52 protein-coding genes (2 of these 52 only partly in view) are annotated in these 57,225 nt (G+C 59.7%); 21 read left to right on the top strand and 31 right to left on the bottom strand.

What is annotated here, in order from left to right; genetic code table 11:
* Nucleotides 1-2,219, bottom strand: the 5' portion of a protein-coding gene (gene acnB, locus IB245_RS09440) for a bifunctional aconitate hydratase 2/2-methylisocitrate dehydratase (RefSeq protein WP_032832425.1). It extends 391 nt beyond the left edge of the window; 2,219 of the gene's 2,610 nt are visible here — the first part of the coding sequence; its start codon is at nt 2,217-2,219; its stop codon lies beyond the left edge, outside the window.
* 408 nt (nt 2,220-2,627) lie between these two features.
* Between acnB and IB245_RS09435 the strand changes: the two genes are divergently transcribed.
* A complete protein-coding gene (locus tag IB245_RS09435; protein WP_008028699.1) occupies nt 2,628-3,098 on the top strand; it encodes a DUF1289 domain-containing protein in 471 nt (156 codons plus the stop codon).
* A 102-nt stretch (nt 3,099-3,200) separates the two neighbouring features.
* On the opposite strand, the gene IB245_RS09430 is transcribed toward IB245_RS09435, so the two are convergent.
* Complete coding sequence (locus tag IB245_RS09430; RefSeq protein WP_192227391.1) at nt 3,201-4,064, bottom strand: universal stress protein; 864 nt, start codon at nt 4,062-4,064, stop codon at nt 3,201-3,203.
* A gap of 160 nt (nt 4,065-4,224) precedes the next feature.
* Between IB245_RS09430 and IB245_RS09425 the strand changes: the two genes are divergently transcribed.
* The 3 genes from IB245_RS09425 to IB245_RS09415 all read left to right on the top strand — a co-directional run bounded on the left by IB245_RS09425 (nt 4,225) and on the right by IB245_RS09415 (nt 7,064).
* Nucleotides 4,225-4,833 carry a tRNA-(ms[2]io[6]A)-hydroxylase gene (locus tag IB245_RS09425; RefSeq protein ID WP_008028695.1) on the top strand — a complete coding sequence of 203 codons (609 nt, stop codon included), beginning with the start codon at nt 4,225-4,227 and terminating at the stop codon, nt 4,831-4,833.
* A gap of 236 nt (nt 4,834-5,069) precedes the next feature.
* The gene (locus IB245_RS09420; protein ID WP_032828732.1) at nt 5,070-5,777 is read left to right on the top strand and encodes a winged helix-turn-helix domain-containing protein; all 708 of its coding nucleotides are present in this window, start codon (nt 5,070-5,072) and stop codon (nt 5,775-5,777) included.
* On the top strand, nt 5,778-7,064 hold the full coding sequence (locus tag IB245_RS09415; protein ID WP_192227390.1) for an ATP-binding protein: 1,287 nt from the start codon (nt 5,778-5,780) through the stop codon (nt 7,062-7,064). It abuts the gene before it with no gap.
* 114 nt (nt 7,065-7,178) lie between these two features.
* Here the strand turns inward: IB245_RS09415 and IB245_RS09410 are convergent, their stop codons facing one another.
* The 4 genes from IB245_RS09410 to IB245_RS09395 all read right to left on the bottom strand — a co-directional run bounded on the left by IB245_RS09410 (nt 7,179) and on the right by IB245_RS09395 (nt 11,428).
* Nucleotides 7,179-7,967: a MipA/OmpV family protein gene (locus tag IB245_RS09410; protein WP_192227389.1), complete on the bottom strand. Its 789-nt coding sequence runs from the start codon at nt 7,965-7,967 to the stop codon at nt 7,179-7,181.
* Between the two features lie 158 nt (nt 7,968-8,125).
* Complete coding sequence (locus IB245_RS09405) at nt 8,126-10,375, bottom strand: TonB-dependent siderophore receptor (protein ID WP_192227388.1); 2,250 nt, start codon at nt 10,373-10,375, stop codon at nt 8,126-8,128.
* A 105-nt stretch (nt 10,376-10,480) separates the two neighbouring features.
* Nucleotides 10,481-10,969: a GFA family protein gene (locus IB245_RS09400; RefSeq protein ID WP_192227387.1), complete on the bottom strand. Its 489-nt coding sequence runs from the start codon at nt 10,967-10,969 to the stop codon at nt 10,481-10,483.
* A 57-nt stretch (nt 10,970-11,026) separates the two neighbouring features.
* On the bottom strand, nt 11,027-11,428 hold the full coding sequence (locus IB245_RS09395; RefSeq protein ID WP_008028682.1) for a PaaI family thioesterase: 402 nt from the start codon (nt 11,426-11,428) through the stop codon (nt 11,027-11,029).
* Between the two features lie 258 nt (nt 11,429-11,686).
* Here IB245_RS09395 and IB245_RS09390 point away from each other — a divergent pair, with 258 nt between their 5' ends.
* The 3 genes from IB245_RS09390 to IB245_RS09380 all read left to right on the top strand — a co-directional run bounded on the left by IB245_RS09390 (nt 11,687) and on the right by IB245_RS09380 (nt 14,881).
* Nucleotides 11,687-12,571: a LysR substrate-binding domain-containing protein gene (locus IB245_RS09390; protein WP_192227386.1), complete on the top strand. Its 885-nt coding sequence runs from the start codon at nt 11,687-11,689 to the stop codon at nt 12,569-12,571.
* Between the two features lie 100 nt (nt 12,572-12,671).
* Entirely contained in the window at nt 12,672-13,781 is a 1,110-nt protein-coding gene (gene aguA, locus IB245_RS09385; protein ID WP_008038209.1) for an agmatine deiminase, read from the top strand.
* Between the two features lie 2 nt (nt 13,782-13,783).
* Nucleotides 13,784-14,881 carry an extracellular solute-binding protein gene (locus IB245_RS09380; RefSeq protein ID WP_192227385.1) on the top strand — a complete coding sequence of 366 codons (1,098 nt, stop codon included), beginning with the start codon at nt 13,784-13,786 and terminating at the stop codon, nt 14,879-14,881.
* A gap of 103 nt (nt 14,882-14,984) precedes the next feature.
* Here IB245_RS09380 and IB245_RS09375 read toward each other — a convergent pair whose 3' ends face one another.
* The 7 genes from IB245_RS09375 to IB245_RS09345 form a co-directional block, all read right to left on the bottom strand.
* Entirely contained in the window at nt 14,985-15,602 is a 618-nt protein-coding gene (locus IB245_RS09375; protein ID WP_192227384.1) for a DNA-3-methyladenine glycosylase family protein, read from the bottom strand.
* 5 nt (nt 15,603-15,607) lie between these two features.
* Nucleotides 15,608-16,420, bottom strand: coding sequence for an isocitrate lyase/PEP mutase family protein (locus tag IB245_RS09370; protein ID WP_192227383.1), 813 nt, complete (start codon nt 16,418-16,420; stop codon nt 15,608-15,610).
* 31 nt (nt 16,421-16,451) lie between these two features.
* Nucleotides 16,452-17,534, bottom strand: coding sequence for a bifunctional transcriptional activator/DNA repair enzyme AdaA (locus IB245_RS09365; protein WP_192227382.1), 1,083 nt, complete (start codon nt 17,532-17,534; stop codon nt 16,452-16,454).
* Between the two features lie 74 nt (nt 17,535-17,608).
* Nucleotides 17,609-19,252, bottom strand: coding sequence for an O-antigen ligase family protein (locus tag IB245_RS09360; RefSeq protein WP_225609841.1), 1,644 nt, complete (start codon nt 19,250-19,252; stop codon nt 17,609-17,611).
* Nucleotides 19,253-19,802: 550 nt separating this feature from the next.
* Nucleotides 19,803-21,305 carry an O-antigen ligase family protein gene (locus IB245_RS09355; RefSeq protein WP_192227380.1) on the bottom strand — a complete coding sequence of 501 codons (1,503 nt, stop codon included), beginning with the start codon at nt 21,303-21,305 and terminating at the stop codon, nt 19,803-19,805.
* A 504-nt stretch (nt 21,306-21,809) separates the two neighbouring features.
* Nucleotides 21,810-22,430: a LysE family translocator gene (locus IB245_RS09350; protein WP_192227379.1), complete on the bottom strand. Its 621-nt coding sequence runs from the start codon at nt 22,428-22,430 to the stop codon at nt 21,810-21,812.
* Nucleotides 22,431-22,521: 91 nt separating this feature from the next.
* On the bottom strand, nt 22,522-23,418 hold the full coding sequence (locus IB245_RS09345; protein ID WP_192227378.1) for a DMT family transporter: 897 nt from the start codon (nt 23,416-23,418) through the stop codon (nt 22,522-22,524).
* Between the two features lie 101 nt (nt 23,419-23,519).
* On the opposite strand from IB245_RS09345, the gene IB245_RS09340 reads away from it, so the two are divergent.
* Complete coding sequence (locus IB245_RS09340; protein ID WP_192227377.1) at nt 23,520-24,851, top strand: PLP-dependent aminotransferase family protein; 1,332 nt, start codon at nt 23,520-23,522, stop codon at nt 24,849-24,851.
* An 85-nt stretch (nt 24,852-24,936) separates the two neighbouring features.
* Nucleotides 24,937-25,524 carry a LysE family translocator gene (locus IB245_RS09335; RefSeq protein WP_192227376.1) on the top strand — a complete coding sequence of 196 codons (588 nt, stop codon included), beginning with the start codon at nt 24,937-24,939 and terminating at the stop codon, nt 25,522-25,524.
* A gap of 8 nt (nt 25,525-25,532) precedes the next feature.
* Here IB245_RS09335 and IB245_RS09330 read toward each other — a convergent pair whose 3' ends face one another.
* The 5 genes from IB245_RS09330 to IB245_RS09310 form a co-directional block, all read right to left on the bottom strand.
* A complete protein-coding gene (locus tag IB245_RS09330; protein ID WP_192227375.1) occupies nt 25,533-26,366 on the bottom strand; it encodes an AraC family transcriptional regulator in 834 nt (277 codons plus the stop codon).
* 35 nt (nt 26,367-26,401) lie between these two features.
* Nucleotides 26,402-26,905, bottom strand: coding sequence for a VOC family protein (locus IB245_RS09325; RefSeq protein ID WP_192227374.1), 504 nt, complete (start codon nt 26,903-26,905; stop codon nt 26,402-26,404).
* Nucleotides 26,906-26,998: 93 nt separating this feature from the next.
* Complete coding sequence (locus IB245_RS09320) at nt 26,999-29,518, bottom strand: TonB-dependent siderophore receptor (protein WP_192227373.1); 2,520 nt, start codon at nt 29,516-29,518, stop codon at nt 26,999-27,001.
* A 70-nt stretch (nt 29,519-29,588) separates the two neighbouring features.
* A complete protein-coding gene (locus tag IB245_RS09315; protein ID WP_192227372.1) occupies nt 29,589-30,572 on the bottom strand; it encodes a FecR domain-containing protein in 984 nt (327 codons plus the stop codon).
* Between the two features lie 4 nt (nt 30,573-30,576).
* Nucleotides 30,577-31,101 carry a sigma-70 family RNA polymerase sigma factor gene (locus tag IB245_RS09310; RefSeq protein ID WP_192227371.1) on the bottom strand — a complete coding sequence of 175 codons (525 nt, stop codon included), beginning with the start codon at nt 31,099-31,101 and terminating at the stop codon, nt 30,577-30,579.
* Nucleotides 31,102-31,394: 293 nt separating this feature from the next.
* Here IB245_RS09310 and IB245_RS09305 point away from each other — a divergent pair, with 293 nt between their 5' ends.
* On the top strand, nt 31,395-31,643 hold the full coding sequence (locus tag IB245_RS09305) for a transmembrane sensor/regulator PpyR (protein WP_192227370.1): 249 nt from the start codon (nt 31,395-31,397) through the stop codon (nt 31,641-31,643).
* Between the two features lie 34 nt (nt 31,644-31,677).
* Here the strand turns inward: IB245_RS09305 and IB245_RS09300 are convergent, their stop codons facing one another.
* Complete coding sequence (locus IB245_RS09300; protein ID WP_192227369.1) at nt 31,678-32,598, bottom strand: LysR family transcriptional regulator; 921 nt, start codon at nt 32,596-32,598, stop codon at nt 31,678-31,680.
* Nucleotides 32,599-32,711: 113 nt separating this feature from the next.
* Between IB245_RS09300 and IB245_RS09295 the strand changes: the two genes are divergently transcribed.
* From IB245_RS09295 to IB245_RS09275, 5 genes are all read left to right on the top strand, one after another.
* The gene (locus IB245_RS09295; RefSeq protein ID WP_192227368.1) at nt 32,712-33,557 is read left to right on the top strand and encodes an oxidoreductase; all 846 of its coding nucleotides are present in this window, start codon (nt 32,712-32,714) and stop codon (nt 33,555-33,557) included.
* A gap of 297 nt (nt 33,558-33,854) precedes the next feature.
* Nucleotides 33,855-34,310, top strand: a complete 456-nt coding sequence (locus IB245_RS09290; RefSeq protein ID WP_192227367.1) for a (2Fe-2S)-binding protein — start codon at nt 33,855-33,857, stop codon at nt 34,308-34,310.
* 15 nt (nt 34,311-34,325) lie between these two features.
* Nucleotides 34,326-36,494 carry a xanthine dehydrogenase family protein molybdopterin-binding subunit gene (locus IB245_RS09285; protein ID WP_192227366.1) on the top strand — a complete coding sequence of 723 codons (2,169 nt, stop codon included), beginning with the start codon at nt 34,326-34,328 and terminating at the stop codon, nt 36,492-36,494.
* A 1-nt stretch (nt 36,495) separates the two neighbouring features.
* Nucleotides 36,496-37,074 (top strand): hypothetical protein, encoded by a 579-nt coding sequence (locus IB245_RS09280; protein WP_192227365.1) that lies wholly within the window; start codon nt 36,496-36,498, stop codon nt 37,072-37,074.
* A 74-nt stretch (nt 37,075-37,148) separates the two neighbouring features.
* Nucleotides 37,149-37,730: a GGDEF domain-containing protein gene (locus IB245_RS09275; RefSeq protein WP_008038246.1), complete on the top strand. Its 582-nt coding sequence runs from the start codon at nt 37,149-37,151 to the stop codon at nt 37,728-37,730.
* Between the two features lie 149 nt (nt 37,731-37,879).
* On the opposite strand, the gene IB245_RS09270 is transcribed toward IB245_RS09275, so the two are convergent.
* Nucleotides 37,880-38,305: a VOC family protein gene (locus tag IB245_RS09270; protein WP_192227364.1), complete on the bottom strand. Its 426-nt coding sequence runs from the start codon at nt 38,303-38,305 to the stop codon at nt 37,880-37,882.
* 114 nt (nt 38,306-38,419) lie between these two features.
* Between IB245_RS09270 and IB245_RS09265 the strand changes: the two genes are divergently transcribed.
* On the top strand, nt 38,420-39,301 hold the full coding sequence (locus IB245_RS09265; protein WP_192227363.1) for a LysR family transcriptional regulator: 882 nt from the start codon (nt 38,420-38,422) through the stop codon (nt 39,299-39,301).
* 163 nt (nt 39,302-39,464) lie between these two features.
* Here IB245_RS09265 and fabI read toward each other — a convergent pair whose 3' ends face one another.
* The 8 genes from fabI to gloB form a co-directional block, all read right to left on the bottom strand.
* Nucleotides 39,465-40,259, bottom strand: a complete 795-nt coding sequence (gene fabI, locus IB245_RS09260; protein WP_008028639.1) for an enoyl-ACP reductase FabI — start codon at nt 40,257-40,259, stop codon at nt 39,465-39,467.
* Nucleotides 40,260-40,280: 21 nt separating this feature from the next.
* Entirely contained in the window at nt 40,281-41,891 is a 1,611-nt protein-coding gene (locus tag IB245_RS09255; protein ID WP_008038249.1) for an ABC transporter ATP-binding protein, read from the bottom strand.
* Between the two features lies 1 nt (nt 41,892).
* The gene (locus IB245_RS09250) at nt 41,893-42,912 is read right to left on the bottom strand and encodes an ABC transporter permease (protein ID WP_008028637.1); all 1,020 of its coding nucleotides are present in this window, start codon (nt 42,910-42,912) and stop codon (nt 41,893-41,895) included.
* Between the two features lies 1 nt (nt 42,913).
* A complete protein-coding gene (locus IB245_RS09245) occupies nt 42,914-43,987 on the bottom strand; it encodes a microcin C ABC transporter permease YejB (RefSeq protein ID WP_008028636.1) in 1,074 nt (357 codons plus the stop codon).
* Nucleotides 43,988-43,990: 3 nt separating this feature from the next.
* The gene (locus tag IB245_RS09240; RefSeq protein ID WP_192227362.1) at nt 43,991-45,832 is read right to left on the bottom strand and encodes an extracellular solute-binding protein; all 1,842 of its coding nucleotides are present in this window, start codon (nt 45,830-45,832) and stop codon (nt 43,991-43,993) included.
* The gene (locus tag IB245_RS09235; RefSeq protein WP_411736645.1) at nt 45,829-47,643 is read right to left on the bottom strand and encodes an extracellular solute-binding protein; all 1,815 of its coding nucleotides are present in this window, start codon (nt 47,641-47,643) and stop codon (nt 45,829-45,831) included. The genes IB245_RS09240 and IB245_RS09235 overlap by 4 nt, the downstream gene beginning before the upstream one ends.
* Nucleotides 47,644-47,983: 340 nt before the next feature.
* Nucleotides 47,984-49,441 (bottom strand): transglycosylase SLT domain-containing protein, encoded by a 1,458-nt coding sequence (locus IB245_RS09230; protein WP_008038257.1) that lies wholly within the window; start codon nt 49,439-49,441, stop codon nt 47,984-47,986.
* 99 nt (nt 49,442-49,540) lie between these two features.
* A complete protein-coding gene (gene gloB / locus IB245_RS09225) occupies nt 49,541-50,308 on the bottom strand; it encodes a hydroxyacylglutathione hydrolase (protein WP_192227467.1) in 768 nt (255 codons plus the stop codon).
* A gap of 65 nt (nt 50,309-50,373) precedes the next feature.
* On the opposite strand from gloB, the gene IB245_RS09220 reads away from it, so the two are divergent.
* Entirely contained in the window at nt 50,374-51,132 is a 759-nt protein-coding gene (locus IB245_RS09220; RefSeq protein WP_008038260.1) for a methyltransferase domain-containing protein, read from the top strand.
* Nucleotides 51,133-51,222: 90 nt separating this feature from the next.
* Complete coding sequence (gene rnhA, locus IB245_RS09215) at nt 51,223-51,675, top strand: ribonuclease HI (RefSeq protein WP_008028618.1); 453 nt, start codon at nt 51,223-51,225, stop codon at nt 51,673-51,675.
* A gap of 95 nt (nt 51,676-51,770) precedes the next feature.
* Here rnhA and IB245_RS09210 read toward each other — a convergent pair whose 3' ends face one another.
* On the bottom strand, nt 51,771-52,082 hold the full coding sequence (locus IB245_RS09210) for a DUF2388 domain-containing protein (RefSeq protein ID WP_192227360.1): 312 nt from the start codon (nt 52,080-52,082) through the stop codon (nt 51,771-51,773).
* A 190-nt stretch (nt 52,083-52,272) separates the two neighbouring features.
* Between IB245_RS09210 and dnaQ the strand changes: the two genes are divergently transcribed.
* The 3 genes from dnaQ (at nt 52,273) to IB245_RS09195 (ending at nt 56,146) form a co-directional block, all read left to right on the top strand.
* Entirely contained in the window at nt 52,273-53,031 is a 759-nt protein-coding gene (gene dnaQ, locus IB245_RS09205) for a DNA polymerase III subunit epsilon (protein ID WP_008038265.1), read from the top strand.
* A gap of 230 nt (nt 53,032-53,261) precedes the next feature.
* Nucleotides 53,262-55,517, top strand: coding sequence for an Orn/Lys/Arg decarboxylase N-terminal domain-containing protein (locus IB245_RS09200; protein ID WP_008038267.1), 2,256 nt, complete (start codon nt 53,262-53,264; stop codon nt 55,515-55,517).
* A gap of 14 nt (nt 55,518-55,531) precedes the next feature.
* Nucleotides 55,532-56,146, top strand: coding sequence for a GNAT family N-acetyltransferase (locus tag IB245_RS09195; RefSeq protein WP_192227359.1), 615 nt, complete (start codon nt 55,532-55,534; stop codon nt 56,144-56,146).
* Here IB245_RS09195 and IB245_RS09190 read toward each other — a convergent pair.
* Nucleotides 56,112-57,005: a LysR family transcriptional regulator gene (locus IB245_RS09190; protein ID WP_008038270.1), complete on the bottom strand. Its 894-nt coding sequence runs from the start codon at nt 57,003-57,005 to the stop codon at nt 56,112-56,114. The genes IB245_RS09195 and IB245_RS09190 overlap by 35 nt on opposite strands.
* Nucleotides 57,006-57,093: 88 nt before the next feature.
* Nucleotides 57,094-57,225, bottom strand: the 3' portion of a protein-coding gene (locus IB245_RS09185; protein WP_008028606.1) for a hypothetical protein. It continues 96 nt past the right edge of the window; the window shows 132 of its 228 coding nt (coding positions 97-228); its start codon lies beyond the right edge, outside the window; it ends in the stop codon at nt 57,094-57,096.

The following is a 57,225-nucleotide window of genomic DNA, read 5'->3' as shown; positions in this document are numbered from 1 at the left end:
AGCCACAGACGGGTTGGCAGCTGACCCTTGACCTGATCCAGCAGTTTACCGGCAGCGCGGAAGTGACCGATGTTGGTCATGCACGAACCGATGAACACTTCGTCGATCTTCTCGCCAGCAACGCTGGACAGCAGACGGGCGTCGTCCGGATCGTTCGGCGCGCAGAGCACAGGCTCTTTGATGTCGGCCAGGTCGATTTCGATGACTTCAGCGTATTCGGCGTCAGCATCGGCAACCATCAACTCTGGGTTGGCAACCCAGGCTTCCATCGCTTGAGCGCGACGTTCCAGGGTACGTGCATCGCCGTAGCCTTCGCCGATCATCCAGCGCAGCAGGGTGATGTTGGAGTTCAGGTACTCGGTGATCGACTCTTTCGACAGCTTGATGGTGCAACCGGCAGCCGAACGTTCAGCCGAGGCGTCGGACAGCTCGAAAGCCTGTTCGATGCTCAGGTTGTCCAGGCCTTCGATTTCCAGGATGCGGCCGGAGAAGGCGTTCTTCTTGCCTTTCTTCTCGACGGTCAGCAGGCCAGCCTGAATCGCGAAGTAAGGAATGGCGTGAACCAGGTCACGCAGGGTGACGCCCGGTTGCATTTTGCCTTTGAAGCGCACCAGGATCGATTCCGGCATGTCCAGCGGCATAACGCCAGTGGCGGCGGCGAACGCTACCAGACCGGAACCGGCCGGGAACGAAATGCCCATCGGGAAACGGGTGTGCGAGTCACCACCGGTACCGACGGTGTCCGGCAGCAGCATGCGGTTCAGCCAGCTGTGGATGATGCCGTCGCCCGGACGCAGGGAAACGCCGCCGCGGGTCATGATGAAGTCTGGCAGGGTGTGGTGGGTGGTCACGTCGATCGGCTTAGGGTAAGCCGCGGTGTGGCAGAAGGACTGCATTACCAGATCGGTCGAGAAGCCCAGGCACGCCAGGTCTTTCAGTTCGTCACGGGTCATCGGACCGGTGGTGTCCTGAGAGCCGACGGTGGTCATTTTCGGTTCGCAGTAGGTGCCAGGACGAACGCCTTTGCCTTCTGGCAGACCGCACGCCTTGCCGACCATTTTCTGTGCCAGGGTGTAGCCCTTGCCGGTGTCGACAGGTGCTTCAGGCAGTTTGAACAGATCGGTAGGGCCCAGGCCCAGTTCAGCACGAGCCTTGTCGGTCAGGCCGCGACCGATGATCAGCGGAATACGGCCGCCGGCACGAACTTCGTCCAACAGGACCGGGGTCTTCATTTCGAAGGTGGTCAGGACTTCGTCGGTGCCGTGTTTGCAGACTTTGCCAGCATGCGGGTACAGGTCGATCACGTCGCCCATGTTCATGTTGGTAACGTCGAATTCGATCGGCAGTGCGCCGGCATCTTCCATGGTGTTGTAGAAGATCGGAGCGATTTTGCTGCCGAAGCAGAAACCGCCGGCACGCTTGTTCGGTACGTAAGGAACGTCGTCGCCGAAGAACCACAGCACCGAGTTGGTGGCGGATTTACGCGAAGAACCGGTACCGACCACGTCACCGACGTAGGCGATAGGGAAGCCTTGACCGCGCATTTCTTCGATCTGCTTCATCGGGCCGGTGACACCCTGGACGTCAGGCACGATGCCTTCGCGGGCCATTTTCAGCATGGCGAGGGCGTGCAGCGGGATGTCCGGGCGGGACCAGGCGTCCGGAGCAGGGGACAGGTCGTCAGTGTTGGTTTCGCCGGTGACCTTGAACACGCGCAGGCTGATCTTGTCGGCCAGGACTGGGCGGTTGCGGAACCACTCGCCGTCAGCCCAGGACTGGATCACGCCTTTGGCGTGTTCGTTGCCGTTGCGGGCTTTTTCCGCGACGTCGTGGAACGCATCGAACATCAGCAGGGTGTGCTTGAGCTGAGCGGCAGCGACAGCAGCCAGTTCGGCGTTGTCGAGCAGGTCAACCAGGGTCACGATGTTGTAGCCGCCCTGCATGGTGCCGAGCAGTTCTACAGCGCGTTTCTTGTCGATCAGAGGGGAAGTGGCTTCGCCTTTGGCCAGGGCAGACAGGAAACCTGCCTTTACATAGGCCGCTTCGTCCACGCCAGGCGGAATGCGATTGGTGATCAGGTCAACGAGGAAAGCTTCTTCGCCAGCCGGGGGATTCTTCAGCAGCTCAACCAGGCCTGCAGTTTGTTCGGCGTTAAGCGGCTGGGGAACGATACCCAGTGCTGCACGCTCTTCGATATGTTTGCGGTAGGCTTCAAGCACAGTTATTACCCTCATCAGTGGTCCCAAATGGGTGTCCGGGACGCTCATCCCGAAATTGCCGTACTCATGCGCTGCGTGGCGTTGTGGGCCACTTAGCCAGAATTACCGACAATTCCTTACAGAAGCTGCTTTCAAAGTTTTACGCCTGCAGAACGGGGAGCTGATGAGGGTTGGCGTTGGGCTTTTCCCCGCTGGAAAAACCCTTCGCCAACACCGCTCTGAAGGAACGACTGTGCTCGTGACGCTTTGAAAACAGCTTCTAACGGACATTGGCGCCTTAAAAGGCTGGCTGATTCTACGGCAAAAAAAATTTAAAGGTAAGTTGGGCTCTCAACTTTGAGGGGTGATGAATGTTAGACAAAGGGCTAACATGCCCGCCTGTTCTGCTTTCCCGTGCTTTGTTGACCTATGCCCAATCAGACCATCAAGACCCCCTGCGTCGGCCTTTGCTCCACTGTTTACGGTGACTTGGTCTGCCGTGGCTGCAAGCGTTTCCACCATGAAGTGATCAACTGGAACGGTTACAACGAGGAGGAAAAACGCGCGGTATGGCTGCGGCTGGAGCAACTGTTGTCCCAGGTGATGGCCAGCAAACTGGAGGTTTTCGATCCCCAGCGCCTGCGTCTGCAACTGGAACAGCGCAAGATTCGCTTCGTGCCGCATCAGTCGGAATATTGCTGGGCCTATCAGTTGATCGCCCGAGGCGCGCGGGTGATCAACAATCTGGAAGCCTACGGGATGGTGTTGATGCCGGAGTTTCGCGACTGGAACCTGCCGGAGCTGCGGGATGCGATTGATCGGGAATTCTTTTTGCTCTCCGAGGCGCATTACCAGCGTTACATCGCGCCCGGATTCCTCAAGGATGCGTTCGGCGGTTAACCCTTAAAAGCTTCGCGGGCAAGCCTCGCTCCTACAGGTGAACACGTAACCCTGTAGGAGCGAGGCTTGCCCGCGAAGGCGCCCTGATGGGCTCCGCAAATCTCAATGATGAGACACCATCTCTTCCAGATGATCCTCAATCTCCTGCGGCTTCAACACCAGCACATCGCTCTCCACCGCATCCAGCACCACCTCCGCCGTATTGCCGATCAACGCGCCGGATATCCCGGACCGCGCCACCGTGCCAATCACAGTCACCGATGCGCCCAGCGTGTGGGCCATGTATGGAATCAACACATCCGCCGGACCTTCCGCGATATGAAGGTGCTCATTGTCGATGTCGAACTCGGCTTGAAACGCAATGCACTGTTCGCGGTAACGCGCCTCGATGGTTTCGCTGAGCTGCAACGTAGGGTCCGCCGCCGAAAGCATCGGTGAAGGATGAGCGCTGACCACATGCAGATGTGCCTTGGCCAGGCTGGCGATGTCATAGCCGTGATCGATGATGATGTTGTGCAGGTGGCGATGTTCGTCATCGGTATTGCCCACGTCGATCGCCGCCAGAATCACACCGCCTGCCCAGGGTTTCGAGGTTTTCACCAGCAGCACCGGCGTCGGGCAGGAGCGCAGCAGTTTCCAGTCCGCTGGGGTCAGCAGGGCTTTTTTCAATGAGCTGTCGGGGTAATGCTGCTTGATCACCAGCCCGCAACCTTCGGCTTGCTGCACATCGACGATGGTTTCGTGCAGGCTTTCGTTCCACGCCTGCTCGGTGGTCACGCTGTAGCCATCCGCGAGCAGCGCTGCCTTGAGCACGCCAAGCATGCCGCTATGGTCATGCTTGCGGTCGCACACCAGCAGATGCAGGTGAGCCTGGGTTACCCCGGCAATCAGCTTGGCCCGTTTAAGTGCCAGGCTTTCCGAGTGTTCGGGTTCGATGACCACCAGAATGCTGCGAATGGCTTGCATGATCGGGATCTCCAGAGGGAAAAAAAGCATGGCGTTGCACAACTATAGTTGCTGGTCGCGCATCCGGGACTTGATACATATCAACGGTCGTGGCTGGTGGTCTGGCGGCGGGCCGGTATAATCGGCGCCCTTCGTTTTGAACCTTTTGTCCGTGAGCCCCATGATCCTTCCCGAAATTCACGAGTTCCTCGGTTGCCGCACCCCTGACGGCTGGGTCCAGGCCGCGCTGGCCGATCAGGAAACCTTGCTGATCGACCACAAGAACTGCGAATTCAAGGCGGCCAGCACGGCATTGAGCCTGATCGCCAAGTATCACTCCCATGTCGATCTGATCAACCTGATGTCGCGGCTCGCCCGGGAAGAGCTGGTGCACCACGAACAAGTCATGCGCCTGATGAAGAAGCGCAAAATCGAGCTGCGCCAGCTGTCCGCCGGGCGTTACGCCTCGGGTCTGCGCAAAGTAGTGCGCAGCCATGAACCGGTAAAGCTGGTCGATACCCTGGTAGTCGGTGCGTTTATCGAAGCCCGCAGCTGCGAGCGGTTCGAGGCGTTGGTGCCGCATCTGGACGAGGAACTGGGCAAGTTCTACTTCGGTCTGCTGAAAAGTGAGGCGCGGCACTTCCAGGGTTACCTGAAACTGGCCTACCAGTACGGTGACGCCAAGGACATCGCTCAGGTGATCGAGCGGGTCCGCGCTGCCGAGCAGGAACTGATCGAATCGCCGGACGTGGAATTCCGTTTCCACAGCGGTGTTCCAGCCGCCGCATGACCCGTAGGAGCACGGCTTGCCGGCGAAGGCGTCCTTGAGATCGCCTTCGCCGGCAAGCCGTGCTCCTACCGTTAGTTGCGATCTTTTGCAGCGCAATTGTTAAAAACTCTTAAGAGTATGAAAGATCACTGAAAACCGGCCCCAGAGGCCGGTTTTTGCTGCCTGCAATCGCCGCCCCGACGCTGATTGACGCCATAATGCCGCCCACTTCACACAAGAGTTGGCACGCGTTCGTTATGGATAACCTGGGTTTTGGCAAAGTTCTGCTGGTGGAAGACGACGAAAGGCTTGCCGGGCTGATCGCGCACTTCCTGTCCCAACATGGCTTTGAAGTGTTACAGGTGCATCGCGGCGACCTCGCGTTGGCCGCGTTCCTCGACTTCAAACCGAAAATCGTTGTACTCGACCTGATGCTGCCGGGCCAGAGTGGCCTGCACGTGTGTCGCGAAATTCGCAGCGTGTCCGATACGCCGATCGTCATCCTCACCGCCAAGGAAGACGACCTCGATCACATCCTCGGCCTGGAATCCGGCGCCGACGACTACGTGATCAAGCCGATCAAGCCGCCGGTATTGCTGGCCCGTCTACGTGCGTTGCAACGCCGGCAAACGCCGGACAGCACTGTCTGCAGCTCGCTGGAATTCGGCCATCTGAGCATCGATCGCAGCTGTCGCGAAGTGCGCCTGGCGGGTGAGGGCATCGAGCTGACCACCATGGAATTCGAATTGCTGTGGTTGCTGGCCAGCGCGGCGGGCAAGATTTTGTCCCGCGACGATATCCTCAACCGCATGCGCGGGATCGCCTTCGACGGCCTCAACCGCAGCGTCGACGTCTACATCAGCAAGTTGCGCGGCAAGCTCAAGGACAACCCGCGTGAACCGGTGTGCATCAAGACCATCTGGGGCAAGGGTTACCTGTTCAATCCGTTCGCGTGGGAGCTGTAAATGCTGCGGTTATTTCTCGGTCTGTTTGTGATGATGACGGTTGGCCTGGTACTGGGGTTGCAAACTGTCGAGCGCACGTTTGATGCGCTGCTCGCCGGTCAAATGCAGAGCTACAACCGCGAGGCGGTGCGAGGTCAGGCCTGGTCGCTGGTGGAGCAGTTGCGCGGCCTGGACGGTCCGGCCCGGGAACGCCAATTGGAAACCGTGCGCCCTCACTACGGTTTGGGCCTGAGCCTGGTCGAAACGGATCAACTGGCCCTGACCGATCAGGAAAAAGCCGAGTTGGCCCAAGGCCTGCTGGTGCTGCGTGACAAGTACACGCAGTTCATCTCGCGCATTGACGACGGTTCGCAGTTGCTCAGCATCAAGCTGCCGGCTGAGCCGAGTCTGATGCCGTTCTACATTGCCGCGGCCTATTTGATGATCGCGGTGATGATCGGTTTCGTGTTGTTATTCTGGGTGCGCCCACACTGGCGAGATCTGGAGAAACTGCGCCTCGCCGCCGAACGCTTTGGCGACAACAACCTGTCGGCGCGAATCCAGCTGTCCAAGCGTTCGAACATTCGCGACCTGTCCGAGCATTTCAACCTGATGGCTGCGCGCATCGAAGGCCTGATTGCCAATCAGCGTGAGCTGACCAACGCGGTATCCCATGAATTGCGCACGCCGATTGCCCGGCTGTCGTTCGAACTCGATCAGCTCAAGCAACAATCCGATCCGAGTCAGCGTCGCGAACTGATTGCCGACATGTACGCCGACCTCGGCGAGTTGGAAGAAATGGTCTCGGAGCTGCTGACCTACGCCAGCCTTGAGCGCGGTGCCACGGTCATTACCCGGGAGAATATTCAGGCCAACAGTTGGCTCGACAGCGTGGTCGGCAGCGTGGCGCTGGAGGCCGAGGCGGCCGGGGTGCAACTGCTGATTGTCGAGTGTCGGGTCGATGAGGTGCGCATCGAACCGCGCTTCATGGCGCGCGCGGTGATCAACCTGCTGCGCAATGCCATTCGCTATGCCGAAGAGCGAGTGGAGGTGTCGTTGGTGCGCACCGGTGATCAATACGAAGTCCAGGTCAACGACGACGGGCCGGGCGTGCCGGTGGACGGGCGGGAGAAAATCTTCGAACCGTTCTCGCGCCTGGACGCCAGTCGGGATCGCCGCACGGGTGGCTTCGGCCTGGGCCTGGCCTTGGTGCGGCGGGTGTCGCAGTCCCATGGCGGGCAAGTGCAAGTGGCGGATTCGCCGTGGGGCGGGGCGTCGTTTCGCATGACCTGGGTGCATCAGGATTAGTTGTGTGTTGCTCTTGCGGACCCCTTCGCGGGCAAGCCTCGCTCCTACAGTTTGTACGCGTACCGTGTAGGAGCGAGGCTTGCCCGCGAAGGGGCCTTCAGCAACACCCTCAAATCAAAAGCTGTAAACGACCTGCCCAGCCACCGAAGTCTGCATCCGCTTCTCGACAATCGGACTGTCCGCCGCTTTACCACCCAGGTACTGCACCGCCAGCACCGTGGTAAAACTCCATTCATCGTTGATCGGCAGCGACCAGGTCAGATCCGCCCCCCGACTCACCAGGCCACCTTTGGTGTCATACGCCTTGAACTTGCTGCGCGACGCCTGAGCGCTGCTCACGCCATACCAGGTGCGCATGTAATTGCTGTCGCCGAACTGACTGTTCAGGCTGCCGACGACCTTGCCGTAGTCACCTTCATAAAACGGTGCGCTGATGCTCAGCTTCAATCGGTTCCAGGCTGAGCCGGTGTCGTGTTCGTCCTCGTCTTCTTCAAGTGCATGTTCATAACTGGCGCCGAGAATGATCGGCCCCATGTGATAGGTCCCATCCAGCCCCAGCAAGGGACGCGACTTGATCGAGCCCATACCGTTGAGCTCATCCGAGCCCTTGAAACCGCTTTTACGGTCCTTGCGCACATCACTTGCGCCGACGTAGACGCTGAGGCCGAAGTCCTCTTCGTCAAACGCCCAGCCAAGACCCTTTTGCGTGTCGAGAAAGAAACCATAAGGGCTGACGATTTCGCCGCCCAGCAACGGTGCGACTACGCGTTCATCACTGCCGCTGTAACGCGGCGCACTGGCAGCGCCGGCGCGCAGGCTGTAGTGCCAGTCTTCGGCATACAAGGAAGTGGAGGGGAGAAGCAGGCAAAAAGAGGTCAACGGCAAATACAGCGAACGAAACATGGGAGCACCCTGGGTGATAGTGGATGCGCCCATGCTAGGCGGGTGCCGCCCGGCAATCTTTGGCAGCTTTGTCGCAAAACTGTCAAAGACTGTGAACGGGGTTGGCGAGCGGTGAGTCGCCTGTGGCGAGGGCGTAAATCCCTCGCCACAGAATCAGCTTAGAAGTCCCACTTGGTGGTCAGCATCAGGTTGCGCGGCTCGCCGTAGAACGTGGTGTCGAAGTTGCCCAGGCCGGTCAGGTACTTCTTGTCGAAGATGTTGTTGGCGTTGACGGTGAAGCTCAGGTGCTCGTTGTACTGGTAACGGGTCATCAGGTCCACGAGGGTGTAGCCGCCCTGTTTGATCCGGGTGTAGTCGCCAGCGGGAGCGCTGTAGATTTTGCCGTAGAAAGCGCTCTGCCAGCTGATGCCGCCGCCAACGGTCACTTTGTCCAGGGCGCCAGGCAGGCGATAGGTAGTGAACGTGCGCACAACGTGCTCGGGTTTGCTGGTGGACAGCGGGTAACCGAAGATGCGCTGCTCGTCTTTATCACGGGTGCGTGCGTAGGTGTAACCGGCCATCAGGTTCCAGCCATCGGTCAGTTCGCCGGCCAGTTCCAGTTCCACACCTTTTGTGGTGGTGCCGTCGACGGCTTTGTAGATGCCTTCGTTGGTGATTGCGTTGGTGCCGGTCTGCTCGGCGACGCCGTCCTGCTCGATACGGAACAACGCCAGGCTGGCATTCAGCCGGCCATCGAGGTAAGCGGCTTTCAGACCGGTTTCGTAGCTGACGCCTTCAACCGGTGCCAGGGTCATGCCACTGGCATCCTTGTTGGTCTGTGGCTGATAGATCGAGGTGTAGCTGGCGTATACCGAGTACACGTCGTTCAGGTCATAGACCACGCCGGCGTAAGGCGTGACGACGCCGTGTTCCTTGTAGCTCGCTTGGGTGTCGTCCAGCGGTGAATCCGCGTTGTAGCGGTAGTCTTCGTTGTACTTGAAGGTGCTCAGACGGCTGCCGAGGATGACCGACAGATCATCGGTCGGGCGCAGGCGAGTGGCGAGGTACACACCGTTCTGGCTCTGGGTGCGTTCGTATTTGCCGTTTGCCGGGAACTCCTGTTTCGGCAGATGGCCGTCCCAGTCGTAGATGCTCCCCGGGACCATTTCGAAGGCGCTGGTGTCGTAGGTGGAACCGGTCTGGCGGGAGTGGGACGTCATGACGCCGGCTACCAGATCATGCTCGCGACCGCCCAGGGAGAAGGGGCCGGAGACGTTCACGTCGGCGGTGTCCTGCACGCGATGACCTTCCCAGCGACCCCAGAAGAGGAACATGCCGTCGCCGGTATCGCGGTTCGGGTTGCCGCCGCTGGCCGAGGCCAGTTGGGTGTCGTGATCCGTGGTTTTCTCGCTGAGGCTGGCCTTGAATTTCCAGTCGTTGGCCAGCGCTTGTTCCAGCGAGGCAAAGTAGGTGATTTCGTCGAAATCGCGGCGGCTCCAGTCGGCCGCCGGGTTGAAGCTGCGGGAGAAGTCGGTACGGCCGCCGTCGGAGAAATACGTCGGGTTGCCGGTCCAGGAACTGCCGCGAGGTGTGGCGCTGGACTTGTCGATACCGAACGTCAGCAGGGTATCGTCGGTCAGGTTGGCTTCGAGGATGCCGTAATACAGGTCTTTCTTTTGGCTGTAGTGGTCGATGTAGGAATCTTTATCCTGGTACACGCCGACAAAGCGCCCGCGCACATTGCCCGAGTCAGTCAGCGAACCGGAAATATCGCCGGAGGTGCGGTAATTGTCCCACGAACCGACGGTGCCGCTGATCGAGGCCTTGAACTCTTTGGTCGGCTTCTTGCGGATCAGGTTGACGGTGGCGGACGGGTCGCCAGCGCCGGTCATCAGGCCGGTCGCGCCCTTGACGACCTCAATGCGGTCGAGGCTGGCGGAGTCGTCGCTGTTGTTCGGGTTTTCCCCATAAACACCGTCGTAAGGCTGGTTGACCCCGTCGTACTGGAAGTTGGTGATGGCAAAGCCGCGGGCGGAAAACTCGGTACGGTCGCTGTCGTATTTCTGCGTCGAAACACCGGGGGTGTTACGCAACGCATCGCTGATGCTTTGCACACCGCGATCGTCCATTTGCTGGCGGGTAATCACCGTGACCGATTGCGGTGTTTCACGCAGCGACAAGGGCAGGCCGGTGGCCGAAGACGTTGAGCCGGTGGTGTAGGAGTGGGTGTCCTCGGTGGTCGCGCCCAAGGCGACACCATTGATGTTCGTCGCACCCAGTTGCAGCACGCCATCGTCCTTGGCTGCCGTTTTGCCGGTGGCCGTTTCGGCGGCATGGGCGGTGGAGGCAAGGCTCAGCAGAGCGGCCGGAAGGGCCAGTGCCAAGGGGCACAGGGCAAAACGAAAACGCGCAGCAATTGGGTGCGACATGGAGATCCCTTTGTATCGAATCGATCGGTAAGTGAAAGGCTTCTGAGGGTTAACCGAACGAAAAACGCAAAGGGGAACTGCCGTGTGAAAAAATCGAAGTTTTGATTAGCGAGCCAGACCCAGTCGCTCGTGCCACTGTGCGATGGACTCCTCGGGCCAGATCTCGCACTGCCGATCACCGACATGCGCCGCAACCTCCACCCACGGCGCTTTCGAATTGAGCATCACGTGCGTGTACTCGGGTGGCACCGGCAACGCCGTATCAATGGCCGAGGCGAACGGGTGAATCAGTTCCGGCCATTCAGGGCTGAACAGCCACAAGCCCGAGCCACACACCGAGCAGAAGTGCCGCTCTGCCGTGCTGCGGTGGGCGCGTTTATCGCCTTCGTCCTTGAGTCGTGCGTGATAGATCGCGATGGATTTGCGTCCGCGCACCTTGAGGCTGGCGGCATCGCCCGCGATGTTGACCGAGTAACCGCCACCGCCCTGGGTCTTGCGGCAGATCGAGCAATAGCAACGTTGGTAAGGGTAGGGGTGGGCGCTGGTCAGACTGAACGACACGGCACCGCAGTGGCAGGAGCCTTCGAGTCGCATGGCAGAACCTCCAAATGATTGGCTGTTACTTCCCTGACCGCCCCGAAAACCGGTGGTTCACTGCTGGATCGGCACCAGGATCGCATCGCCGGTTGCCACCAGCTTCAACTGATCCCCTGTTTGTGCGAACAGCTCGGCACGGGCAAACACCTGCTTCTTGCCAGACTTCACCACCTGGCCGCGCGCAATGAACACTTCACCAACGGCGGGTGCAAGGCAATTAACCGAAAAATGCGATGCCAGGACATTGCCAGCGACCGTTCCGGCCGCAAACCCACAGGCGGTATCGAGCAGCGCGCCAATCAGGCCGGCATGCAGAAAACCTGCGTATTGCGCCATATCCGCCTCGCGAAAAGCCAGGGTCAGTTCCACCTCGCCCGGCTCGGTGCGAGTGACCTCGAAACCGGCCCAGCGGTTGAAGGCGGACGTTGAATTGATCTTTTTGAGTGCATCAAGCATGGCGAATCCCTCCGGTTGAGGCATCAACATGCGCCGGGTTTTGGGGGATGTCATGGTGGATAAAGAAGGGTGATGGGCGGGTGGCTTGGTGGTGAATATTCAGGCCTTATCGCTAGCAGGCTAGCTCCCACAGTGGTCTCCTGAACACTGGAGATCCAATGTGGGAGCTAGCCTGCTAGCGATGAACGATAACGCGGTCCCTCTGGACGCCCACCGTTCACCCGGTCAGCATGAACACCTCGAATCGGGAACCGACCCATGCGACGACTACCTTCCCTTGCAGCCCTCAAAACCTTCGAATGCGCCGCCCGCCACGCCCACTTCGGCCGGGCCGCCGCAGAGTTGTGCGTCACCGACAGCGCCGTCAGCCATCAGATCCGCCAGCTCGAAGAACAACTGGGCGTGTCGCTGTTCATCCGCGAAGGCCGGCAAATCCGTCCGACCATGGCCGCCGGGCGCCTGATGCAAAGCCTGCAGCAAGCCTTCGAACTGATTGGTGAAGCCTGCGATGAACTGCGCGATCCGTCGTCGCTGGCGGTGTTGCGCCTGGCGGTGACGGCCGAGCTGGCGCAGAAGTGGTTGATGCGTCGCCTCACGGATTTCTACGCGCGCTATCCGCACATCACCTTGCACCTCTACGAACAGCCAATCGACGCCACCGCGCCGGGGGAAGACATCGATCTGGCCATCACCTACGGCACCGGCCCGGTGGACAGCAGCGCGTACTTCGTTCGGCCATTGCCGGCATTGCAGTTCTTCCCGGTGTGCAGCCCCGGCCTGTTCAACCAGGGCGCCCTGAAAACCCCGAAGGACCTGGCGCGCCACTGCCTGCTGCACGACGATCAGGACGGCAAGACCTGGACCGCCTGGCTCACCAGTCATGCCGGCGATCTACCTCCCGAACGACAGTTGTATTTCGCCCATGCCGGCCTCGCGCTGGAAGCCGCGGCCCAAGGACAAGGCGTGGCCATGGGCGATAACCTCACGGCGCAGGAAGACTTGCTCAGCGGTCGACTGGTCCGGCCGTTTACCTCAAGCATGACTGCGCTGGGCCAATACGCGCTGGTGTGTGAACGAGTGCGCCTGGAGCGTCCGGCTGTGGCGCAGATGCTCGAATGGTTCAATGATCAACTGATCGATTGATGAGTTTTATTCAACTGTTCCGTAATTATCATCGTTGGCGAGGAGGGCGCCGACGACCTTAGCCTGTGGTCATTCCAATCCCCGTCAACGAGGTTTGACCATGGCACGTTCGCTCGACACCACCCCAAAACAAGACGGCTTCCGCCTGCCCGGCGAATTCGAAACCAAGGCCGGTTGCTGGCTCGGCTGGCCGGAGCGCACCGATGTCTGGCGCAACGGGGCCAAGCCGGCGCAGAAAGTCTGGGTGCAGATCGTCACCGCCATCTCTCAAAGTGAACCGGTCACCGTGTGTGCCTCCGCCGCGCAATTCGCCACGGCGCGCCGGCAGTTGCCGCCGCAAGTTCGCGTGGTGGAAATGACCTGCAACGACACCTGGTTCCGGGACAGCGGTCCGTGCTTTGTGGTGAATGACGCCAGCGGCGAAGTACGCGGCGTCGACTTCGAGTTCAACGCGTACGGCGGCCTCGATGGCGGCTTGTACTACCCGTGGGACAAGGACGACCAGATCGCCAGCAAGATCCTCGAAATCGAACGTTTCGACCGTTACCGCGCACCGCTGATCGCCGAACTCGGCGGCATCCAGAGTGACGGCCAGGGCAGCATCCTCACCACCGAACAATGCCTGCTCAACCGCAATCGCAACCAGCACCTGGGCAAGGAAGAAGTCACCCGGCGGCTGACGGACTACCTCGGCGCCGAGCAAGTCATCTGGCTGCCGCGCGGCTGCAAGTTCGACGAAACCGACGGTCACGTCGACGACCTAGCGTGCTTCGTGCGTCCCGGTGAAGTGGTGCTGCAATGGACCGACAACCGCGATGACCCGCAATGGGAAATCTATCAGGAAGCCTACGACGTCCTGCGCAGCACCCGTGACAGCCGTGGCCGCGAGTTGATCGTACACAAACTGCCACAACCCGACGTGCTGGAATGGACTGCAGAAGAAGCCGAAGGTCTGGACCAGCAAGACAGCACCCACACCCGTCAGGCCGGCACCAAAATCTGCGCGTCGTATATCAACTACTACGCCGGCAACACCTCGATCGTGGTGCCGTTGTTTGGTGATCGTAACGATCAGGTGGCACTGGCGACACTGGCTGAGCTGTTCCCGCAGCACAAGATCGTCGGCATCGAAAACTCCAGGGAAATCCTGCTCGGCGGCGGTAACGTCGCGTGCATCACCATGCCTCAATACGCTGGTAAAGGAGTGTGATCATGGGCCTGCACAAACTGACTCAAGCGTTATTGCTGGTGCTTGCACCCTTGTGTGTGCAGGCCGCCGACAGCGCCAAACCGGTGGTGAACCTGTACATCTGGGGCGAATACCTGGCCCCGGATACCCTGACCAATTTCGAGAAAAAGACCGGCATCCATGTGATCGCCGATCATTTCGATTCCCTGGAAACCGTCGAGACCAAACTGCTCACCGGCCGCAGTGGTTATGACCTGGTGCTGACGGCGGGGCAGCATTTGTCCAGGGCGATCCAGAGCGGTGCCATTCAAACCTTGAACCTGCAACGGTTGCCGCACTTTGCCGGCGTCGGTGAAGAGTTCCGCCAGCACATGGCGGTGTTCGATCCGGGCAATCGTTACGCCGGGATTTATGCCTGGGGCACGACCGGTGTGGGTCATCAGGAAGAGGCCGTCAAAAAGCGCCTGCCGGAGGCGCCAACGGACAGTTGGGCGATGCTGTTCGATCCGGCGGTGGTCTCGAAATTTTCCGATTGCGGCGTGAGTTTGCTCAACGATCCCAACGAGGTGTTCGCCGCGGTGATGAAGTACATGGGGCTGGACATCAACCGCCAGAACCTCGATGACCTGAAGCTGGCCGAGCAGCAACTGGCGAAGATCCGGCCGTACATCCGTTACTTTGACAATGACCTGAACATCAGCGACCTGGCCAATGGCAACACCTGCGTGGCGATGTCGTGGAATGGCAACGTGGCTATTGCGGCGGGCCAGGCAGAAGCCGCGAAAAAACCGTACACGTTGACCTACCGGATACCGAAGGAGGGCACGTTGATCTGGTTCGACGCCATGGTCATTCCCAAGGATGCGCCGCATCCCGAGGCCGGGCTGGCGTTGATGGATTACCTCATGACGCCGCAAGTGATTGCGCCAATCACCGACACCATTCACTACGCCAATGCGATCACGGCGGCGGATGACTTGATCGCCCCGGCGATTCGTAATGATCCGGGGACGTATCCGTCGGCGCAGGTGCGGGCTTCGTTGTATAGCAAGAATGACAATGGCAAGGCGTTCAACCGGGCGTTGATTCGGGCGTTCAGTCGGTTGAAGTCGGGGTTGTGACTGGATTTGAATGATGTGTTGAATGGGCTGGCGCCATCGCGAGCAGGCTCGCTCCCACAGGGGATCTCCAGCGTTCACAAAATCCCTGTAGGAGCGAGACCGGCTATTTGGCTGGCACCCGCCACAAATACCAGGACGCTACCGTCCGGTAAGGACTCCACCCCAGGCCGATCTCGACCATCTGCTTGCGCGTCGGCTGCACCTCCAGGCCCTTCAGCCGCCGATAGCCCTCACGCACCCCAAAGTCATCCGCCGGCAGGATGTCCGGGCGCTCCAGGCTGTAGATCAGCAGCATCTCCACGGTCCAGCGCCCAACGCCGCGCAAGGTAATCAACCGCTCGATCAGCGCCTCATCGTCCATGGCCAGCGCCGTCGCATAGTCCGGCACCACGCCGTCCAGCGCCGCTTGAGCAATGCCCTGAATGGTCGCGATTTTGCCGGCGGAAAAGCCGCAACTGCGCAATTGATCAAACCCGCTCGCCAGAATCTGTTCGGGCCGCGGAAACGAGGCCGAAGGAAACAACGCCAGCAGCCGCCCGACAATCGCATCACCGGCCCTGGCGTGCAGTTGCTGATAGGCAATAGCCCGCACCAGCGACTCATACGGGTCGCGAGCCGCATGAGGCTGATGCAGGCAAGGGCCGATGGTCGCGATATGGCGCGCCCAATCGTCGTCAATGGACGCCAGAAAACGGGTCGCGGGCTGATAGGGATCGGGCATGAGGATCAAGTGTTTCCGACGGATTTCAGCAGGGCGTTCACTTCCCCGTACGTGAAGGCCTTGAGCTGGCTGCTGTCGAGTTTGCCGGTCTCCAGAAACCCCTTGGCCAGGCCGGCCATGGCGCCGTACAGAAACTCGGCGATAGCGGACCCCGCGCTCAAACGCCGCACACCCAGCGCTTTCAACGTCTCTGGGGCGGGTAACCCCGGCAACGCGAGTACGTTCACCGGCAGCGTGGTGCCACGGCACAGCGCGGCAATCTCGTACTCCGCCGAAACACCTGCCGCGAACAGTCCGTCCGCCCCGGCCGCTTGATACAGCGCGGCGCGTTTGAGTGTTTCCGCGACGCGGTCTTCGGCCGGCACCAAGGCCTTGAGGTACACGTCGGTGCGGGCGTTGATGAACAACTTCACCTGACGGCGTTCAGCGACCTGACGGGCGATGGCGATCTTGCGCGCCAGCAGTTCGGGCGGCGAAGCACCGTCCTCGATGTTGATCCCGACAGCGCCAGCGGCGAGCACCGCCTCAACCACTTCGGCGACCCGTGCCACGTCATCGGAATAGCCGGCTTCGATGTCCACGGTCAACGGCAGCGAAATCACGCGGGCGATGGCCTCGACGCTCGATACCAGGCGTTCGAGCGGCAGGGTGTTGCCGTCTGCGTAACCATGCGCCCAGGCGACGGCCGCGCTGCTGGTGGCCACGGCTTGGCAGCCCAGTTGTTCAACGATGCGGGCCCCGGCGGCATCGGCAACGTTGGTGAGAATCAGCAGGCCGTCCTGATGCAGCCTGTGGAATGAGTGGTCGAGCCTATCCATCGATTTCCTTCCTTATGAAAACACCGAGTGATCAGAACGCGAGTTGATGGGTGATCTGCACCGCCGCTTTTTCCAGCCTGAGCAGAAACGCCTTGCGTGGTTGTCCTCCACCATAGCCCGTCAGCGAGCCATCTGCACCGATCACTCGGTGGCAGGGCAAGACAATCGAAAGGCGGTTGTGCCCGTTGGCCAGGCCCACGGCGCGACTGGCACCGGGCTTGCCCAGCCGCGCGGCGATGGTGCCGTAGGTGCTGGTCTGGCCGTAAGGGATTTTCGCCAGTTCGGCCCAGACTTGCCGCGAGAACTCGCTACCGGGCAGGTGCAGGGGCACCTTGAATTCGGTCAGTTTGCCGGCGAAATAGTGCGCCAGCTCGTCTTCGATTTGCTGCAGGTGAGCGTTGTGACCGGGCGCCACTGCGTAGCCGTAACGGTTCTGCAAAGCCTCGACTTCGCGGGTCAGCGCCGGCCGATCGAGAAACTCCAGCAGCACCAGCCCACGCCGTTCGGCCATGGCGATCATCGGCCCCAGCGGGGTGGTCAGGCGTGTGAACAACAGTGGTTCGCTGTGGGCCGCGCGGCCCGGCGTGATGTGGAAGGATTTTTGAAACGCATCGCGAAAACCACTCAGCGATTCGTATCCCGAATCGAACGCCGCGCTGTCAATGGAATCGCCTTGTCTGATCCCGCCCAGTGCCATGCCGAGGCGCCGGGTACGCAACCATGCATGAAAGGTCATGCCGAAATGCTGTTTAAACCAGCGGCGCAGTTTCAGCGGCTCAATGCCCTCGGCCAGCAGTTGCACATCGGTCCAGCGCCGTTCGGGGTCGGCGTCCACTGACTTGAGCAGCCTTTGCACCCAGTCCGGGGCAATGGCGGCAGCGTCCAGCGGTTTGCATCGCAGGCAGGCTCGATAACCGGCGGACAGGCACTCATCCGCATGGGCGAAGAACTCGACATTCTCCGGTTTCGGCTTGCGCGCCGTGCAGCTGGGGCGGCAAAAGATCCCGGTGGTTTTGACCGCGGTAAAAAACACTCCCTCGTACGCGGTGTCGCGTTCGAGCATGGCGCGGACCATCTCGGCATGGGGAGGGAGCAAAGTGTCTTGTAAGTTCATGGCATGAGCATAAGACGCGGCGCTCGGCACCTCCACCGGAAAATCGACAGAGAATTCCAGTGAGCAGTCGGGCTCTACGTGTTATCGATTCCGGACTTGTTCTTCTGACGGTCGATTAGAACCTGGGTAACGATGATTCCCCATATGACCGCCAATAAAAGATTGAACGTGATGAGCCTGAACACTGCAAAAAAAGCTCCGTATATCGCCATGGTCAGGATAGCCATACGTATGAGTGTCCAGTGAATGGGCTCTGATCTGATCGATGACAGTTTGAAAATAACAGGGCCAAAAAGTAAGGCCGAATACACTAACAAGCCGCTTAATCCCCCGACCATCAACATATAAAATGGCCAGTTGTGCACGTAGGCCACTTGTTTGGCTTCCGAAACGTTGTCAGAGGTTTCCCAGCGCATTTCGTGTTTGACTCCCAATCCATTGCCCATTATCGGGCGAGGCACAAACATTTCCCAGGCGATTTTATATTCATCCATGCGTGCAGAGATATTGAAGTCTTTTGTTGTTTTATTGCCTGAAGGTGCTTCTGGTTGAATGGAGTGGTAGTTGTCGGGTGCGGGCGGTGCTTCAAATGTGCTGGTGTCGTTCGGTGTTGTCTCTGTCGATATGTTTTGTTCGGGGGTGGAAAGTGTTGTTGTCGAAATAAGTGCGTCGGGCTCGACAGCGGTGTCAACAGGCGTGATGTTGAGTTCTGAGGTTGGCAGGGCGATCAATTGGCTCATCCGGCCAATCCAGATATCCTGAATGCCCGTAGAGTAAATAAATATCAAGCCCGCCGCGCCGAGCGCCGTGAGGGTTGTAATAAATTTAGGCAGCACCTCTTTGCGGTAAACGATGAGGTAAACCAGGAATATAAACATCGCCAGTAACGAGCTCAGTAACATGCTTCTGGTAAACGTGATAAGTATTGCGATCATGCAGGACAGGGCCATCAGCAAACCTGTCGTCGCTGCGGCCTTTGGCTGCGCCAATGAGGCCAGGGTTACACCGATGACGAGCCCGACAGGCAGGAGGGCGTCCGTGGCCTGTGCGATCGACATGGTTATTCTGTCGCGCATGGGGCCAATGGCGTCGGCGTATTCACTTGCAACGGCTTCCGGGATTCTGAGCGCCTGGTCATCGACCGAAAGAAGCCAATAAGGCCGCCATATGTCGTTGTGAAAATAATAAAAAATAATAAAACCCGCGAGCATGAATATTGACGTTGCGATTGAAATTCCAATCCAGCGAATCCGGTTGCCGTCCTTGCCTATCAATACCGCGACAGGTAAAAAATTCAACATGAAAAGAAAAGGAATAATTCCTCTGGTCCAGTCCCTGAGCGGGATGTTGTTGTTCAGCGCAACTGCCAGATTTATCGTTATTGCAGTCGAGACTGCCAGTATTGTAAGCCCCCAAAGCTTCAAGTGAGGGCGAGCGGCGGGGGAGCGCAGGCACTCAATAAAAGTGCCTGTCGTAATGACAATCAAAAGAACTGCAAATGAAAATTCTTGTAAACCAACTGTGGTGGGGGCCGGAGGTAACGCAAGTGCCAGCGGGAATAGTGTCAGCATTCCTAGCCACGGCGAAAAAACCGCCATTATGATAACTGAGGCCATGCCGGCAGCAGCCATAAAAAGAATAGTGTCGTTTTCTTGTGTCAGGCCAATAGCAGTCAGCGCTGCAATAATGATTGCAGCGCTATTTTTAATGCGGATCATAGTGTTCGATACCATGAGTCACTCTCCCTCAGGAGAGCGTCTTTAGGATGGCTTGAAGCGGTTGGATATGACCAAGTCGCCCCTGTCCATGATTCAACTTGCAACGAACCAGTCGATGCGATTAATTCAGCCGGTCAGCACAATTGAATTGCACATTCATGCGTGCTGTCTGCCCTGTGCTTATGAATCGGACATTGACCGATGACTGGGCAGGCGTCGCTGTTGTCCGGCAGGCTGAATAAATCATGAGGAGTCCTTTCAGGCATTCTTTGGAGCCCGGGAATCAGGGCGCGGGCAGAAGAAGATACCGACACACTCAGTTGCTGAATGTAGGAAAGTTCCTGAAATGGGTACTCCGCTTTCCCTGTATCAAGCGCCAGCATCTGAAGCTGCGGAGCAGGCATCAAAACCCTGGGCAGGTGGTAAGCGGAGGAGGAGCAAGGCGAGGCGAGGGGGGAGACACTACTATCGCGGCCCGGCGACGCCCAGGATTAAGGGCGTCGCGGTTTTCAATGCCGTGGACTCGAAAAACGGTGACCTGACCGCTTTTTTACAAAGCCACCTCTTCCTTGATAGAGGACTGGCTTTTGCGGCGATCGGCAAGTATCTGGGCGAATATGAGTCCCCAGATAACGGAAATCAAAAGATTGAAGGTGATGAGCCGGAAGACAGCGAAGAAAGCACCATAGACAGTCATGGTCAGTACGGCCGCACGGATAATGGTCCAGTGCGTCGACTCAGACTTGACCCAGGACAACCTGAAAAACAGTGGCCCGATCAGTACGACCGAATAAACAAGGAAGCCAGCGATGCCGCCGACCATCAAAATATAAAAAACCCAGTTGTGCACATAAGCAACCCATTTGGTTTGCCGCTCATTCTCAACGGTCTCCCACTGCATTTCGTGCTTGATACCCAAGCCGTTGCCTAATACGGGATGGCTGACAAACATGTTCCAGGCAATTTTGTACTCTACCAGCCTGGACGAAACGTTAAAGTCCAGTTTTTCTTTCAAGACAGGGTCTTTACTGTAGAACTCCTTCAGGTTGCCAGTTTTTATTTCTGTCAGTTGGTTCATTCGCCCGATCCATATGTCTTGCATGCCAGTGGCGAAGATGAAGAGCACGCCAGCTACGCCTAACGCTGCTCCAATTTTCACGACTTTAAGCCGCATTTCCTTGCGGAACATGAATATAAAAGCGGTAAACACAAATGCGATGAGCAGCGAACTCATCAACATGCTTCGGGTGAAGGTGATCAGTACGGCGAACAGGCAGGTCAAGGCCATCAAAAAACCGATTGCGACGACACTTTTGCGGCGAGCCAGGGTCGCCAGGACGACGCCCAACACGACCCCGACGGGCAACAAGGCATCCGTTGCCTGCGCCACCACCATTGTCACCCTGTCGCGCATCGGGCCAAGGGCCTCGGAATATTGCAGGGCAGCAGTTTCGGACATTCTGACGACCTTGTCGTCTACCATCACAAGCCAGTAGGGCAGCCAGATGTCGTAGTAAAAATAGTAAAAAATAATATAGCCGGAGAACAGGAATATGAGTGTGGCAATGGACCCGCCGAGCCAACGTATCCTGCTCTCATCGTTGCCTACGAGTATCGCGACAGACAAAAAGTTATAAATGAAGAGAAACGGAATTGCGCCGCGCACCCAGTCGACCAACGGCACGCCGTTTTTTACCGCGACGAACAGGTTGACTGCCAATACAAACAATCCGACAAGTAATGCCAGGCCGAAATACTTGAGTGCCGCCTTGTTCGCGGATCGTGAAAGTCTTACCAGTACACCCACAAAGATGACGCCCATTAGCAGGGCGAACGAAAGTTCGGTGATTCCGATGGTGGCAGGTGCCGGGGGCAGAGAGAACAGCAGGGGGAATAACGCGAGCATTCCCAGCCAGGGCGAAAACGCCGCCAGGATGATGAGTGAGCAAATCCCGGCGACACCCAGATAAAAAACAAAACCATGTTCTTGTATCAGACAAATAGCGGTAAGCGCTGCAAGTGCAATTGTTGCGCTATTTTTATTAAAAATCATTTCTATTACCTTGATTACTTCCGTGTTAGTAAGGGGAGACCGCCTTGAGCGAGGGCCTGAATCAGAACTTTTCAGTTCAGCCTGGTTCCATCGACTAAAAGCGAGAGCCAATCAAAACGATAATGCAGCTGGTTAACCTGGCATTGACAAAGTTCCGGAATCTCACTGTTGGCGGCCAAATTGCCGTTAAATCACCCGCCGAGAGGCTAGACTCGGTGGGGTTGTGGCGCTATGACCATAGGTCGGATCAATTCTGAAATATTTTGAAGCGAACATTCTAGCCAGTGTGCTGATGCAACGCGAGGGGTGTTATGGGTATTCGGGACGGGAGGTCAGGCGCGCAGTCCTTGTTCGGCTTTTGGAAATGCTCGGTTTGAAGCCGTGGCGAAGGACGTTACCGGGAGCTTGAATGCCTGGATGCGCGATGGACCTGAAATGAATGAATCCGTTTTTCGAGTGTTCGCTGTCGGCCTGGAGCAGACAAATCACCAGGCGTGAAACACTTCAACCACGGCGTGCCATCAGCAACACCGAAGCCGCCGCCGACAGCAACCCCGCACAGCAGCGATTGAAAATCTGCTTGCCCCGAGGTTTCGCAAACCAGCGGCGCATGTGCAGGCCCATGTAGGCGTAGGCGCCGATGGCGATCCATTCCAGGATCAGGAACAGCGCACCCAGCACCGCAAATTGCGGCGTCACGGCCTGGTTCGGGTCGACAAACTGCGGCAGGAATGCAGTGAAAATCAGGATCGCCTTCGGGTTGCCGGCTGCCACCAGGAACTCCTGTCGCGCCAATGTCAGCATCCCCGCCGGCGCGCCAGTCACAACGTTTTCAGCCCCCGGATCCGCGCGCCATAATTGCCAGGCGAGGTAGAACAGGTATGCCGCGCCGACAATCTTGATCCCGTAGAACAACAATTCCGACGTTTGCAACACCACCGCCAGACCTGCCGAGGCGAGGGCGATCATCCCGGCGAATGCCAGCAGTCGACCGATCCCGGCCACACACGCGGTGCGGTAACCGTAACGCGTCGAATTGCTGACCGACAGCAGGTTGTTCGGACCCGGTGCCATGTTCAGGGCGAAGCAGGCCGGGAGAAAAAGGGACAGGGTGGCGAGGTCCATGATCGGCTCCAGAAGCGAGAGCGATATTTTTATCACAGGTGCCGTGCGGCTCGACCCATACAGTGGCGAACGGCACGTCCCGTACAATCGCTTACTTCGCGAACTTCTTCGCCCCCGCCACACATAGAATCACCGCCACGGTCACCGCCAGCATGCCGATGCTGACCTGCTCGTGAAGCAAGGTTGCCGCCAGCGCCAGGCCAAAAAACGGCTGCAGGAGCTGAAGCTGTCCGACCGCGGCAATCCCGCCCTGAGCCAGCCCGCGATACCAGAAAACGAAGCCGATCAGCATGCTGAACAGCGACACGTAACCCAGGCTGAACCAGGCCGGTGTGCTGATCCCGGAGAACGATGCGGGGGCGAGCCACCAGGTCAACAGCGCCATCACCGGCAGCGACAGCACCAGCGCCCAGCAAATCACCTGCCAGCCGCCCAGTGTTCTGGACAGTTTCGCCCCTTCGGCATAACCCAGACCGCACGCGAGGATGGCCAGCAGCATCAGGATGTCGCCTTCAGGTGAGGCGGTCAGGCCTTGGGAGGCGGCAAATCCCACCACCAGCAGGCTGCCCAGCACCGAGAAACACCAGAATACCGGCCGCGGCCGCTCACCACCGCGGATCACGCCGAACACGGCGGTCGCGAGCGGCAGCAAGCCGACGAAGACGATGGAGTGCGCCGACGTCACGTATTGCAACGCCAGCGCCGTCAACAGTGGAAAGCCGACCACCACGCCCATGGCCACGATGAACAACGGCAGCAGTTGGCTCTTTGCAGGGCGCTTTTCCTTGAACAGCCACAGCATGCATAACGCCAGAACGCCGGCGATGGTTGCACGGGCGACGGTCAGGAAAACCGGGTCGAATTCCAGCACTGCCACTCGCGTGGCCGGCAGCGAGCCGCTGAAGATCACTACGCCGATCAACCCGTTGATCCACCCGCTGGTGGTCTTTTCCCGGGGCTCGATATGCAGGTTCGATACGCGTTCCATTGAGGTCACACTCGATGATTGTTTTCGCGGCGGGTTGCCTTGAGCGCATCGTATGGCTGACTATAAAGACAATCAAAAAATTGTCATGGATACATCTCGAGATGCCGCGCTCCCGATACAAGTCGCTGGTTGATTCCTTTGCCACTGATATCCGTTGCGGACGTTTACCGCCGGGCACTCGCTTGCCCACGCACCGCCAGTTGGCCGAGTCAGAAGGGCTGGCCCTGGTCACGGCCAGCCGGGTGTATGCAGAGCTTGAGGCGATGGGGCTGGTGAGTGGGGAAACCGGGCGGGGCACGTTCGTTCGGGAGACGTCGCTGCCGCCTGGTCATGGCGTTGATCAACCCGAAGTGGCTGCGGGCGTGATGGACCTGAATTTCAACTACCCCTCATTGCCCGGCCAGGCCGATCTGTTGCGCAACGCCTTGCGTCAGCTCGCGTTGTCCGGCGATCTGGAATCCCATCTGCGCTACCAGCCGCATGGCGGGCGCCTGCATGAGCGCGCGTCTGTCGCCAGCCATTTGCGCACGCGAGGGCTGAGCGTAGAGGCCGGGCAGGTATTGATCGTCAGCGGTGCCCAGCATGGTTTGGCGGTGACGATGATGGCGCTGCTGAAACCGGGCGATGTGATCGCGGCAGACGCGTTGACCTACTCGGGTTTCAAAGTGCTGGCGCAAGCGTTGCACCTTGAAATCGTGCCCATTCCCGTCACCGAGACCGGACCCGATCTCGATGCACTCGACACACTCTGTCGGCGTCGTTCGGTGCGGGCCGTCTACACCATGCCGACCCTGCATAACCCGCTGGGCTGGGTGATGGACGCGGCGTGGCGGAACCAGCTCGTATCGATAGCGCGCGCCCACGACCTGCTGATCATCGAGGACGCCGCCTACGCGTTTCTCGCTACTGACCCGCCACCACCAGTGGTCCAATTGGCGCCGGAAAGGACGGTCTACGTTTCAGGTTTTTCGAAGAACGTCGCCACCGGCCTGCGTGTCGGCTTCGTTGCTGCGCCGGCTGAAAAGGTCCCGGCACTGGAACGCGTGATCCGGGCGACCACCTGGAATACGCCTGGCGTGATGACCGCGATTGCCTGCGCATGGCTCGACGATGGAACCGTCAGCATACTCGAGGAGCAAAAGCGCGCGGACGCACAAGCCCGGCAAGCCCTGGCTGCGGAGCTTCTGAAAGGGCTGCCGTGCATCACTCATCCGTCCTCCTACTTTTTGTGGCTGCCTCTGGCGGAGGACGCCAGGGCGGACCAGATCGCCGTGGAGTTGATACAAGAGCAAGTGGCCGTTTCCACCGCCGAACCCTTTTCCGTCGCTGCCAACGTGCCCCATGCGATCCGGTTGGCGCTGGGGTCGGTGGACATGGATTCTCTTCGGGCAGCGTTGATCAAGGTGAAGCGGGTGGTGGGCGCTTATTCCTAGTACGGTTGGGCAGTTTTCTTCAATACGCGGACCAGCCCGCGCCTTACCGTGAGGCCTGGTTCAACTGAATTGAAGAAGGTATGCAATGAGTCTGATTATTTCGATGGCGGCGTTTGCCCTGGTGGCCTCGATTACGCCGGGGCCGGTCAACATTGTGGCGTTGAGTTCCGGCGCGCAGTTCGGTTTTCGCGCCAGTCAGCGCCACGTGGCCGGCGCAACGCTGGGTTTTGTGTTGCTGCTGGTGTTGATGGGGTTGGGGCTGCATGAAGTGTTGCAGGCATGGCCGGCGCTGACGCGGGTGGTGCAACTGGCCGGCGTGGCGTTTCTGTTGTTCATGGCGTGGAAACTGGCGGCGGACAACGGGCAACTTGATGCAAAGGAGTCGGGGCGGGCGCCGTCGATGGTGTACGGCGCGGTCATGCAGTGGCTCAACCCGAAAGCCTGGCTGGCCTGCGTGGCCGGCATGGGCGCGTTCGTCGCCGATGGCGAGGCGCGGCTGGTCTGGCAGTTTGCCGCGGTGTATCTGGTGATCTGCTACCTGTCCGTCGGTTGCTGGGCGTACGCCGGGACTTTTCTGCGCGGTTATCTGAACAACCCGGCGGGGATGCGCGTGTTCAACCGGATCATGGCGCTGTTGCTGGCGATGAGTGCGATTTACCTGTTGCTGCCCTGATCGATCATTCAGCCGCGATACTGCCCCGGTGTCGCCGCCAGATGCTGTTTGAACGCCCGCTGAAAATGCGCCTGATCGGCAAACCCGGCTTCCAGCGCCACGTCGGCGATCAGTTTGCCACTGCGCAGTCGATCCTGGGCAAACTGGATGCGGCGGTTGACCAGAAATGCGTGGGGCGTCATGCCGTAATGCTGTTTGAAGGCGCGGATCAAGTAGGACGGCGACAGTTGCGCAGCGTCGCAAATGTCTTCGAGCTTGAGTATTTTCGTGCAGTTGTCGCGAATGTAGTCAGCCGCGCGCTCCAGTTTGAAATTGGGCTCGCGCAGCGGTTGATCGCCGGGGTTGAGGCGTTGCTGCACGTCGGTAAAAAACTCGACCGCTGCGCTGTGTTTGCTCAGCACGTCCTGCTCGCTGTCGACCAGTGTTTCGAACAGCGTCTTCAGGCCGGCAAACAGGCTGGCGTCAGACGTATGGGTGATGGAAAACCGCCGAAATGCCAAGTCGCTGCCGAACCCGAGCTGATGCTGCAAGTCGGTGAGCCACGGCGTATCGACGTACAACATCAAGTACGACCACGGCTGGTCGTCGATTGGATTACAGGCGTGGACGTCGCCGGGATTCATCAGCACTACGGTGCCGGCGCTGACCTCAAACTCCGATTGTTCATGGATATAGGTACTGCGCCCGGCGGTAATCGCGCCGATGGAAAAGTGCTCATGGGCATGCCGGGTGTAACAGACCTCGCGCCCATCGGCGATGGAGCGGGCTTCAATGAAGGGCAGGGCATCGTCACGCCAGAAGCGGGGGGCCTTGTTAGCGTCTTTGCCAGCGGTGGGCTTCATTGTCGGTGTCCTCGGCAGGTCAGCACCGGAGTGTATTAGCTCTCGCCGTCAAAGGCTCGTTGCAGTGCCGCGATATCGAGTTTTTTCATTTGCAGCATCGCCTCCATGGCGCGCTGTGATTTTGTTGTGTCGGGGTCTTTCATCATGTTCATCAGGGCGATCGGCACGATCTGCCACGACAGGCCGAATTTGTCCTTGAGCCAGCCGCATTGCTGGGCCTGAGGGACGCCCCCCGCGCTCAGGGCGCCCCAGAAGTGATCGACTTCCTCCTGGGTCTGGCAATTGACCTGAAACGAGATTGCCTCGCTGAACTTGAACATTGGGCCACCGTTGAGGCCGGTGAAACTCTGTCCGTCGAGCTCGAAGCTGACCGTCATGACCGAGCCTTCAGGGCGACCATGTAAATCGAAACCGGCGTGGCCATAGTAGGTCGTGGCGGTGATTTTTGAATGATCGAACACCGAGCAGTAAAACTTCGCGGCTTCCTCCGCCTGATCGTCGAACCACAGGCAGGGCGTGAGCTTCTGAACGCGTTGCATGGCGGTAATCCTCTCCACGGTTTACTCGTGCTGAACTTTCAGCGTAGTCAGCCGGGAGGGGCTCGGAAGTACCGCAGATCGACAAGTTACCGATCAGAAATCCCAGCGGGTGGTCAGTTGCACGTTGCGAGGTTCACCGTAGAACCCGGTGCCAAAGTTGCCGAGCCCGGTGTAATAGGTCTGGTCGAAGAGGTTCTTCACGTTCAGCGTGGTGCTCAGGTGATCGTTGAAGCGGTAACGCGCCATGACGTCCACCAGGGCATAGCTTTGCTGGGTGATTGTCGAAGACTGGCCGAAGTTGACCGGGTCGTCGGGGTTGGGCTGGAACACATTGCCGAAGAATTCGCTCTGCCAGTTCACCCCGCCGCCGACGGTGAGTTTTTCCAGTGCCCCTGACAGCCGGTAGGTGCTGAACACCCGAACCACTTGTTCCGGCGCGGTGGTTTGCAGGATCGAGCCGTAGACGTAATCGCCCTTGGCATCGCGGGTGTGGTTGTAGCTGTAGCCGGCCGACAGATTCCAGCCTTCCATCACTTCACCCGCCACTTCGACTTCAAAGCCTTTGGTCGTGGCGCCTTGCACCGGGCGGTACACCGATTCGGTGTCGACACCGCTGACGTACTCGGCAACGTTGTCCTGCTCGATGCGGAACACCGCGAAGCTGGCGTTCAAGCGCCCGTCAAGGAATTCGGCCTTGAGCCCGGCCTCGTAGCTGTCGCCTTCTACCGGGTCGAGCAGTTTGCGCTCGGCATCCTTGCTCATCTGCGGCTGATAAATGCTGGTGTAGCTGGTGTACACCGACCAGGTGTCGTCGAGGTCGTAGACCAGCCCGGCATATGGGGTGACCACGCCGGTCTGGCGATAGCTGTCGCGCACATCCTTGGTGGTCGGGTCGCTGTAGTCCAGCTCATCGCTGGCAGTGAAGCGGCTGACCCGGGCGCCGAGGATCACCGCCAGGTCGTCGGTTGGCTTGAGGCGGGTGGCCAGGTAGGCGCCGGTCTGACGCTGGTCGATGTCGTTGTCGCCGACCCTGGCAATGTCCGGTTTCGCGAACTCGCCGCGCCAGTCGAAGATGCTGCCGTCGAGGGGCGGGTAGACCGAACCGTGCACCGGAATGTCCTGGCGCGTGTGCATCGACATGAAACCGGCGATCAGCTCATGCTCACGACCCAGCAGGCTGAACGGGCCGGTGAAATTTACGTCGAGGTTGTCCTGCAACTGATCGCCCTTGAACCGGCCCATGTACATGAACATGCCGTTGCCGGTGAGCGGGTCCGGATTGCCGCCGCTGGCCGAGGCGAGGAAGGTGTCGTGCTGGCGATGCTTGCGGTCGTAGCTGACCTTCAGCTTCCAGTCATTCACCAGTTGCTGTTCCACCGAGGCGAAAATCGTCTGGTTGGTGAAGTCGCGCCGGCTCCAGTCGGTGGCCGGGTTGAACGAGCGGGAAAAACGGGTGCGCGAACCGTCGCTGTTGTACATCGGGAAACCAGTCCAGCTGGCGCCACGGGAGCGGGTATTTTGCTGGTCGATACCGAAGGTCACGAGAGTGCCCGGGGTCAGGTCGGCCTCGAGGATGCCGTAGGCGATGTCGCGGGTGTTGCGGTAGTTGTCCAGGTAGGCGCTGCGGTCTTGATACGCCCCGACGAAACGCCCGCGCACGTTGCCGCTCTCCGTCAGTGGGCCAGCAATGTCGCCGGTGCTGCGATAGTTGTCCCAGGAGCCGACGGCGCCGGTGATCGAGGCCTTGAATGCTTTGGTCGGGCGCTTGCGGATCAGGTTGACGGTGGCCGAAGGGTCCCCCGAACCGGTCATCAGCCCGGTGGCGCCCTTGATGATCTCGACGCGGTCGAAGGTCGCCATGTCGGTGCTGGTGGTGCCGTAATCGTAGACGCCGTCGTAGTCGGTGTTGACACCGTCGTACTGGAAGTTGGTGATCGGCAGGCCACGGCTGGAAAACTCCCAACGCTCGCTGTCGTAGTTCTGCACACTGACGCCGGGTACGCGGCGCAGGGCGTCGGCGATGCTGGTGGAGCCCTGATCGTCCAGTTGCTGGCGGGTGATGACCGACACCGACTGCGGGGTTTCACGCAAGGACAGCGACAGCCCGGTGGCTGAAGAGGTCGATCCGAGGGTGTAGGCGTGGCTGTCTTCGGTGATGGCGCCGAGTGCCCGGCCGGAAACGTTGGTGGTGCCCAGTTCCAGCGGCCCATTCGTTGCGGGGGCAACCTGCAGGACATAGCCGCGGTCGCCCTGCGGCTGGGCTTGCAAGCCACTGCCTTGCAACAGTCGCTGCAAGCCCTGTTGCACGGTGAATTCGCCTTCAAGCCCCGGGCTGTATTTTTCACTCGCCAGGTCGTTGCGGCCGGCGAGGAATATCCCCGCCTGTTCGGCGAAACGGTTGAGTGCGCTGACCAACGAGCCGGCAGCGATCGTGTAATAACGCTTCTGGCGGGTGGGCTGTTCACTGGTGCTGCCTGTTTCGGCGTGGGCGAGGGCCGGGGCAAGACTCAGCAGCGCGACCGGAAGGGCCAGTGCCAACGGACGCAAGGCAAAACGAGTGCGAGCGAAGGAGTCGTGCAAAAGGGTGTTCCCTGGAATCAGATCGAGCGGCATTTGAAGTGCTTCACAGGGTTAACCGAACGAAAAACCAAAAAGGGAACTGTGGCGTTGAAATGTTTTTGATTCACGCTTTTGGCGCGACGTTGACCCACCAGTCCATGGTTTTTTCGACGCGTATCGGTAGCGCCGCTTCCAGCAGGCGCAAGGCTTGATCGGTGTCCTTGAGCGGAAACGAGCCCATCACCGGCAAACCGGCGATGGCCGGGTCGCACGCCAGATGCCCCGGTCGGTAGCGGCTCAATTCCTCGATCAACTGCCCCAGCGGCAGGTTGTCCGCCAGTAACAGACCACGGCGCCAGGCTTCGCGGCCCGCCGCTGCTTCGGTGGAAGGTGGCGTGTGGTTTTGCGTGAACGCCAATTGTCGTCCGGCCTCGACCACCTGCATCTGGCCCGCCGTGGTTCGAACTTCGACCGCGCCTTCGTAGACGTTCAGCAATGTCCGCTGTTGTTCCTGGCGCACGCTGAAACGAGTGCCGAGCGCGCGCATCCGGCCTTCGGCGGTTTGCACCAGAAACGCTCGGCTGCTGTCCTTGGCGGTATCGATCAACACTTCCCCGGCACTCAACAGCAGCAGGCGTTGCGTGGTTTCGAAACGCACGTTCAGCGCGCTGAGGGCGTTGAGCCAGATGCGGCTGCCGTCACTGAGGAGGCTTTCCCGGGTTTCGCCGGTGTCCGTAGAAAGATCGGCGGTCCATCGACCCAGAGCGTCCGGCAGCGAGGATTCCCGCCAGGCGTTCCAGCCCAGTAGCCCGCCCGATGCGAGAATGAGCAGGCTCTTGACTGTCTGCCGACGGCTGATCGGCGAGCGCGCGGTATTACGCAGCACAAGACCGGCGGCCTGCGGGTGATCATCTTGTAGCGCGGCGAAGCGCTGGCCAACACGCTCGACATAGCGCCAGGCCGCCTGATGATCGCCACTTTGCGCCAGCCAGGCTTGCCAGCGCTGACGTTCCTGATCGCCGACGTGCTGATCGTTGAGTTGCACATACCATTGCGCCGCTTGTTCGAGGCTGGCATGGCTGATCGAGTTGGAAGAGACGGCGGGCATGGCGCTACTCGATCAACAGGCCATCGAGTTCGGCCTCAAGCATCGCGCAGTGCATCAGCGCCTGTGCCAGGTACTTTTTCACCATGCGTTCGCACACACCGATTTCTTCGGCGATGGCGCGGTAGGGCAGGCCATGCAACTGGGCCAGGATGAACGCGTCGCGCACATTCTTTGGCAGGCGCAGCAGCATGGCGTCCACTTCATACAAGGTCTCGACGATGATTGCCCGTTGTTCCGGCGACGGTTGAACCGCCTGCGGGCGTGCCGCCAGCGTTTCCAGCCACGCCTGTTCCAGCTGTCGACGGCGCCAGTGATCGATGCACAAGCCACGGGCAATGGTCGCCAGGTAGGAGCGCTCGCGACTTTCGCAATCGAACACTTGAGGGCGCTTGAGCACGCGGATAAAGGTGTCATGGGCCAGGTCGGCGGCATCGAACGCATTGCTCAAGCGCCGGCGCAGCAGCTCATGCAGCCAGCGGTGATGCGTGACGTAGAGGTTCTGAACGCTGGAAGAATCGGCGACCATCATCGTGAACAGATATCCATGGGCGACAGGCGCCGTTGGTGCAAATAAGAATTGGTCGCGATTAAAACAAAAGGTTTAGCTGCGCGCAAATGATATTGGTTTGCTTTTAGAGTGTGTAGACAGGCAGAGGGCCTTGGTGAAGTCAAATTGACTCTTGCCGTAGTCGTATTGACTGTTATGGCGTCAGGTCAAATTGACTGCCTTCGTCGCAGCGTGTTGATTTTTATAGCTTAAAAAACTGGCACGAAACCTGAAGTAACAAACGTACAACTGGTCTGATTCGGGAGTACGGAAATATGTTCGCTTACTTCAGCAATCCTCAGAATGTCTTGCACCTGTCGAGCAACATGTTGGGCGCGGGCCTGGCGCTGTTGCTGGCAGGCATCTACGGCGCTTATCTCTACGCCGGACACCTGCCGATCGTGGTGTTGGTCGCGATGCATGCCATGACCATCATCGGGCCGACCCTGATCAAGATCGGCTATGTCATGCGCCTGCTGGCCCAGCATCGGATGGGCAAAGGTTTGGTCACCGCAGCGGTTTGAGGCATCAGACCGGTATTTTGCTTGTGCCGAGACGCTAGCCTCGTCCCAGACCACCCTGTTCGGCGATCCAGCGGGTGGCCAGGTCGATAAAGGCGCGCAACTTCGGTTGAGTCTGGGTTCTGCCGGGGAAATACAGGTACAGCGCCGAACTCAGTGGCACGAACGGTTGCAGCACCCGCTCCAGTCGGCCGTCCGCCAACTCATCGGCGATTTCCAGATCGCAGGCATACGCCAGGCCCGAACCGCTACGGGCGGCAGCCACCAGCAACCTTCGGTCATTGACGATCACGCCGCCCTCTACACCCACCGTAAAATCGCGCCCCTCGCGGCGAAACTCCCAGCGGTGTGCGCTCCCCGAGGTCGAAAAGCGAAAGCCGATGCATTGATGACGGGTCAGGTCTTCAGGGCTGGCCGGTTTGCCTGCCTTGGCGAAGTACTCCGGCGCACCCACCACCGACCATTGCAGATCCGGCGTGAGGCGCACCGCGACCATGTCTTTTTCGATGGACTCGCCCAGGCGGATCCCGGCATCGAAACCGCCAGCCATCAGGTCCACCGTGGCGTCATCGAGGGAGATGTCGAGGGTGACTTGCGGATAAGCCTCGCGAAACAGCGGAATCAGCGGCTCCATCAACAAGGCCCCGGACAGCCTCGGTGCAGTGAGGCGCAGCGTGCCCATGGGCTGATCGCGAAAGCCGCTGAGCACCGCCAGCGCCTCATCGATTTCACTGGCCGCAGGCCGCAACCGCGAAAACAGGCTGGCCCCGGCTTCAGTCAACGCCACCCGGCGTGTGGTGCGCTGGAACAGCAACACGCCCGTACGGCGCTCGAGCAATTTGATCGCATGGCTGACAGCGGTGGGGGTGACTGCCAACCGCGTCGCGGCAAGGGTGAAACTCTTGTGCTCGGCCACCGCCAGAAACTCGGTCAAGCCATCGAAAGGATCGTGATTCATCGCGGTGCCATTATGAAAGAGCGTTTCATAGTGCTTGTAACACGAGGGCATTTTTCCGGGCAATCTTCCTGCGTACCTTGTGCCTACCCCCACTGCACACAAGGAACACGCTCATGACCACCTCCAATAACTTCAAGCGTATCTGGCTCATCACGGGTGCTTCTCGCGGTATCGGCGCAAAAATCGCCGCCGCTGCGCTGGCCAACGGTGACGCGGTGGTTGCCACCGCCCGCGATGCCAACAGCATCACTCAGCGTTTTGGCGATCAACCCGGTTTGCTGGCCGTCACCCTCGACGTCACTGACGAAGCGCAAAGCGTTGCGGTCGCAAAAGCCGCCATCGAGCACTTCGGACGCATCGACGTGCTGGTCAACAACGCCGGTTTCGGTTTGCTCGGCGCAGTAGAAGAAGCCACTGCCGATGAAGTTCGCCGCGTGTACGAAACCAATGTCTTCGGTTTGCTGAACGTCACTCGCGCCGTCCTGCCGTACATGCGCGCCGCTCGCAGCGGGCATGTGATCAACCTGTCATCGGTGGGAGGTTACAGATCCGGGGCGGGATTCGGTGTTTACTGCTCGACCAAATTCGCCGTCGAAGGCTTGAGTGAAGCGCTGCATGCCGAGCTGGAGCCGCTGGGCGTCAAGGTCACCATCGTTGAACCGGGCTATTTCCGCACGGAGTTTCTCGAAGGCAATTCGCTGGTCGAATCGCCGTCCTCGATTGCCGACTACGACGGCACTGCGGGCGAAGTACGCAAGATTGCCAAGGCCGTGACCCTGAATCAGCCTGGTGATCCGGACAAACTGGCCCAGGTCATGATCACCCTGGTGGAAGCGCAAAAGGCACCGCTGCGTCTGCCGCTGGGCAGTGACTGCGTCGCGGCGATCGAAGCCAAGAACGCCTATGTCGCCGGTGAGTTGCAGGCCTGGCGCGAAGTGTCGGTGTCCACCGATTTCTAAGCCCCAACGCAACCTGTAGGAGCCGGCTTGCTGGCGAAGCAGCAGTGGCCATACTGCCGCCTTCGCCAGCAAGCCGGCTCCTACAGGTTTGAGGTGGTTTTGAGAGTACCGGTGGTCGATGAACCGGTCTCGCCCGGCAATTTGCGCTTAGCTATAGGGATAACCCAAACAGCGCTACCTGTAGGAGCGAAGCTTGCTCGCGAAGGGGCCGTGTCATTTGACATGGAAGTCGTCTGATACACCGCCTTCGCGAGCAAGCTTCGCTCCTACATGGGCCGTGAGTCTGAGGAATTCGTCATGCTGACCCTCAACATCAATGGCAAGGATCAGGCACTGGATGTCCCTGCGGACATGCCGCTGCTCTGGGTCCTGCGCGATGTCGCGCACCTGACCGGCACCAAATTCGGTTGCGGCATTGCCCAGTGCGGCGCTTGCACCGTGCATGTCGACGGGGCGCCGCTGCGCTCCTGCATCACGCCCGCCACGGCAGTGGCCCATGGGCAAAAAATCCTCACCATTGAAGGCCTGTCCACCGACGGTTCGCACCCGGTGCAACAAGCCTGGGCCGAACTCGATGTGGTCCAGTGCGGCTACTGCCAGTCCGGGCAGATCATGTCGGCGGCGGCGCTGCTGGCGAAGATCCCCAAGCCCACCGACAGCGACATCGACCAGGCGCTCTCCGGCAACATCTGCCGCTGCGGCACCTACCCGAGGATTCGTGCCGCGATCAAACGCGCCGCCGACATCGGTTGACGGGAGTCATGCGCCATGAACAGCTTCAATCCGTTATCGCGCCGTGGGTTTCTCAAGGGCAGCGCAGTGCTGGGCGGTGGATTGGTGATCGCCTTTGTCATCCCCGGTGCCCACCGTTTTGCCATGGGCGCCGAGAATCAGGGCAACGTCTTTGCACCGAATGCATTTTTACGAATCGGTAACGACAACAGCGTCACCGTGCTGCTCGGCCATTCTGAAATGGGCCAGGGCATCTGGACCGGCCTGACCATGCTGATCGCCGAAGAACTGGACGCCGACTGGTCGAAAATCCGCGTCGAACATGCTCCGGCTTCGGCCGCCGACTATGGTCTGGCCGGGTTTGGCGGGATGCAAATCACCGGCGGTTCGACCTCGACCTGGATGGAATTCGATCGCTACCGTCAGGCGGGCGCGGCGGCGCGGTTGATGCTGATCGAAGCCGCCGCCAAGCGCTTCAATGTCGCGCCTTCGGAAATTCGCACTGAGTCGGGTGTGGTCATTGCCGGCGACAACCGCGCCACGTACGGCGAACTGGCCGATGACGCGGGCAAACTGCCGGCACCGGACCCGGCGTCGATCAAGTTAAAGGACGCGAAAGACTGGAAGGTCATCGGCAAACCGACCAAACGCCTGGACACACCGGAGAAAATCACCGGGAGAGCCAAGTTCGGGATGGACGTGCAGTTCGACGGACTCATGACCGCGATGGTTGCCCGTGCGCCGGTGTTCGGCGGCAGTGTCAAATCCTTTGAAGGCGCGCAAGCGCTGGAGATACCGGGCGTGCACAAAGTAGTGCAGGTGCCGACGGGCGTCGCGGTGATTGCCGATCATTACTGGGCGGCGAAACTGGGGCGCGATGCGCTGAAGGTCGATTGGGATCTGGGGCCGAACACCGGGCTCGACAGCCAACATCTGCTGGAGAGCTTTCGCAAACTCGCCGCCACGCCGGGCACTTCGGCCAGCAAGGCCGGGGATGCGCAGGGCGCTTTGCGCAAGGCAGCGAAGGCGATTGATGTCGAGTACAGCGTGCCGTACCTGGCTCATGCGCCAATGGAACCGCTCAATTGCACGGTGAAAATCACCCAGGACAAATGCGAAATCTGGACCGGTACGCAGTTCCAGACGCTGGATCAGATGATCGCGGGAAAAATCACCGGGCTCAAACCCGAGCAGGTCGAGATTCATACCGAGTTTCTGGGCGGCGGTTTCGGCCGGCGGGCCAACCCGACTTCAGACTTTGTCGCTGAGGCCGTGGAGGTTGCGAAGGCGGCGGGCGGCCCGGTGAAAACGGTGTGGTCGCGGGAGGACGACATCCGTGGTGGCTATTACCGTTCGGCGTTCCTGCATCAGGCGCGTATCGGCCTGGATGCCAGTGGAATGCCGATTGCGTGGAAGCACGTGATGGTCGGGCAGTCGATCATGGACGGCACAGCGTTTGCGGCCACCATGGTCAAGGACGGTATCGACAAAACGTCGGTCGAAGGCGTTGTCGACAGCCCTTACATCGAGGGCTTGGCCGATCATCAGGTGGAACTGCATTCGCCGAAAACCGGCATCACCGTGTTGTGGTTGCGTTCGGTCGGGCACACCCACACGGCGTTCGTGATGGAGTCGTTGATCGATGAGCTGGCCGAAGCGGCAGGTAAGGACCCGGTGGAGTACCGGCGAACCTTGCTCAAGGACCATGCGCGGCATCTTGGTGTGTTGAACCTGGCGGTCGAGAAGGCCAATTGGACAGCGCCATTACCGGATGGGCATGCACTGGGTGTCGCGGTGCATGAGTCGTTCGGCAGCTACGTCGCGCAGGTTGCCGAGGTGTCCCAGGACAACCTGAAGATCCGCGTGCACCGGGTGGTGTGCGCGGTGGACTGCGGGATTGCGGTCAACCCGATGAGCATCGCGGCGCAAATGGAGTCGGCCATCACCTTCGGCCTCGGCTTTACCCTGCACAGCAAACTGACCTTCAAGAATGGGCAGGTGGTGCAGTCCAATTACCACGACTATCAGGTGCTGCGCCTGAACGAAATGCCGGTGGTTGAAGTGCATATCGTGCCCAGCACCGACAAACCCGGCGGCATCGGTGAGGCTGGCGTGCCGCCCACGGCGCCAGCGGTGGCCAACGCAGTGTTTGCCCTGACCGGGCAACGGTTGCGCGAACTGCCCTTGCAACTGTCGGGGGTGTGAGATGAGGCGACATCTGATTCTGGGCGCAGTGGTGCTGATCCTCCTGACGATCTACGCCACGGACCTGTTCTCAGAGGATAGAGAAGCGTTGAAGGCTTTCGATACCGTGCAGAAGGTGTTTCAGAACCCGCGCTGCCAGAACTGCCATATCCCGGGTGATTCACCGTTGCAGTTCGATGCCGGAACGCCCCACGCGATGAACGTCGTACGCGGCATGGACGGCAAGGGCGCGGCCGGTTTGCCGTGCGCCACCTGCCACGCCGACAGCAATCCGCCGGCCAGTTACGGCCCGCATGCGCCACCGGGTGCACCGCACTGGAGCCTGCCGCCTGCGGCGCACAAAATGGCCTGGATCGGGCTGCCGGCCGACAAATTGTGCGCAATGATCAAGGACCGCTCCAGTAATGGCGATCGGGATTTCGCCGCGCTGATCAAGCATGTCAGCGACGACAAACTGGTGCTGTGGGGCTGGAATCCGGGTGAAGAGCGAGCGCCGGTGCCGGTGCCGCACGATATTTTCGTCACTCAATTCAAGCGCTGGGCCGAGGCCGGAGGGCCTTGTCCGGTGGTGGGCAGTTGACCGACGGTCCGTTAACCGGGAGTCAAACCGGGTATGGACCACTCTAAAGAACATACCCGCCAATGGAGTGAGTCATGCTGAACCCAGGCAAACCGGTAAAACACGGCGCTAACGCAGACCCGTTGCTGTCGCCCCAGCAAGCGCGTCAATTGCTGCGTGATCAGGCCCGTAAAGCCGAGCAGGAAGTGATTGGTGTGCAGATGGCGAGCATGGATGAGTTGACGCTGCTGTCCAACCGTCACGGCTTCACGACACTGGCCCAACTGGGGCTGGACGCCTGTCAGCAACTGGAAAAACCGGCCACGCTGCTGTTTTTCGACCTCGATAATTTCAAGCACATCAACTATTTGTACGGCCGCGCCGAGGGTGATGACGCCCTGAAAACCTTTGCCGACGTGCTGCGCATCGCCTTCCGCGAAAACGATGTGATTGGCCGGCTCGGCGACGACGAGTTTGTGGCCTTGTTGACCGGTTCAAGCGCCGTGGACATTGGCGCCATCAAGTCGCGGCTCGAAGAAATCCTCGACGAGCGCAATGCCACGATGCGTCGCGGTTATGACATTCGTTTCAGCATTGGTCAGGTTGAGTACGACATTAATCTGCATCACTCGATCGATGAACTGCTGATTGAGGCGGAGAGGGCGTTGCATCGGTAGGCTGGAATTTCGGTGGTGTATGAGCGGGCCAAATCGCGAGCAGGCTCACTCCCACAGTGGATCTTCGCAGAATACAAAACCTGCATCCGGCACAAATCCTTGTGGGAGCGAGCCTGCTCGCGATGAGGCCCTCAAAATCACCCATATCTTCACTTGGCAAACAGCTGCCCGATATCCTTGAACGCTTTGAACTCCAGCGCATTGCCGCAAGGATCAAACAAAAACATCGTCGCCTGTTCGCCAACCAACCCCTGAAACCGAATGCCCGGTTCAATCACGAATCGGGTGTCGCGCGCCTTCAGCCGCTCGGCCAAACCCTCCCACTCATCCATCCCCAGCACCACGCCAAAATGCGGCACCGGCACGTCATGCCCGTCCACGGCGTTGGTGTGCGCGGCTTCCTGTGAGGCGTTTTTGGGTGCCAGGTGAATCACCAATTGGTGGCCGAAGAAGTTGAAGTCAACCCAATGGTCGCTGGACCGGCCTTCCTCCAGGCCGAAGACGTCACGGTAAAAAGTCCGGGCTGCCGCGAGGTCATATACCGGGATGGCCAAGTGAAAAGGGGAGAGTTGCATCGCTGTGCCTCGCAGATTGACGGTGATTGAAGTGGAGTTTAGCGCTGTGCTTTTCGATTGAAAGACGATAGTTTTTGCATCGAGCTCAAATTATTTCGATCAATCGAGACCGTCATGCTGCGTGAACTGAAAACCTTCATCGCTGTTACACGCTACGGCACATTCGCCGCCGCCGGCATGCACATCGGCCTGACGCAGTCGGCGGTCAGCGCGCAGATGCGCAACCTGGAACAGGCGTTGGGCATTCGTTTGTTCGATCGCACCGGGCGTCAGGCGATTCTCAATGCGGCAGGGCAACGGGCGTTGCCAATGGCCCGGGAGATGCTGGAAACCTTCAGTCGCATGGCGGTCAGCGATGACGTCAGCGAGTACCGCGGCGAGTTGAAGATTGGCGCAGTGGCCACGGCCCAGACCGGGTTGCTGCCCCAGGCGTTATTGCGCTTACGCCAGCAAGCGCCATTGCTGGAACCGAAACTGGTGCCGGGCGTTTCGCTCAATTTGCTGAGCCAGGTCGATACCGGGGAGGTTGATCTGGCCATCCTGATCAAGCCGCCGTTCGAGTTGCCCAAGGAGTTGTCGGCGCAGGTCATTCGCAAGGAACCGTTTGTGCTGATCGTGCCGCCGGAGCTTGAAGGTAATGACCCGTTGCAGATCCTCGCGAACCATCCCCATGTGCGTTACGACCGCAATTCCTTCGGTGGGCGCCTGGTGACGCGGTTCCTGCGTGAACAGCAGATTGATGTGCAGGTGGCTTTGGAACTGGATGAGCTGGAAGCCATCGTCAAAATGGTTGAATGCGGATTGGGTGTGTCGCTGCTTCCTGAGGCCGGGTTGTGGCTTGAGTATGGCGCGAAGGTGCGGATCATCCGGTTGGGCGAACTGACGTTCTACCGCGAGATTGTGCTGTTGCAGCGCTACAGCCAACGTTTGCAGCCAATCCAGCAATTATTTGCCAACTGCCTGACCTCAATCGACCTGAACACACAACCCCTGTAGGAGCCGGCTTGCTGGCGATGGCGGTGTGTCAGCCGATATATTGATTGTCTGAACGGACGCTATCGCCAGCAAGCCGGCTCCTACAGGGGATTGCGTTGGGTATGGAATTTTTGGCACAAAAAAACCCGCCTGTAGAGGCGGGTTTTTTCGTTACCGTCGAAGATTACTCTTCGAGGCTGCCCATGGCCGTGGTGTTGAAACCACCGTCCACGTACATGATTTCACCGCTGATGCCGGACGCCAGGTCCGAGCACAGGAAGGCGCCGGCGTTGCCGACTTCTTCGATGGTGACGTTGCGACGCAGCGGGGTTTGCGCTTCGTTGGCGGCCAGCATCTTGCGGAAGTTCTTGATGCCGGAAGCGGCGAGGGTGCGGATCGGGCCAGCCGATACGCAGTTGACGCGAGTGCCGTCCGGGCCCAGGGAGCCGGCCAGGTAACGTACGCCGGCTTCCAGCGAAGCCTTGGCCATGCCCATTACGTTGTAGTTAGGCATGGTGCGCTCGGCGCCCAGGTACGACAGGGTCAGCAGGCTGCCATTGCGGCCTTTCATCATTTCGCGGCCAGCTTTGGCCAGGGCCACGAAGCTGTAGGCGCTGATGTCGTGAGCAATGCGGAAACCTTCACGGGTGGTGGCTTCGGTGAAGTCGCCGTCCAGTTGGTCGCCCGGGGCGAAGCCGACGGAGTGCACGATGCAATCCAGGCCATCCCACTTCTTGCCCAGCTCAACGAAAACCTTGGCGATTTCTTCATCGCTGGCCACGTCGCACGGGAAGCACAGGTCCGGGTTGGAACCCCAGCTTTGTGCGAACTCTTCGACACGACCCTTGAGTTTGTCGTTCTGATAAGTGAAGGCAAGCTCAGCGCCCTCGCGATGCATGGCGGCAGCGATGCCGGATGCGATGGACAGCTTGCTGGCGACACCGACGATCAGTACGCGCTTACCGGCGAGAAAACCCATGTGTTGCTCCTCTCTTTCAGGTTATTGCGCAGTGGCTGGTGCCAGAAAAGCGGCTTCCAGCAACTGCTGTGTATACGGATGTTGGGGGGCGGCAAAGATACTTTGCGCGTCTCCCTGTTCGACCACTTGGCCATGCTTGACCACCATCAACTGGTGGCTCAGCGCTTTGACGACAGCCAGGTCATGGCTGATAAACAGATACGTCAGGTTGTACTTGGTTTGCAGTGAACGCAAAAGCTCCACCACTTGGCGCTGCACTGTCCGGTCGAGGGCCGAAGTCGGCTCGTCCAGCAGAATCAGCGCCGGTTTTAGCACTAATGCCCGGGCAATGGCGATTCTCTGCCGCTGCCCGCCGGAAAATTCGTGGGGGTAGCGGTGCCGGGTTTCCGGATCCAGACCTACCTCCCTGAGTGCCGCAATAATCGCTTGTTCCTGTTCTGCCTCGGTGCCCATCTTGTGAATCCGCAGGCCTTCGCCAACGATCTGGCTCACGCACATCCGCGGGCTCAGGCTGCCGAACGGGTCCTGAAACACCACCTGCATCTCCCGACGCAGCGGCCGGACCTGTTGTTGCGTCAGGCAGTCTAGCTGCTTGCCTTCAAAACGGATCGCACCTTTGCTGCCAATCAGCCGCAAAATCGCCAAACCGAGTGTCGACTTGCCGGAACCGCTTTCCCCCACAATCCCCAGGGTCTGTCCCTGAGGCAGGCTGAAATTGATCCCGTCCACCGCTTTGATGTGATCGACGGTCTTTTTCAGCAAGCCTTTCTTGATCGGAAACCAGACTTTCAGGTCCTCGACCGCAAGCAACGGCGGGCCAATCACGTTGGTCGCCGGCTTGCCGCTGGGCTCCGCTGCCAGCAGTTCCCGAGTGTACGGATGCTGCGGCGCGCGGAACAACTCTTCGCACGATGCCTGTTCGACGATGCAACCGCGCTGCATGACACATACGCGATGCGCAATTCTTCGCACAAGGTTCAAATCGTGACTGATCAGTAACAATGCCATGCCCAGACGGGTCTGCAATTCCTTGAGCAATTCGAGGATTTTCAGCTGGACGGTCACGTCCAGCGCGGTGGTCGGTTCGTCTGCGATCAGCAGCTCCGGCTCGTTGGCCAGGGCCATGGCGATCATCACTCGCTGGCGCTGGCCGCCGGACAATTCGTGGGGCAGGGCTTTCAGGCGCTTCTCGGGCTCCGGAATGCCGACCATTTCCAGCAGTTCCAGCGTACGTTTGGTCGCGACTTTGCCGATCAAACCTTTGTGAATGCTGAGAACTTCGTTGATCTGCTTCTCGATCGAGTGCAGCGGGTTGAGCGAAGTCATCGGCTCCTGAAAGATCATCGCGATCCGGTTGCCACGGATGTGGCGGATGGTTTTTTCTTTCAGGCTCAGCAGGTCTTGCCCGGAGTACTCGATGGTGCCGGACGGATGCCGGGCGAGCGGGTAGGGCAGCAGGCGCAGGATCGAGTGCGCGGTCACCGATTTGCCGGAACCGCTTTCACCCACCAACGCCAGGGTCTCGCCGCGCTTGATGTCGAAGCTGACACCTTCGACCACCCGCTGGCAGCGCTCGCCAACGACGAATTCGACGGCCAGGTCGCGCACTTCGATCAGATTGTCCTGATTCATTTCACTTCCTCGGGTCGAAGGCATCGCGAGCGGACTCGCCGATGAACACCAGCAGACTCAACATCAACGCCAGCACCGCAAATGCGCTCATGCCCAGCCACGGCGCTTGCAGGTTGGATTTGCCCTGGGCCACCAGCTCACCGAGCGACGGCGCGCCCGGCGGCAAGCCGAAACCCAGGAAGTCCAGCGCCGTCAGCGTGCCGATGGCGCCGGTCAGGATGAACGGCATGAAGGTCATGGTCGAAACCATCGCGTTGGGCAAGATGTGGCGGAACATGATCGCACCATTCTGCATCCCCAGCGCCCGGGCAGCGCGCACGTATTCGAGGTTGCGTCCGCGCAGGAACTCGGCGCGGACCACGTCCACCAGGCTCATCCACGAAAACAGCAGCATGATCCCCAGCAGCCACCAGAAGTTCGGCTGGACGAAGCTGGCGAGAATGATCAGCAGATACAGCACCGGCAACCCGGACCAGATCTCCAGGAACCGCTGCCCGGCGAGATCGACCCAGCCGCCATAGAAACCCTGCAAGGCACCGGCAATCACGCCGATGATCGAGCTGAGAATGGTCAATGTCAGCGCGAACAGCACCGAAATCCGGAAGCCGTAAATCACCCGCGCCAACACATCGCGCCCCTGGTCGTCCGTGCCCAGCAGGTTGTCGGTCGATGGCGGTGCCGGTGCCGGGACTTTCAGGTCGTAGTTGATGCTTTGGTAGCTGTAGGGAATCGGCGCCCACAGCACCCACGCATCCTTGGCCTTGAGCAGTTCGCGGATATACGGGCTCTTGTAGTTGGCTTCCAGCGGGAATTCGCCGCCGAACGTAGTCTCCGGGTAACGCTTGAGCGCCGGGAAGTACCAGCTGTTGTCGTAATGCACCACCAAGGGTTTGTCGTTGGCGATCAGCTCGGCACCGAGGCTCAGGCCGAACAACACGAGAAACAGCCACAGCGACCACCAGCCGCGCTTGTTGGCCTTGAACAGTTCGAAACGCCGGCGATTGAGAGGGGACAGGTTCATCTCAATGCTCCCGGCTTTCGAAGTCGATGCGCGGATCGACAAAGGTGTAGGTCAGATCGCCGATCAGTTTCACCACCAATCCCAGCAGGGTGAAGATGAACAACGTGCCGAAGACCACCGGGTAATCACGGTTGATCGCCGCTTCGAAACTCATCAGCCCCAGTCCGTCGAGGGAGAAGATCACCTCCACCAGCAACGAACCGGTGAAGAAAATCCCGATGAACGCCGACGGGAAACCGGCAATCACCAGCAGCATGGCGTTGCGGAACACGTGGCCGTAGAGCACACGGTGATTGGTCAGGCCCTTGGCCTTGGCGGTGACCACGTACTGCTTGTTGATTTCATCGAGGAAGCTGTTTTTGGTCAGCAGGGTCATGGTGGCGAAGTTACCGATCACCAGCGCCGTCACCGGCAATGCCAGGTGCCAGAAGTAATCGAGAATCTTGCCGCCCATGCTCAGTTCATCGAAGTTGTTCGAGGTCAGTCCCCGAAGCGGGAACCAGTCGAAATAGCTGCCGCCGGCGAACACCACAATCAACAGAATGGCGAACAGGAACGCCGGGATCGCATAGCCGACGATGATCGCCGAGCTGGTCCAGACGTCGAAGTGACTGCCATGTCGCGTGGCCTTGGCGATCCCCAGCGGGATCGACACCAGGTACATGATCAGCGTGCTCCACAGACCGAGGGAGATCGACACCGGCATCTTTTCCTTGATCAGGTCGATGACCTTGGCGTCGCGAAAGAAACTGTCGCCGAAATCCAGGGTGGCGTAGTTCTTGACCATGATCCACAAACGTTCCGGCGCCGATTTGTCGAAGCCGTACATGTGCTCGATTTCTTTCACCAGCGCGGGGTCCAGGCCCTGGGCGCCACGATAGGCCGAGCCGGCCACCGACACCTCTGCACCACCGCCGGCAATGCGGCTGGTGGCGCCTTCGAAACCTTCGAGCTTGGCGATCATCTGCTCCACCGGCCCGCCGGGGGCGGCCTGGATGATCACGAAGTTGATCAGCAAAATGCCGAGCAGCGTCGGGATGATCAGCAGCAGTCGCCGAAAAATATACGCCAGCATCTATTACTCCGTGCCCGCAGGGTCGGCTTGCAGTTTGGTTTCGACTTCTATCGCCGGTGTCACGTTGGGCTTGATCCACCAGGTGGCCGTACCGATGTCGTACTTGGGTGAGATTTTCGGGTGGCCGATATGGTTCCAGTAAGCCACGCGCCAGGTCTTGATGTGCCAGTTGGGGATCACGTAATAACCCCATTGCAGCACGCGGTCCAGTGCACGGGCGTGAGCCACCAGGCTTTTGCGCGAATCGGCGTTGATCAGTTGCTCGACCAGTTGGTCCACCACCGGGTCTTTCAAGCCCATGGAGTTGCGGCTGCCGGGCTTGTCGGCGGCGGCAGACATCCAGAATTCGCGCTGTTCGTTACCCGGCGAATTGGATTGCGGGAAGCTGCCGACAATCATGTCGAAGTCCCGCGAACGCACGCGATTGATGTACTGCGAGACGTCGACCCGGCGAATCACCAGGTCGATCCCCAGGTCGCTGAGATTGCGCTTGAACGGCAGCAGCACCCGTTCGAACTCGGTCTGGGCCAGCAGGAACTCGATGTTCACCGGTTTGCCGTTGGCGTCGACCATCTTGTCGTCGACGATCCGCCAGCCGGCTTCCTGCAACAGCTGATAAGCCTTGCGCTGCTGCGTGCGGATCATGCCGCTGGCGTCGGTCACCGGGTTCTGGAAGGCCTCGGTGAATACCTGCTCGGGGATCTTGCCGCGGAACGGGTCGAGAATGGCCAACTGATCGGCATCCGGCAAACCGGTGGCGGCCATTTCCGAGTTTTCAAAGAAACTGCGCGTGCGCACGTAGGCGCCGTTGAACAGTTGCTTGTTGGTCCATTCAAAGTCCAGCAACAGCGTCAGCGCCTGGCGTACGCGCACGTCCTGGAACACCGGACGGCGCAGGTTGAAGACAAAACCCTGCATACCGGTCGGGTTGCCGTTGGGGATCTGTTCCTTGTTCAGCCGACCTTCGGCAACCGCCGGAATGTTGTAGGCGTTGGCCCAGTTTTTCGCGCTCATCTCCAGCCAGTAATCGAACTGACCGGCCTTGAGTGCTTCCAGGGCCACGGTGTTGTCGCGGTAGTAATCGGTGGTCATCACGTCGAAGTTGTAGAAACCTCGGTTGGCCGGCAGGTCCTTGCCCCAGTAATCCTTGACCCGCTCGTAGCGAATCGAGCGCCCGGCCTTCACCTCGCTGACCTTGTACGGGCCGCTGCCCAACGGCATTTCCAGATTGCCCTTGTTGAAGTCCCGGGTCGCCCACCAGTGTTTGGGCAGTACCGGCAACTGGCCGAGGATCAACGGCAGTTCGCGGTTGTTGGTGTGTTTGAACTTGAACAGCACGGTCAGCGGGTCTTCGGCGACTGCTTCAGCGACGTCGCTGTAGTAACCGCGATACATCGGTGCGCCGTCTTTGATCAGCGTTTCGAAGCTGAACACCACGTCTTCGGCACGGATCGGATGACCGTCGTGGAAGCGCGCTTCAGGGCGCAGGTAGAAACGCACCCAGCTGTTGTCCGGGGCTTTCTCGATCTTGCCGGCAACCAATCCATATTCGGTGAACGGTTCATCGAGTCCCTGTTTGGCCAGGGTGTCGTAGATCAGCTCGATGTCGCCGGCCGACACGCCTTTGCTGATGAACGGGTTGAGGCTGTCGAAGCCGCCGAAGCCGGCCTGACGGAAGACCCCGCCCTTGGGCGCGTCCGGATTCACGTAGTCGAAATGCTTGAAGTCGGCCGGGTATTTCGGTGGCTCGTTGTACAAGGTCAGGGCGTGTTGCGGCGCGGCGCAGGCCAGCCCGGCGAACAACAGGCCGCTGGCCTGCAGGAGCAGGGCGCGTACGGGTTTCATCGATCTTTCTCCGAAGATTTCAGCCACCACGCGCTCAGGCCCAGCGTATAGGGCGGCGTGGTGACGAAGGCGAACCGGTTGCGGTAGGCCAGGCGGTGATAATTGAGGTACCAGTTGGGAATGATGTAGTGCTGCCATAACAACACGCGGTCCAGGGCTTTGCCGGCGGCAACCTGTTCATCGCGGGTCTGGGCGGCGAGCAGTTGCTCGAGTAAATGGTCAACCACCGGGTTGGCGATGCCCGCGTAATTTTTGCTGCCCTTGACCCCGACCTGGCTGGAATGGAAATACTGCCATTGCTCCAGGCCAGGGCTGAGGGTCTGGTTCAGGGTCATCAGAATCATGTCGAAATCGAACTGGTCGAGGCGCTGTTTGTACTGGGCGCGATCCACCGTGCGCAACCGGGCGTCGATGCCGATACTGGCGAGGTTCTCGACATAAGGCTGGAGAATGCGTTCCAGGTTCGGGTTGACCAGCAGGATCTCAAGCGAGAGCGGCTGGCCCTTGGCGTTTTCGACCCGTTGACCGTTGAGCTTCCAGCCGGCCTCGGCGAGCAGGCTCAGGGCCTGGCGCATGGTGTCCCGCGGAATGCCGCGCCCTTGGGTCTGCGGCAGGCTGAACGGCTCGGTGAGCAGTTTGGCGGGCAATTGCTCGCGGTACGGCTTGAGCATCAACCACTCATGACCGACCGGCAGGCCGGTAGCCGAGAATTCGCTGTTGGGGTAGTAACTCATGGCGCGTTTGTAAGCGCCGCTGAACAGCGTGCGATTGGTCCACTCGAAATCGAACATCAGCCCTAGCGCTTCGCGCACCTTCGCGTCGGAGAAGGCCGGGCGCCGGGTGTTCATGAACAGGCCCTGGCTCTGGGTCGGGATCTGGTGCGGGATCTGCGCCTTGATGACATCGCCTCGTCGCACGGCCGGGAAGTTGTAGCCGTTAACCCAGTTCTTCGCCTGATGCTCGATGTAGATGTCGAACTCGCCGGCCTTGAAGGCTTCGAACGCGACGTCACTGTCGCGGTAGAACTCGACTTCCATGCGGTCGACGTTGTACTTGCCGCGATTGACCGGCAGGTCCTTGCCCCAGTAATCCTTGACCCGTTCAAACACAATCTGGCGCCCGGGCGTGACCGAGGTCATGCGATAAGGGCCACTGCCCAGCGGCGGCTCGAAGGTGGTGGCCTTGAAGTCGCGACCTTTCCAGTAATGCTGCGGCAGCACCGGCAACTCGCCCAGGCGCAGGATCAGCAGTGGGTTGCCAGCGCGCTTGAAGACGAAACGGATGCGCTGCGGGTTGAGCACGTCGACCCGCAACACCTCCTGGAGATTGGTGCGGTATTGCGGATGGCCTTCCTTGAGCAGCAATCGATAAGAGAACGCGACGTCATACGCAGTGATCGGCGTGCCATCGTGAAAACGGGCTTCGGGGCGCAGGTTGAACACCACCCAGCTGCGGTCTTCGCTGTATTCCACCGATTGGGCGATCAGGCCATAACTGGAGGTGGGTTCGTCGCCGGACGGCGCGTATTGGCCGGTGCCGACCATCAGCGGCTCGTTGAGCTCGTTGATGCCGTACTGCAGGAAATTCGCGGTGGAAACCGGGCTTGAGCCCTTGAAGGTGTACGGGTTGAGCGTATCGAAGGTGCCAAACGCCATCACCCGCAACGTACCGCCCTTGGGCGCTTGCGGGTTGACCCAGTCGAAATGGGTAAATCTGGCCGGGTACTTGAGCGTGCCGAACTGCGCATAACCATGGCTTTCGCTGATCGTCGCACTTGCGGAGGAGCTCAAGGCCAGGCTGATGAGGAGCAGGAGGAGGGGACGCTTCAAGTCAGAGATCCGATCCAGGCGGCTTGGGCTTTGTGGGCCGTACAGTAACAGCTTGTATGGACAGGAAAAAGACGGGGATTTAACGACCCCTTAATTGCCGGGGCAGATCCCTTGTGGAGGCTTGGAAACCTATTTGATCGCTCGTCGTACACAAACCCTGTAGGAGCCGGCTTGCTGGCGATGGGCTCAAGTGCGCCGCGCTTAACCAGATTTCACGCGTTATCGTTAACGACCATCGCCAGCAAGCTGGCTCCTACAGGGGTTGTGTGAACCTGTTTATGGTATTTGGGCAAAAAAAAGCCCCTGAAATCAGGGGCTTTTTTTAGTGCGGCGAAGCAACCGTCAACATCTGACCCGGCTTCAGCGCCTGGCCGACACGCGGGTTCCAGCGCTTGAGGTGCTGCATTTCAACGTTGAAACGCTTGGCCACGATGTACAGTGAGTCACCTTGCTGGACCTTGTATTGGGTTTGCGGTTTCTTGGTGTCCGTCTTGCCATTCGTCTTGGTGTTGGCGGCCACTACGGTGTTGACGCGTCCGGAGCTGCGCTTTGTCTTGTCCTGCATCACCAGCGTCTGGCCAACCTTGAGGTCCTTGCCAGTCAGCTTGTTCCACCGTTGCAGGTCTTTTACGTCGACCTTGTTGGCCTTGGCGATGGTGCCGAGGTTGTCACCACGTTTCACGCGGTAGGCGCGTTTGAGGCTGGCGATCTGGGTATCGTCTGCGCCTTCGAACACCGGTTTGAGCGACTTCTTGCTGATCAGCTCTTCGGGACGCATGGTCGACAGGCTGGCGGTCAGCAGTTGTGCCTTGGACGTCGGCACCAGCAAATGCTGAGGACCGTCCAGAGTGGTGGTGCGCTGCTTGAAGGCCGGGTTGAGCTGGAACAACTCGTCTTCGTCGATATTGGCCACCGCTGCAACCTTGGACAGGTCCATGCGCTGGTTGATTTCGACGGCCTGGAAATACGGCTCGTTGGCGATCGGGTTGAGGTTCACGCCGTAGGCTTCGGGTGCCAGGACCACTTGCGACAGGGCCAGCAACTTCGGCACATAGGCCTGGGTTTCCGACGGCAGCGGCAGGTTCCAGTAATCGGTAGGCAGGCCAAGTCTTTCGTTACGTTCGATGGCCCGGCTGACCGTACCTTCACCCGCGTTGTAAGCCGCGAGGGCCAGCAGCCAGTCGCCGTTGAACATGTCGTGCAAACGGGTCAGGTAATCCATCGCGGCGGTGGTCGACGCGGTAATGTCGCGACGGCCATCGTAGAAACGGGTCTGGCGCAGGTTGAAGTAACGCCCGGTGGAAGGAATGAATTGCCACAGGCCAACCGCGTCGGCCCGGGAATAGGCCATTGGGTTGTAGGCGCTTTCAATCACTGGCAGGAGTGCCAGTTCCAGCGGCATGTTGCGTTCTTCAAGGCGTTCGACGATGTAGTGAATGTAGAGACTGCCGCGTTCGCCGGCGTTTTCGAGGAAGGAAGGGTTGCTGGCGAACCACAGGCGCTGTTGCTCGATGCGCGGGTTGACGCCCAGGCCTTCCTGCAACTGGAAGCCCTGGCGCATACGCTCCCAGACGTCCTGTGGAATTTGCGGGCTAGGCTTTTCGCTGAGCCAGATGGGCTTCTGTTTGGCTCGCGCTGCGATGTTCGGGGTATGTGCCGCGTCGGTCTGCGGCACATGGCTGGAACAGCCCGCCAGAGTGGCGGACACAGCCACCGCTATGGCTTGAGCCAAGCGGGTCAATGCGTCTGAATTGATGGCTTTACGAATAGATGACGACATTGGCTGGAAGTAAGTTCCGGGCAAAAATGTCGGGCGATTCTAGAAAGCGCACCCTCTGCGGTCAACCATTCAGATTTTTCGCACCAACGGCAAGCCCTCTCAGAACTTATCCTTCCAAGCGCGCAGAGCAGCAAAAACCGCACTCGGAGCCCGGTTATAGGTGCCATTCCGTTCGTCCACTTTTTCTTTAACAGATGTTTCGTCGACACGTAAAAACGGGTTGGTCTGCTTTTCCAAGGCCAGTGTCGACGGCAAAGTAATGACTCCGGCGGCCCGTTGTTCCGTGACTTTAGCCAGACGTTCGACGGTATGTGGGTTGCCGGGCTCTACCGCTACGGCGAAACGCAGGTTGCTCAAGGTGTATTCATGAGTGCAGTAGACCCGCGTGTCCTCTGGAAAGGAGGCGAGGCGCGTCAGCGACGTGTGCATTTGCTCGGGCGTGCCTTCGAACAACCGCCCGCAACCGGCGGCGAACAGGGTGTCGCCGCAAAACAGTACGCCCTGATGGTAGTAGGCAATGTGCCCCAGGGTATGGCCGGGAACGGAGATCACCTCAAAGTCCCAACCCAGCACGCTGATACGGTCGTTGTCCTTGAGCGCAACATCCCGCGCCGGGATGGTTTCACTGGCCGGGCCGTAGACCTTCGCGTCCGTCGCTTTTTTCAGCTGTTCGACACCGCCGACATGGTCGTGATGATGGTGAGTGATCAAAATATCACTCAGTGCCCAACCCGGATTCGCCGCGAGCCAGGCCTGGACCGGCGCGGCATCGCCGGGATCGACCACCGCACAGCGTCGCGTGTCGGGGTCTTGCAACAACCAGATGTAGTTGTCGGTGAAGGCGGGCAGGGCACTGATCTGTATCATCGTCGGATTCGCCAAGCGGAAAACAATGGCGCATCTTAGAACTTCCTGGCGCGTTGGAGAATGCAATGACTGATAAAGCGTTCGCTCAGGCTGATCCTGACTGGCTGGCCCTGATCAGCGCGGCCCGTGAATGGCTGTCCGGCCCCATCGGGCAGTTTCTGCTGGACGAAGAACGGCGCATGCTCGAAGACGAGCTGGGGCGCTTCTTCGGTGGCTATCTGGTGCATTACGGGCCTTCGGCCGAGACACCGCCGTCGGCGCCGCAGGTCCAGCGCAATGTGCGGCTGGGTGCGCCATTGCCGGGTGTCGAGATTGTGTGTGAAGAGCAGGCCTGGCCGTTGAGCGAGCATGCTGCCGATGTGGTGGTGTTGCAGCACGGCCTGGATTTCTGCCTGTCGCCCCATGGTTTGCTGCGCGAAGCGGCCAGCAGCGTGCGTCCCGGCGGGCATTTGCTGATCATCGGGATCAACCCCTGGAGCAGCTGGGGCTTGCGCCACGTATTCGCCCATGACGCCTTGCGCAAGGCTCGATGCATTTCGCCGTCGCGGGTCGCCGACTGGCTGAACCTGCTGGGCTTCGCGCTGGAGAAACGCCGCTTCGGGTGCTATCGTCCGCCGCTTGCGTCCCCGGCCTGGCAAGCCCGTTTGGCTGGTTGGGAGCGCAAGGCCGGTGACTGGCAACTGTCGGGTGGCGGCTTCTATTTATTGGTCGCGCGCAAGATCGTGGTCGGCCTGCGGCCGGTTCGTCAGGAACGTCGCGAGCCGATGGGCAAGTTGATTCCATTGCCGATGGCCAAGGTCAACCGCCGCAACATCGAGCCGTAACACTTTTTATATTCCCGGCCGGGCGCGTCCCGGCCTCGGGCATCGTCGATCAACGATCGGCGGGCCACCGCATTTTTTGGATAGATTGGCATGAGCGATAGCGTAGAACTCTTCACCGACGGCGCCTGCAAGGGCAATCCTGGCCCAGGCGGCTGGGGCGCATTGCTGGTGTGCAAGGGCGTTGAAAAAGAACTCTGGGGTGGCGAAGCCAACACCACCAACAATCGCATGGAGCTGATGGGCGCGATTCGCGGGCTGGAAGAACTGAAGCGTTCCTGCGACGTGCTGCTGGTGACGGACTCGCAGTATGTGATGAAAGGCATCAACGAATGGATGGACAACTGGAAGAAACGCGGCTGGAAAACGGCAGCGAAAGAACCGGTGAAAAACGCTGACCTGTGGAAATTGCTGGACGAGCAGGTCAACCGCCACAACGTCACCTGGAAGTGGGTGCGCGGGCACATCGGGCATCACGGCAACGAGCGGGCCGACCAGTTGGCTAACCGTGGCGTGGATGAAGTGCGCGGTTACAAACAAGCCTGACCTTTGTAGGAGCCGGCTTGCCGGCGATAGCGTCCCCGAGATCAATGCAAGGCTCAGGACCTATCGCCAGCAAGCCGGCTCCTACAAGATCGTGTTCACAGCATCAAAATGGCGTTGGCCAGTTGTTGGTCTGAATACTGATCGTTCAGTCCGCCCCGAATCCTTTCAAATGCCGCTTCAATCCGCGCCCCGCGAATCTTCCCGTCACTCGCCACAAACGCTGCCGCATCATCCTTGGCCGCCAGCACAATCTTGTCGTCCTTGAATGATCCGCTCGTGCCCTTGGACGAACTCAAGGTCAGGCTCAACGTGATATCGGTGCTGATTACAAAACTGGTGGCCTGGGCGGTGGTTGCGATCAGGCAGCCGCCCAGAACCAGCAGGCGTAGCGATTGTGTGGTGGTCATGACGAACTCAAATCCATCGGAAACAAGCCGCGCACGCTATCAAGCCGTTCTTTGCCAGACTTTATGAACATTGCTAATGATTGTTAAAAACTGCATGAGCTTCAGTCATTTGTCTGTGCGCACGCCCGATCCCGTGGGCGTGTTAACATCGCCCCTTTTGCACGATTGACCCGTTGAGAGCTGAGCACTGATGGCCACCAGATCCGTTGTACTCGATACCGAAACCACCGGCATGCCGGTGACCGACGGCCACCGGATTATCGAAATCGGTTGTGTCGAGTTGATCGGTCGGCGCCTGACCGGCCGGCATTTTCACGTTTACCTGCAACCGGACCGCGAGAGTGACGAAGGCGCCATCGGCGTTCACGGCATCACCAACGAATTCCTGGTGGGCAAGCCGCGCTTCACTGAAGTGGCTGATGAGTTTTTCGAATTCATCAAGGGCGCGCAGCTGATCATCCATAACGCGGCGTTCGACGTTGGCTTCATCAACAACGAATTCGCCCTGATGGGCCAGCACGATCGTGCGGACATCACGCAACACTGCTCGATCCTCGACACCCTGATGATGGCCCGGGAACGTCATCCGGGGCAGCGCAACAGCCTCGACGCCTTGTGCAAACGTTATGGCGTCGACAACTCCGGCCGTGAGCTCCACGGCGCCTTGCTCGACTCCGAGATTCTCGCCGACGTTTACCTGACCATGACCGGCGGCCAGACCAGCCTGTCGCTGGCCGGCAATGCGTCCGACGGCAACGGGTCTGGTGAAGGGGCGGACAACTCAGCCACGGAGATCCGCCGTTTGCCGGCCGATCGCCAGCCAACCCGTATCATCCGCGCCAGTGAAGATGATTTGGCGCAACACATGGCCCGTCTGGAAGTCATCGCCAAATCCGCTGGTGCGCCATCGCTGTGGCAGCAACTGCTTGAGGCTGAAGCTCAGGCGTAAATCTCGAGATAGACATCGAATCTGTAGGAGCCGGCTTGCTGGCGATTGCGTCCGTTCAGGCGATGAACGTGTCGACTGTCCCACCGCCATCGCCAGCAAGCCGGCTCCTACAGGGTTATGCGATCCACTCGTGACCCATTTCGGGGCATTGCACTCGCCACAAGCGCCTCAACCCTCTACCCTGAGGTTATTGGCAGGCTACGGACTGCCGCCTCAGGACACTGAGCCCCATGTATAAAGATTTGAGATTCCCGGTCTTGATCGTCCATCGCGACATCAAGGCCGACACGGTTGCCGGTGATCGGGTGCGTGGCATCGCCCGGGAGCTGGAGCAGGAAGGTTTCAGCATTGTCTCGGCAGTGGATTACACCGAAGGGCGGTTGGTCGCGTCGACCCATCATGGCCTCTCGTGCATGTTGATCGCCGCCGAAGACCCCAGCGCCAACTCCCATCTGTTGCAGAACATGGCCGAACTGATCGGTCTGGCGCGGGTGCGTGCGCCGGATTTGCCGATTTTCGCGCTGGGCGAGCAGGTGACGCTGGAAAACGCCCCCGCCGATGCAATGGACGAGCTCAATCAGCTGCGCGGCATTCTCTATTTGTTCGAAGACACCGTGCCGTTTCTGGCACGGCAGGTCGCACGAGCCGCACGCAAATACCTGGATGGCCTGCTGCCACCGTTCTTCAAGGCGTTGGTGCAACACACCGCCGACTCCAATTATTCTTGGCACACGCCCGGCCATGGTGGCGGCGTGGCCTATCACAAGAGCCCGGTGGGGCAGGCGTTTCACCAGTTTTTCGGGGAAAACACCCTGCGTTCGGACTTGTCGGTGTCGGTGCCGGAACTCGGTTCGCTGCTCGACCACACCGGCCCTCTGGCCGAGGCGGAAGCGCGAGCGGCGCGCAACTTTGGCGCCGATCACACCTTTTTCGTGATCAATGGCACCTCGACGGCCAACAAGATCGTCTGGCATTCGATGGTCGCCCGCGATGACCTGGTGCTGGTAGACCGCAACTGCCACAAGTCGGTATTGCACTCGATCATCATGACCGGCGCGATTCCGTTGTACCTGTGCCCGGAACGCAACGAACTGGGGATCATTGGTCCGATTCCGCTGAGTGAATTCAGCCGCGAATCGATTCAGGCCAAGATCGACGCCAGCCCGTTGACCAAGGGCCGTGCGCCCAAGGTCAAACTGGCGGTGGTGACCAATTCGACCTACGACGGGCTCTGTTACAACGCCGAACTGATCAAGCAAAGCCTGGGCAACAGCGTCGAGGTGCTGCATTTCGATGAAGCCTGGTATGCCTATGCGGCGTTTCACGAATTTTTTGCCGGACGTTACGGCATGGGCACTGCGCGCAGTGCGGACAGCCCGCTGGTGTTCACCACCCATTCCACCCACAAACTGTTGGCGGCGTTCAGTCAGGCCTCGATGATTCACGTCCAGGACGGCGGCGCGCGGCAACTGGATCGCGACCGCTTCAACGAAGCGTTCATGATGCACATCTCCACGTCGCCGCAGTACAGCATCATCGCCTCTCTGGATGTGGCGTCGGCGATGATGGAAGGTCCGGCGGGTCGCTCGCTGTTGCAGGAAATGTTCGACGAAGCCCTGAGTTTCCGTCGGGCACTGGCGAATTTGCGTCAGCACATTGCCGCTGATGACTGGTGGTTTTCCATCTGGCAGCCACCGTCGGTGGAAGGCATCGAGCGCGTGGTGACGGAAGACTGGCTGCTGCAACCCGATGCCGACTGGCACGGTTTTGGCGGCGTGACCGATGACTACGTGCTGCTCGATCCGGTCAAGGTCACGCTGGTGATGCCGGGCCTCACCGCCGGCGGTGCGTTGAGCGAACGCGGGATTCCGGCGGCGGTGGTCAGCAAATTCCTCTGGGAGCGTGGGCTGGTGGTCGAGAAGACCGGGCTCTATTCGTTTCTGGTGCTGTTCTCCATGGGCATCACCAAGGGCAAATGGAGCACGCTGCTGACCGAGTTGCTGGAGTTCAAGCGCAGTTATGACGCCAACGTCAGCCTCGTGACCTGCCTGCCCTGCGTGGCGCAGCAGGAAGGCGCGCGTTACAAGGGTATGGGGCTGCGCGATTTGTGCGATCAACTGCACGCCTGTTACCGCAGCAATGCCACGGCCAAACATCTCAAGCGCATGTACACCGTGTTGCCGGAAATCGCCATGAAGCCGGCTGACGCTTATGATCATCTGGTGCGTGGCGAGGTGGAAGCGGTGTCCATCGATGCACTGGACGGCCGCATTGCCGCGGTGATGTTGGTGCCGTACCCGCCGGGGATTCCGTTGATCATGCCCGGCGAACGCTTCACCGAGTCGACCCGCTCGATCATCGATTACCTGGCGTTTGCCCGCACGTTCGATAGCAGTTTCCCGGGGTTTGTCGTCGATGTGCACGGCTTGCAACACGAAGACGAGGGCAATGGGCGGCATTACACCGTCGATTGCATCAAGGAGTGAGGACCTTTCCCAGTATGCAACCGGTCATGAATCCGAAATACCCAGGGCTGTCGGTTCGCGTTGCCGACGACGGCTTTGCGGCTTACATCTGGGGCAGTGATTTCAGTTTTGAAGTCACGGCCTATGTCGCAGCAGAAATCGGCAAACCGATGGAGCAGTGGTCGGTCACGCCAATCACCCCTTACCGCAAGTGCTATGGCATCGATCCCGAGGAATTCAGCAGTTTCCGCGACGCCGCCGACAGCGCGATTTTCATGGCCTATCTCGATGATGAGCCGGTGGGCCACCTGGTGGTCAGCACCAACTGGAACGGCTTTGCCCATATTGACGAGTTGGCGGTCCACGCGCCCGCCCGCCGGCATGGCGTGGCCAAGGCGCTGCTGGATGTCGCGCAGTTCTGGAGCCGCAAGAAAAAACTGCCGGGCATCATGCTCGAAACCCAGAACAACAATCTGGGCGCGTGTCGGCTGTATGAGCGCTGCGGTTATGTGATGGGGGGTGTCGATCATCTGCGCTATCGCGGCATCGACCCGAACACCGCCGAAATCGCATTGTTCTGGTATCGATTATTCGACAATCCGCTGGAAAGCCCGATCAGCTCGCCAACATCGCCACGGCTTGTTCCGTGACGATGTCCAGCAGTGCCTGAAGAGCGGGGGATGGCTCGCCGTTCTTCAGGGTCAGGGCGTAGACGCTGATCGGTACGGCGGGCGCCAGCGGGCAGGCATCCAGGCCGGCGGATTTGGCCCCGAGCGCGGTGAACGGGTCGACAATCGCCAGGCCTTCACCGGCTTCGACCATGCTGCGCATCATCTGGTGAGTCTGAACCCGGGTGTGAATCACCGGGGCAGGGCGCAGGGCGTGCAGTTTGTTGTCGAGTGCAGGGCTCAGCGGATCATGACCTTCCAGGCCAACCATCGACTGCCCCGCCAGGTCTTGCAGCGAAATGTACTTCTGCTTCGGTTGCAGCCAGCCATGGGGGGCCAGTAGCTGGAGTTTGCCCTGGGCAATCACCTGGCAATGAATATCGGCGTGGTCGGGATCGTGCAGGCTCAGGCCCAGATCGCTTTCGCGCAGCAGCAGGCTTCTGACGATGTCGCGGGTGGGTTGGCTCAGGAGGCTGCAAGGCACGTCGGGGAGACGCCGGCGCAACGCCGCGATGCTCTGTGGCAACAACTGTTGTGCCAGGGGCGGCGTGCAAATGATGCGAAGGGGTGGGGCCTGATATTGCTTGAGGCTGCTGGCCAGTCGCAGGACCGGCTCGAGCGCATCGTAGACGTGGGCGATTTCGACCTGTAGCTCCCGCGCCTCGCGCGTGGCTTGCAAGCGTCCACGCACGCTGGAAAACAGCATGAAACCCAACTGACTCTCAGCGTCACGCAGAATGCCTTCGACTTCGGCCACTGGCAGCTGCAGCCATTCGGCGGCGGTGCCAAGGTGACCGGTCTGCAGGAGCGCCTGGATCACTTCGATATGACGTAAACGCATGCGTGAAGTCCATGTTCAGCAGGTGAGGGAGTCAGTGGCTGAATCCTAACCCAAGTCCGCGCATAAGACTTCTGCTCATAACGCGAGGTTATGAGGCGACGCTGGCTTCGGGTTCACGAATGAGGGTGACGCCCGATTGCACCAGCAGAAACTCGTTCTCATCAAGCTTGTTGACGCGATCGCCAATGGCCAGCTTGTAGGTGGTGACAGCGGTGAGGCC

Origin of the sequence: Pseudomonas sp. PDM02 (assembly GCF_014852285.1) — a bacterium.
GTDB lineage: Bacteria > Pseudomonadota > Gammaproteobacteria > Pseudomonadales > Pseudomonadaceae > Aquipseudomonas > Aquipseudomonas migulae.
Note: the sequence above shows the minus strand (reverse complement) of the source record. Positions and strands in the feature narration are given on the sequence as shown.

Coding starts and splice junctions, on each gene's coding strand:
- IB245_RS09405 (WP_192227388.1), bottom strand. CDS start 10,375: ATGTCGCACCCAATTGCTGCGCGTTTTCGTTTTGCCCTGTGCCCCTTG.
- IB245_RS09375 (WP_192227384.1), bottom strand. CDS start 15,602: ATGCCCGATCCCTATCAGCCCGCGACCCGTTTTCTGGCGTCCATTGAC.
- IB245_RS09400 (WP_192227387.1), bottom strand. CDS start 10,969: ATGCGACTCGAAGGCTCCTGCCACTGCGGTGCCGTGTCGTTCAGTCTG.
- IB245_RS09305 (WP_192227370.1), top strand. CDS start 31,395: ATGTTCGCTTACTTCAGCAATCCTCAGAATGTCTTGCACCTGTCGAGC.
- IB245_RS09315 (WP_192227372.1), bottom strand. CDS start 30,572: ATGCCCGCCGTCTCTTCCAACTCGATCAGCCATGCCAGCCTCGAACAA.
- IB245_RS09380 (WP_192227385.1), top strand. CDS start 13,784: ATGGGCCTGCACAAACTGACTCAAGCGTTATTGCTGGTGCTTGCACCC.
- IB245_RS09340 (WP_192227377.1), top strand. CDS start 23,520: ATGCCGCGCTCCCGATACAAGTCGCTGGTTGATTCCTTTGCCACTGAT.
- aguA (WP_008038209.1), top strand. CDS start 12,672: ATGGCACGTTCGCTCGACACCACCCCAAAACAAGACGGCTTCCGCCTG.
- IB245_RS09395 (WP_008028682.1), bottom strand. CDS start 11,428: ATGCTTGATGCACTCAAAAAGATCAATTCAACGTCCGCCTTCAACCGC.
- IB245_RS09365 (WP_192227382.1), bottom strand. CDS start 17,534: ATGAACTTACAAGACACTTTGCTCCCTCCCCATGCCGAGATGGTCCGC.
- IB245_RS09300 (WP_192227369.1), bottom strand. CDS start 32,598: ATGAATCACGATCCTTTCGATGGCTTGACCGAGTTTCTGGCGGTGGCC.
- IB245_RS09415 (WP_192227390.1), top strand. CDS start 5,778: ATGCTGCGGTTATTTCTCGGTCTGTTTGTGATGATGACGGTTGGCCTG.
- IB245_RS09320 (WP_192227373.1), bottom strand. CDS start 29,518: ATGCCGCTCGATCTGATTCCAGGGAACACCCTTTTGCACGACTCCTTC.
- IB245_RS09420 (WP_032828732.1), top strand. CDS start 5,070: ATGGATAACCTGGGTTTTGGCAAAGTTCTGCTGGTGGAAGACGACGAA.
- IB245_RS09230 (WP_008038257.1), bottom strand. CDS start 49,441: ATGTCGTCATCTATTCGTAAAGCCATCAATTCAGACGCATTGACCCGC.
- IB245_RS09390 (WP_192227386.1), top strand. CDS start 11,687: ATGCGACGACTACCTTCCCTTGCAGCCCTCAAAACCTTCGAATGCGCC.
- IB245_RS09435 (WP_008028699.1), top strand. CDS start 2,628: ATGCCCAATCAGACCATCAAGACCCCCTGCGTCGGCCTTTGCTCCACT.
- IB245_RS09425 (WP_008028695.1), top strand. CDS start 4,225: ATGATCCTTCCCGAAATTCACGAGTTCCTCGGTTGCCGCACCCCTGAC.
- IB245_RS09250 (WP_008028637.1), bottom strand. CDS start 42,912: ATGAACCTGTCCCCTCTCAATCGCCGGCGTTTCGAACTGTTCAAGGCC.
- fabI (WP_008028639.1), bottom strand. CDS start 40,259: ATGGGTTTTCTCGCCGGTAAGCGCGTACTGATCGTCGGTGTCGCCAGC.
- IB245_RS09355 (WP_192227380.1), bottom strand. CDS start 21,305: ATGATTTTTAATAAAAATAGCGCAACAATTGCACTTGCAGCGCTTACC.
- IB245_RS09210 (WP_192227360.1), bottom strand. CDS start 52,082: ATGACCACCACACAATCGCTACGCCTGCTGGTTCTGGGCGGCTGCCTG.
- IB245_RS09200 (WP_008038267.1), top strand. CDS start 53,262: ATGTATAAAGATTTGAGATTCCCGGTCTTGATCGTCCATCGCGACATC.
- IB245_RS09195 (WP_192227359.1), top strand. CDS start 55,532: ATGCAACCGGTCATGAATCCGAAATACCCAGGGCTGTCGGTTCGCGTT.
- IB245_RS09325 (WP_192227374.1), bottom strand. CDS start 26,905: ATGCAACGCGTTCAGAAGCTCACGCCCTGCCTGTGGTTCGACGATCAG.
- IB245_RS09280 (WP_192227365.1), top strand. CDS start 36,496: ATGAGGCGACATCTGATTCTGGGCGCAGTGGTGCTGATCCTCCTGACG.
- dnaQ (WP_008038265.1), top strand. CDS start 52,273: ATGGCCACCAGATCCGTTGTACTCGATACCGAAACCACCGGCATGCCG.
- IB245_RS09275 (WP_008038246.1), top strand. CDS start 37,149: ATGCTGAACCCAGGCAAACCGGTAAAACACGGCGCTAACGCAGACCCG.
- IB245_RS09285 (WP_192227366.1), top strand. CDS start 34,326: ATGAACAGCTTCAATCCGTTATCGCGCCGTGGGTTTCTCAAGGGCAGC.
- IB245_RS09370 (WP_192227383.1), bottom strand. CDS start 16,420: ATGGATAGGCTCGACCACTCATTCCACAGGCTGCATCAGGACGGCCTG.
- IB245_RS09310 (WP_192227371.1), bottom strand. CDS start 31,101: ATGATGGTCGCCGATTCTTCCAGCGTTCAGAACCTCTACGTCACGCAT.
- IB245_RS09220 (WP_008038260.1), top strand. CDS start 50,374: ATGACTGATAAAGCGTTCGCTCAGGCTGATCCTGACTGGCTGGCCCTG.
- IB245_RS09190 (WP_008038270.1), bottom strand. CDS start 57,005: ATGCGTTTACGTCATATCGAAGTGATCCAGGCGCTCCTGCAGACCGGT.
- IB245_RS09330 (WP_192227375.1), bottom strand. CDS start 26,366: ATGAAGCCCACCGCTGGCAAAGACGCTAACAAGGCCCCCCGCTTCTGG.
- IB245_RS09345 (WP_192227378.1), bottom strand. CDS start 23,418: ATGGAACGCGTATCGAACCTGCATATCGAGCCCCGGGAAAAGACCACC.
- IB245_RS09255 (WP_008038249.1), bottom strand. CDS start 41,891: ATGAATCAGGACAATCTGATCGAAGTGCGCGACCTGGCCGTCGAATTC.
- gloB (WP_192227467.1), bottom strand. CDS start 50,308: ATGATACAGATCAGTGCCCTGCCCGCCTTCACCGACAACTACATCTGG.
- IB245_RS09410 (WP_192227389.1), bottom strand. CDS start 7,967: ATGTTTCGTTCGCTGTATTTGCCGTTGACCTCTTTTTGCCTGCTTCTC.
- IB245_RS09430 (WP_192227391.1), bottom strand. CDS start 4,064: ATGCAAGCCATTCGCAGCATTCTGGTGGTCATCGAACCCGAACACTCG.
- rnhA (WP_008028618.1), top strand. CDS start 51,223: ATGAGCGATAGCGTAGAACTCTTCACCGACGGCGCCTGCAAGGGCAAT.
- IB245_RS09290 (WP_192227367.1), top strand. CDS start 33,855: ATGCTGACCCTCAACATCAATGGCAAGGATCAGGCACTGGATGTCCCT.
- IB245_RS09270 (WP_192227364.1), bottom strand. CDS start 38,305: ATGCAACTCTCCCCTTTTCACTTGGCCATCCCGGTATATGACCTCGCG.
- IB245_RS09350 (WP_192227379.1), bottom strand. CDS start 22,430: ATGGACCTCGCCACCCTGTCCCTTTTTCTCCCGGCCTGCTTCGCCCTG.
- IB245_RS09360 (WP_225609841.1), bottom strand. CDS start 19,252: ATGATCCGCATTAAAAATAGCGCTGCAATCATTATTGCAGCGCTGACT.
- IB245_RS09265 (WP_192227363.1), top strand. CDS start 38,420: ATGCTGCGTGAACTGAAAACCTTCATCGCTGTTACACGCTACGGCACA.
- IB245_RS09335 (WP_192227376.1), top strand. CDS start 24,937: ATGAGTCTGATTATTTCGATGGCGGCGTTTGCCCTGGTGGCCTCGATT.
- IB245_RS09245 (WP_008028636.1), bottom strand. CDS start 43,987: ATGCTGGCGTATATTTTTCGGCGACTGCTGCTGATCATCCCGACGCTG.
- IB245_RS09295 (WP_192227368.1), top strand. CDS start 32,712: ATGACCACCTCCAATAACTTCAAGCGTATCTGGCTCATCACGGGTGCT.
- IB245_RS09240 (WP_192227362.1), bottom strand. CDS start 45,832: ATGAAACCCGTACGCGCCCTGCTCCTGCAGGCCAGCGGCCTGTTGTTC.